Genomic DNA, 57,671 nt, shown 5'->3' on the forward strand with positions numbered 1-57,671 from the left:
GTCGTCGGGGCGAGCACCGAGTACCACCGAACCCGTCCGTGGCGTGCCGTCTCGCACGTACTCGATGTCGACGGAATCGCCCGGCGCCCGAGAGCTGACGGCCTCACGGACTGCCGACGCAGTGGCGACGGGAGTGCCGGCGACCGAGACGAGCGTGTCCCCGACGTTCAGCACGCCTGCAGCAGGGCCGTCCTCGGCCACGGTTGCCACCGCGAGCGATACCGGCAGATCCAGGTGATGCAGAGCGGCGAGCTCGGCACTGGACTCCGATGCCTCGAAATCCGCCTGATTGCCCTCTTGCACTTCTTCCCTCGTCTTGTCCGGCGGATAGACCTCCTCGCGCGGAACGAGGCCCTGCCGACCGCTGGCCCAGAAGGCGAGCGCCTCGAACAGGTTGAGCTGATCACGCACGGCCACGGTCGTCATATTCAGGTGGCCCGCGGTCGGATCGACCTCGGTTCCGTCGATCTGCACCACGGGTACTCCGTCGACGTCACCGAGAGTGTTGTAGGTCGGCCCGGGGCCGAGGGCGGCGAACGGAACTGCGACGACCGAGCCGGTGACGCCCAGCACCACCACCGGGACGAGCGCAGCGACAAGAGTGGCGATCCTTCGGTTCACTCGGTAGACACTAGATCCGAATCCCGTCGACTGCGCAGACCGCCCCTGTCGAGCGCGTCCGCGCCGGGGTCTCGCGGCCCGCAGTGTTCGCCGTCAGCGTGACGATCCACCACTCTCCGCGTTCATCGGGCTTGTACCGTTGAGGCATGAGCAATTTTGGTTTCGGTGCCTCCGACGACGACCCGGACAAGAAGAAGGATCCGGACGGTTCGGGCAACCCTGCCGGTTTCGGCTTCGGTGCCGAGGGCTTCGACCCCGCGCAGCTGGGCCAGATGCTCACTCAGTTCGGTCAGATGCTCAGCGGCATGGGTGCTTCCGGCGGGACAGGTTCCGGACCGGTGAACTACGACCTGGCCAAGCAGCTGGCTCGTCAGCAGATGGGTGATTTCAGCCCGGTGTCCGCAGGCGAGCGAGAGGCGATCACCGACGCCGCACACCTGGCCGAGCTGTGGTTGGACGGGGCGACGACGCTACCGGCCGGTGCCACGAAGACCGTTGCGTGGACGCCGGTCGATTGGCTCGACAACACGATCGACACCTGGAAGAGACTGTGCGACCCCGTCGCCGAGCAGATTTCGGGCATGTGGACTTCGGGCCTTCCCGCCGAGGCTCAGCAGATGGCCGGTCCGATGATGGGCATGTTGACGCAGATGGGCGGGATGGCCTTCGGTTCTCAGCTCGGCCAAGCGCTCGGTCAGCTCTCCAAGGAGGTGCTCACCTCCACCGACATCGGCCTACCGCTCGGACCGTCGGGCACGGCGGCGTTGCTGCCGTCGGCCATCTCGTCGTTCAGCGAGGGACTCGAGCAGCCCGAGCGCGAGGTTCTGGTGTTTCTCGCAGCGAGGGAGGCCGCGCATCAACGGCTCTACAGCCACATTCCGTGGTTGCGGCAACGGGTTCTTGCCACAGTCGAGGAGTACGCGCGCGGAATCAAGATGGATTTCTCGGCGATCGAGGAGGCAGCGGCAGGCCTCGACCCGTCCGCGCTGACCGATCCGTCGAAGATCGAAGCGATCCTGCAGCAGGGTGCCTTCGAGCCGCAGACGACGCCGGAGCAGAAGCATGCTCTGGAACGGTTGGAGACGCTCCTGGCCCTGGTCGAGGGTTGGGTCGAGACCGTTGTCGCGGCTGCTCTGGGCGATCGCCTGCCCGGTGCTGTCGCACTCGGCGAAACCATTCGCCGACGCCGGGCGTCCGGTGGCCCGGCGGAGCAGACCTTCGCCACGTTGGTCGGCCTCGAACTGCGCCCCCGCAAGGTCCGCGAGGCTGCGGACCTGTGGCGTCAGCTTCTCGCCGCAGCCGACATCGAGGGACGCGACGGAGTGTGGGCCCACCCCGATCTGCTGCCCGACTCGTCGGATCTGGACAACCCCGCGGCGTTCATCGACCGTGTCGTCGGCGGCGGAACGTCGAGCTTCGACGACCCGATCGCCCAGCTCGAAGCCATGGAGGCCAAGGAGCGCGCCGAGGCCGCCGACAAGGCCGCGGGCACCGACGACAAGGGCACCGACGACGGTCCCGAGAAGGGTTCATCCACAGCCTGAACCGGTCGGTCTTGCACCACTTCGATCGAACTCGTCGAACGCCTGCTCGGAGGCCCTTCCACCCTGTGGATAACCTGCCCTGAGCGGGCGTTCTTCGCTGTCGTCGCTGTCAGAGTGTGTCTCATGATCACAACGACCGTTCGACTCGATCCTGCAGTGGCGATTCTGCGGCGTCGAGACGGCACCGTGCAGTTGGGCTGGAATCCCGAGAGCAGCGTCGTCGTCACTCCCCCTCCCGGTGCAGAGCCTGGTTCGATACTCGAAATACTTCGACTGCTGGCCGCAGGCCATTCCAGGCCGCACATCGTCTGCCACGCAATGACATTGGGACTGTCCGCCAATCGAACATCGGCCATGCTCGGCGAACTCGAGGATTCCGGTCTGCTGATGCACGGCACGAGCGAACCGGTGCCACCCGACGCCTCGCGACGGACCTCGCCCACCGGACCGGGGTCGGTGAGAACGATCCACCTCGTGGGGCGGGGTCCGATCTCCGACGCATTGGCGTCGGGTCTGAGTCGTACCAGCGTGGCGGTCAGCCGGACGAGTCTGACGCCGACTCGCTACCCACACTCGGTCGTGAAGGCGTGGAACTACGACGTCGTCGTGCTTGCCGACGATCTGGTCGCAGAGCCCCGACTGGTGACGGATCTGGTGCGGCTGCGTATCCCCCATCTGCAGGTGCGGCTACGAGACGGGAAGGGCATCGTCGGCCCGTTCGTGTTGCCCGGTCGAACGAGTTGCCTACGGTGCGCAGATCTGACGCGGTGCGATCTCGAACCCGAGTGGCCGCATCTGTCCGCGCAGTTGCTCGGTACCGTCGGTCAGGCCAGCAGTGCGACGGTGCTGGCCACGGCGGCGTTCGCATTCGCTCAGCTGGAGAATCTCATCGGCAGTTCCGACCCCGCGCTACCGGAAACCGCCGACTGCACCATGGAACTCGAGTTCGGCGCCGCTGGGACAACCGTCCACAAACGACTGTGGTCCAAGCACCCGCACTGCGATTGCTGGCACTGAACAAGGCACTGGAAGCGAGCTCACCTCGTTCGATGGGGGTCGAGAGGGGACGGTCCGAGCAATTGTCGGCAGGTTCAGCCATGATGGAGCTGTGTCTGACATACCGCGCCGTGGATCGACTCGTACCGCAAAACTGGCCAGCATTCCCCTCGGGATGGCCGGTCGTGCTGCCATGGGGTTCGGCAAGAAGCTCGCCGGCGGCAATCGTGACGAGATCGATGCGGACATGGCCGCAAAGGCAGCCGAACAGCTCTTCTCCGTCCTCGGGGAGCTCAAGGGCGGTGCCATGAAGCTCGGCCAGATGCTCTCGGTGATGGAAGCGGCTGTTCCGGAAGAGTATTCGGAGCCGTACCGCGAGGCACTGACCAAACTGCAGGCGCAGGGCCCGCCCATGCCCGCGAAGACCGTGCATCGGGTGTTGGACCAGCAACTCGGAACGGCGTGGCGGTCACGTTTCCTCGATTTCGACGACACTGCGATCGCGTCGGCCAGCATCGGACAGGTGCACCGCGCAACCTGGGCCGACGGACGCGATGTCGCGGTCAAGATCCAGTACCCCGGTGCAGATGACGCATTGCGCTCCGACCTCAAAACACTCTCGCGGTTCGCGAACCTGTTCAGCACGGTGCTCGCGGGCACGGACGTCAAGCCGGTGCTCGAAGAATTGACCGCTCGTACCGAGGACGAGCTGGACTACCGTATCGAGGCCGCGAATCAACGTGCCTTCAGCAAGGAATTCGGAGGCGATTCACAGTTCGCGATTCCCAAGATCGTCGCCAGTGCTCCCAAAGTCGTTGTCAGCGAATGGATGACGGGTAGGCCGCTGGCCGATGTGATCGCGAACGGGACGGCCGAGGAACGTAACCAGGCGGGCGAACTGCTCGCGTTGTTCGCCTTCGTGTCCCCGGCGCGGGCGAGGTTGCTGCACGCCGACCCTCATCCGGGCAACTTCATGATGCTCGACGACGGTCGGATGGGCGTCATCGACTTCGGGGCCTGCGCTCCGATGCCCGACGGTCTCCCGCCCGTCCTGGGTCGGATGGTCTCGCTCGCACGCGACGAGAAGTACGAGGAACTGGTCGAGTTGTTCACCGAGAGCGGCTTCGTCGTTCCTGGACGCACGGTCACGGAGAAGGAGATCGCAGACTACCTGCGCCCGTTCACCGATCCGATTCACACCGAATCGTTCCACTTCACCCGCGCCTGGCTGCAGAAAGCCGCGGGCACCGCTGCAGATTTCAACAGTGCGCAGTTCCGCACCGTTCGTGCACTGAACATGCCTGCCGAATACGTGATGATCTTTCGCGTGCTGGGCGGATTGGTCGGAATCTGTGCCCAACTCGACGCCTACGCGCCGTACATGGCGATCCTGACCGAGTGGATGCCCGGCTTCACCGACTGATTCGTTCGGCGAAACCGGGCACCGGTCTCGGACGTCATGCTGCGTTCTTGCGCGGCCGTCCACGAGGACGCTTGCGGGCGATGACGACACCCTGCTCGAGGATCTCGCCTCCCCACACGCCCCACGGCTCGGCGCGGTCGAGAGCCGCACTCAGGCAGGTGCGTCGGATGGGGCACTCGGCGCACAGCGCCTTGGCCTGCTCCAGTTCGGCGGGGGTATCGGCGAACCACATGTCGGGGTTCGCCGCTCGGCAGGGCACGGACAGTGCCAGCTCGACCGATTCGGTCGAATACTGTGCAGCGTAGGCACTCTCGGACTCCGGTCGGCATGTCGTCCGGATCGTGGCGGTTGACACGTCGGTCTCCTCTACTTTTCGTGCGGCGTCGTTATCGGTTCGAGGGGTGATGCGAACCTGTCGGCCTCACGCTCGGATAGAGGAACTACCTGAACGAGAAAGGCCACGGTCCGCGAGTGCGGGTCCGTGGCCTGGTGGGGCTTGTCGAAGCGTCTACCGACAGTGAAGTCGGTGTCTGCTGTCGAGCACGGACGCACGTGGTGCGCGGTGACGGCGAGCTGCCTGGGCAACGGCTTTCGCTCCTGGTGCCAGGGCAACCTGGGCGGAATTCGGACCCGAGACCGCGTATGCGGACTCCTGGATGGGGCCGAAAGCGGAGGAACGAATCCACGTCTGCGCAACAGAGCCTGTAGCGGCGGCAGGAGTGCCGAGGGGGGCCACTCCGAAAGGTGCCGTGCCGAGGACAGGGCTGAACGCGACGGTTGCGTGGGCAACGGCGGCGGGCAATGTGTTGATCATTTTCTTCAGCTCCTGTTCTGGTCTCGACGGCGGATTGGACAGTGCGCGGTCTCCCGCGGCACGTGAAACAGACTAAGCCCCCCGCCGAGATCTGCACAAGTTATTTTTGACCTGGGGATTCCCACATTGTGTGAGCCGGCTCGTCACCTGTCCGAGGCCCGCACCACGGTGAGCACTTCGTCGCCGAACCGCTCCAGCTTCTTGGCCCCGATTCCCGGAATCGCTACCAGCCCACGCTCGTCCTGCGGTTGTTGTTCCGCTATGGCGGTCAGCGTGTTGTCGCTGAACACCACGTACGCGGGCACCTTCAGTTCGCGGGACTTGTCCAATCGCCACGACTTCAAAGCATCGAGCAGCGCGATGTCGACGTTCGACGGACAACTGTCGCACCGACCCAGCATGGTTGCGGACGTGCCGATCAGGGGCTTGCCGCACAACCGACACTTGGGACCGGACTTCTTGGCCGCGGGTGCGGCAATACGCGAGGCGGGTGAATCCTCGGGGATCAGACCGTTGAGAAACCTCGACCGGCGCCGCGATTTGCGTCCGCCCTCGTTGCGGGCGAGCGCCCAGGACAGATGCAGGTGGACGCGAGCGCGCGTGACGCCGACGTAGAGCAACCTGCGTTCCTCCTCGACGGCCGCCTCGTTGTTGGCACTGGGATCATTGCCGATCGCGTGCGAGATCGGCAGAGTGCCGTCGGCGAGACCGACGATGAACACCGCGTCCCACTCGAGTCCCTTCGCCGCGTGCAGCGACGCGAGAGTGACGCCTTGAACCGTCGGCGGATGCCGTGCCTCGGCCCGTGCGGCGAGCTCACCCAACAACTTCTCGAGGGTGAGGTCGGCATCGTGCACCAGAAGTTCTTCGGTGAGCTGCACCAGACCGCCGAGCGATGCCCACTTCTCACGGGCCTGTGCGCCGGTCGGCTCGGTTGCCGTCAGTCCGAGCGGGGCCAGGACTGCCCGCACCAGAGCCGGTAATCCCTCGCCGGCCTGCGCGCCGTCGGGTAGATCGTCGCGACCGCCTGCCTGCCGCAACGCGTTGACGCCCTGCCGCACCTCGGGTCTGGTGAAGAAGCCCTCACCCCCGCGCACCTGATACGGGATCTTCATCTCCGTCAACGCCTGCTCGTGCGCCTCGGACTGCGCGTTGATGCGGTACAGAATCGCGATCTCGGCCGGCTCGACGCCCTTCGAGATCAGCCTCTTGATCGCCCGCGCCACACCGTCGGCCTCCGCCGGCTCGTCGTCGTACTCGAAGAACTCGGGCTCGGGTCCAGGCTCGCGCTGGCCGATCAATTGCAGTCGGGTACCGGCAATGCGACCACGAGCGGCTCCGATGACGCGGTTCGCCAGCGACACCACTTCGGGAGTCGACCGGTAGTCGCGTTCGAGCCGAACCACGGTGGCTTCGGGGTACTTTCGGGAGAAGTCGAGCAGATACCGCGGGGACGCGCCGGTGAACGAGTAGATGGTCTGGTTCGCGTCGCCGACCACGGTGAGATCGTCGCGCTCACCCACCCAGGCGTCGAGCACTCGTTGCTGCAGCGGCGTCACGTCCTGGTACTCGTCCACGACGAAGCAGCGATAGCGCTCGCGGAACTCGTCGGCCACCGACGAGTGCTCTTCGAGTGCTGCCGCCGTGTGCAGGAGAAGGTCGTCGAAATCGAGCAACATCCCGTCTCCGCCACGGGACTTGAGCTCCTCGTATCCCGCGTACACGGCGGCGACCTTGGTCGCGTCCATCGGAACGTCGCGGCGGTTGCTCGCCGCAACACGCGGATAGTCCTCGGGGGCGATCAACGATCCCTTGGCCCATTCGATCTCTCCGGCGAGATCTCGGATGGCGTCCGTCGACGTCGACACGCCGGCGCGGTTCGCCGCCTGCGAGACGACGGTGAACTTGCGATCGAGAAGCTGCCATCCCGTGTCACCGACCACCTGCGGCCAGAAGTACTTGAGCTGACGCATTGCCGCGGCGTGGAACGTACGCGCCTGCACCGGAGGTCCGTCTCCCCCGACGCCGAGCTCGCGCAGGCGTCCGCGCATCTCACCGGCCGCGCGCGCCGTGAACGTCACCGCCAGCACCTGCCCCGATGACACGTGACCGGCAGAGACGAGGTGGGCGATGCGGCGGGTGATCGTGCGTGTCTTTCCCGTGCCCGCACCGGCCAGAACGCAGACCGGGCCGCGGGGGGCAAGTACCGCCGCGGATTGCTCCGGATCGAGCCCGGCGGTCATCGCGTCGTCAGCCATGGGGTCCATTGTGTCAGTGCGTACCGACAGTTCCACCCGGGCCCGAACGCATCGGCGAACGACCGATGCCGGTAGCGGCCGGAACAATCGCGTCGGCGCTCCTGTTGACTGTTGTCGTGACCACTTCCGAGAACACCCAGCAGAGTCCAGCCGCGTTGACCGTCTACTCCACCACGTGGTGCGGTTACTGCCGCCGGCTCAAGACCCAGCTCGACCAGGCCGGAATCGAGTACGCCGAGATCGACATCGAGCAGAACCCGGAGTCGGCCGACTTCGTCGGCAGCGTCAACAACGGCAACCATGTGGTGCCGACCGTGCTCTTCGCCGACGGCTCGACTGCGACGAACCCCACTCTGGCCGAAGTCAAGAGCGCGCTGTCGATCTGACCGACCGTCAGGCCGTCGCCGCCCACGCCTCCAGCATGCCGCGTGCGATGGAGATCGAGCCCGGTAGCAGCAACCGAGAGGTCGAATCCGATCCCCAGTCGCCCAGCTCGAGTGCCGCGAGGACCTCTGCTCGATCGAACCAGTGGGCCTCGGCGATCTCGCCGTCCTGAAAGTGCAGCGGTTGCTCCGGGTCGGCGACGGCGGAGAACCCGATCATCACCGATCGTGGAAACGGCCACGGCTGACTGCCCAGATATTCGATACCGGAGACGTCGAGGCCCACTTCTTCTCTGATCTCGCGTGTGACACAGGTTTCCAACGATTCGCCGGCCTCGACGAAGCCCGCCAGCACCGAGAAGCGACGCTCGGGCCACGCGGGTGCTCGGGCCAGCAGTACTCGGTCGCCGCCGTCGTGAACCAGACAGATCACTGCCGGATCGGTACGCGGAAATTCTTCGTGGCCGGTGGACGTGCTGGTCCGCGACCACCCTGCGCTCGACGGAGCGGACGGCGCACCGTCCAGCGAGCTGAACTGCGCGCTCGCATGCCAGTTGAGGATCGCCAGCGCGCCGGTCACCATCGACAACGCGGTGCTGTCGAGGCGATCACCATCGGTACGCAGATCCCCCAGCGTGCCCTGCATCACCTCCACCCGCCTGGCCCACAGGTGTCGGTCTCCGTGTATTCCGAGAAAGACCGCGTCGGGCGTGGGCTCCGCTGCGACGTCCGCGGCAGGGACGAGAACCAGGCCCTTCTCGTCCACCGAGAACCTGCCTCTGCCGTCGACGCTCAGGATGCGAGCAGTCGGCCAACCCGCTGCCAACGCTGCGGTGTCTCGGCGCAGTTCTTCTGCCCTGTTCAGTGGCGATCGGGACAGTCGAGGTGGGTGAGCGAGTTGGAATTTCGGCACGCGTACGACCCTACTTGCCCGCGGTCAGTCACCCACGCGACGGATGTACAGCAGACGGTCGGATGCTTCGACCGCATCGACTTCCGGAGTGCCGACCCGGAACAGTTTTCCGCCTCGCACCACTCCGAGGACGATGTCGGTGAGGTGCCGTGGCGATCCGCCCACCTCGTCGCGCTCGACTTCGCGCTCGGCAATGGCGAAGCCCGCCTCCGGGGTCAACAGATCCTCGATCATCTCCACCACGGACGGAGTCGACGTGGCGATCCCGAGCAGACGTCCCGCGGTCTCGGAGGAGACGACGACCGAATCGGCACCGGACTGACGCAGCAGGTGCGTGTTCTCCGCTTCCCTGATGGCCGCGACGATCTTCGCTTTCGGAGCGATCTCACGGGCGGTCAAGGTCACCAGCACGGCGGTGTCGTCTCGGTTGGTCGCCACGATGATGGCCGACGCGTGCTGAGCACCGGTGAGTCTGAGCACGTCCGACTTGGTCGCCGAACCGTGGACGGTGACCAGGCCCATGGCGGAGGCAGTATCGAGCACCATCTGGTCGGTGTCGACCACCACGATGTCGGACGCCGACACGCCGTCTCCGAGCATCGCGTCCACTGCGGTACGGCCTTTGGTGCCGAAACCGATGACCACGGTGTGATTGCGCACGCTGCGTCTCCATCGCTGAATTTTGAATGCTTGCCGGGACCGCTCGGTGAGAACCGACAGCGTCGTACCGACCAGCAGGATGAGGAAAAGGACCCGAAGGGGTGTGATGACCAGAATGTTCACCAGTCGCGCCGACGCACTCACCGGTGCGATGTCACCGTATCCTGTCGTCGAGAGCGACACCGTCGCGTAGTAGAACGAGTCGAGGAAGGACAGTTCGCCGTCCTGAGTGTCGCTGTATCCATCGCGATCGATGTACACCACGAATGCCGCGAGCAGCAGGATCCCCAGCGCCATCAGCACCCGCTTGTAGATGGCGCGCCAGGGACTCGATTCCAGTTCCGGTACCCGGAGCACTCCGACGAGAGCGAAGTCGGGCTTGTCGGTCAGCGCGCCACTGTCACCGAGGCTCGCACGCAACCTACCGGCCACGTCGCCCGCCGAGGTACTCACCGATGTCGAGATCATTCACGGCACGCAGCGTAACCCCATGCCAGGCTTCTGTGCCGACGACACAGGGTGTGGCACGGTATGGGCATGACACAGAGATCGAGTCAGGCAGCCGCATTGCGCCTCGCGGGACTGCTCGCCGGAGCCGGAATTCTCCACTTCGTCACTCCGAAGTTCTTCGATGCCCAGGTACCGACGGCGTTGCCAGGCTCGGCGCGGACCTATACGCAGGTTTCGGGTGTCGCCGAACTTGCCGTGGCTGCGACGCTCGCCGCACCGCGGACCCGTCGACTCGGCGGTGCACTCGCGGCCGCCCTGTTCGTGGTGGTGTTCCCCGCCAATATCAACCTGGCGTGGAAGTACGTACAGAGCCCGAAGACCTCACCGGCTCTCAAAGCAGCGATGATCGCCCGTCTACCGCTGCAGATTCCACTGGTCACCGAAGCTCTGAAGGCTCGTCGGAACGCACCGTAGCCCCCGGCTGCTCGGGCCCGGCCGGCCCTTCCAACAGCTGGGCCAATTCTGTTGCGTCCGGCAGGTTCTCGGGCGAAATGGTGTGACCGCTGCGCACGTAGTGGAACGCTGCGCGCACGCGGTCGAGCGGCACCGGTTCCGCGCGCCCGATCGACATCAGCTCGGCCCACGCCAGCCGGTAGGCCGCGAGTTGCATCGCTACCGCCCGCTGTTCCGACGCCGTCGGCTCTGCGCCCGTCTTCCAGTCGACGACGGTCCAGCCGCCGTCCGGGTCCGCGAACACTGCGTCGATGCGTCCTCGCAGTACCGTTCCCGCCACGGAGGTCTCGAACGGCACCTCCACTTCGACGGGGCTGCGGAGCGACCACTCCGAATCGAGAAACGCCTGCTGGAGGGTTTCGAGGTCCACGTCGGCCGAGGCCCCGGTGTCGGCAGAGCCCGGCAGTTCGTCGAGGTCGAGCAGTCGGGTCGCGCCGAACCTGCGTTCGATCCAGACGTGAAACGCGGTTCCTCTGCGTGCCAACGGGTTCGGCGGAAACGGAAGTGGTCTGCGCAGGCGTGAGGCCAATGCATCGGGGTCGGCCGCGAGATCCACCAGCTGCGTCACCGAGAGGTTGCCGGGCAGTGCCACGTCGACTCCTGCGACCGATCTCGCGGCCCGCTCCGCCAGCAGAGTATCGACGTCCGCGGCCCAATTCTCGGGGTCCTCCAGCGTCTGATCCTCAACGGTGACAACGCCTTCGGTCGGTGCGTGAGTGATCTCGGCCAGCGCGCGCAGCACCTCCTGTGCCCCGCCCTCGATCGCCCCCCGCCGTTGGCCGAGCGGATCGCGTGGCCAGGACGCCGTGTGCGGCACGGCCCCCAGTGGGTTCGACGCCCCGTCCTCCGGGGCAGGTGCCCACTGTTCGATTGCCGCGACGTCGGCGAATTCCAGTACGTGCCGGTGCAATTCGTCGAGAAAATCCGAGGGCCCGCGCGGCTTCGTTGCGGTCTCGTCCCAGTGGTGCGCGGAGACCAGCAGTACCCGTTCGGTTCGGGTGAGCGCTACGTAGAACAGTCGGCGATCCTCGGCGAGTCGACGCCTCGCCAACGCATCCTTGTGACTCTTGACGGCGTCTTCCAGATCCTTGCGGTTGTGGAGTTGTTCCAGTTCGAGAACCGGAACCCCCTCCGAGCCTTCGCCGTCGAGCGCACGGTCACCGCGCAACGACGGCGGTAGCTCGGCCATCGCCCCGAGCCAGGTGGAGGACGCGTTCGAGGACGGGAACACGCCCTTCGCCACGTGCGGCACTGCCACCACCTCCCATTCGAGGCCTTTTGCGGAATGGACGGTGAGCACCTGCACACGATGGGGCGCGACGTCGACCTCACCGGGAGCGAGGCCGTCCTCGACCGTCTCGGCCGCTGCGAGAAACGACAGGAATCCGGTGACCGTGGCGGTCGGGTTGTCTGCGTAATCGGCCACCACGTGGGCGAACTCGTCGAGATGTTCCCGACCGACCGCGCCGTGGGTGCTGATCGGTGTGCGTGCCTGAGCTTCGACGCCGATGCCCATGAGCCGTTCGATGTCGCCGACCAATTCCGTGAGCGGTTGACCGATTCGGTCGCGCAGCAGGTGCAGTTCGCCGGCCAGGGCGACGATTCGTCGATGACCGACCTCCGAGTATCGCTCGGCCGGACCGGGATCGGCTATCGCGTCGGCCAGACCGGCTTGCTCCGACTGTTCGCCGGGTAGCGCACTGCCGAGCGCGGCATCGAGTGCCTCCGGGTCGTCGACGCGACCCGCGGTGCCGTACCCGCCGCGGATCTCGAGTTCTCGGGCGCGCTGGGAGAGCGCCCGCAGATCCGTCGGGCCGATCTGCCACCGAGAGCCGGTGAGGATACGCATCGCCGAGCTACCGGCAGTGGGGTCCGCTACCAGCCGTAGCATCGCGATGATGTCGGCCACCTCGGGAACATGCAGCAACCCACCGAGCCCGACGACCTCCACCGGCAGCCCGCGGCTGCGCAACACCTCGGCGATCGGCTCGGCGTCCGCATTGCGGCGCACCAGAACCGCGGCGGTGGGCGGGGTGCGATCCTGCTCGAGGGCTGTGCGGTACTCCCCCGCGATTCGGTCGGCGATCCACTCTCGTTCGCCCACAACGGTGTCGGTGACGGCCAGTCGAACATCGCCGGGGACCGCACCCGGACGGGCCCGCAGAGTCGGCACCGGCACACCGACGCGGCGCAGTGGGTCGGTGATCAGGTTGGCCAGGGTCAATGCCTCGGGCGGATTCCGCCAGCTGGTGAGCAGCTCGAGCCGAGGTGCGGGGCTACCGTCGGCCTGCGGAAAGTCGGTGGCGAACCGAGGCAGATTTGCTGCCGATGCGCCGCGCCACCCGTAGATGGACTGCATCGGATCGCCGACAGCGGTCAACGCCAACTGTGGATCGCTCCCGGAGCCGAATAGAGACGACAGCAGGACGCGCTGTGCATGGCCGGTGTCCTGGTACTCGTCGAGCAACACGAGCCGGAAGCGTTGCCGTTCGGCGATTCCCACCTCGGCGTGCTCGGCAGCGACCCGAGCCGCCATCGACATCTGCGAACCGAAATCCAGCGCACCCTCGCGTCGCAGAGTCTGCGCCAGCTGTTCCACCAACGGCAGCAATCCGATTCGTTGATGCTGCGCGCTCAGGATGTTCAACAGCTCTTTGGTGGGTCCGCCGCGCTGCCGGGGCCCCGGCCCGAGCGTGTACACCAGCTTCTCCAGCTCCACGTGCGCGTGGCGCAGGTCCTCGGGATCGACCAGATGCTCGGCCAACTGGCCGGAGAGTGCGAGCACCGCCTCGGTCACCGACGTGGGGTTGCGATCGGTCTCCAGGTCGCCGTCCCAGGTACTGACGACACGGTGCGCGAGCTGCCACAGTTCGGTTTCCGAGAGCAGTGTCGCGGACGGTTCGATGGGCAACAGCAAGCCGTGCTCGGTGAGCAATCGACCCGCGTAGGAGTGATAGGTGCTCACTTCCGGCTCGGCACCGAGGATCCGCTCGCGCAGTGCCAGACTGGGATCGAGAGCCCGCACCAGATCGGATCCAGCCAGCCGAGCCAGCCGCGCTCTGATCCGAGAGGTCAACTGCTGTGCGGCTTTTCGAGTGAACGTCAGACCCAGCACCTGGTCCGGATCGACGAAGCCATTGGCCACCATCCACACCACGCGGGCAGCCATGGTTTCGGTCTTGCCTGCACCTGCCCCCGCCACGACGAGCGTCGGGCCGGGCGGCGCTGCGATCACTGCGGCTTGTTCGTCGGTCGGTGGATGCTTCTGCCCGAGCGCCCGGGCGAGTTCGACCGGCGACACCCGCACCGTACCGGTCCGAATCTTCGTCGATGCCGTCACTGCTCGGTCACCTGCCTACCCGTCTCGTGTGCCGGACAACTGGACTTGACCGGGCAGTGCCTGCAGCCGTCGTTGATCCGCGCCTCGAATGTAGGCCCCTGCGTTGCCGATGCGGCCTGGTGGACGGTGTCTCGCCACTCCTCGAGTTTCTCCGGAGTCGGCACTTGTTGGACGCGCTGTGTCGCCCCGTCCTTGTTGTGGGGCTTGGCGACGAACACCAAGCGCGCACCGCCGGGCTCGCCTGCAGGCTCACCCTCTATGGCACCGGCTGCCGCAGCGACCTGATAGGTGGCCAGCTGATGATGGCCCTGGGCATCCTCCTTGGACATGACGGTCTTGGCCGTCTTGACGTCGATGATCACCGGCCGTCCGTCCGGATCGTGTTCGAGTCGGTCGATGCGGCCACGCAACGCCACCGCAGGCTCGTCCGCGGACCGAGCGTCGAGTATGCCGTCGACGCGCACTTCGACTCCGACCTCGGTGAGCTCGCCGCGACTGCCCTGCAGCCAGCTCTCGAAGGTCTCGAGCATCCCTCCGGTTCGGTCGAGCTCGTGCCGTGAGTACCATTGCGATCCGAGATCGACTGCATCCCAGGCTGTTTCCAGGGCCCGGCGAAGTCGATCCGGTGGTATCCGACCGGCCACGGCCTGAACGAGAGTGTGCACGAGCGTGCCGGTGACCGCATGGGTGTTGGTGCCGTCGTTACCGCCGTGACGTTCGAGCATCCACCGCAGCGGGCAGGTGGTGAGTTGTTCCACCGTGGACGGCGAGAGCGGAACCGGACCGTCACCGAGTTGCCACAGCGGCGCGTCGGTGCTGGGCCCTGCCACCCCGAACCACTCGTCGGGATGCGCGCCGCGCACGCCGGCATCGGCGAGCGTGGCCAGATGCCGGGCCGCACGGGCACGCTTGTCCGGATCCTGCTCGGCGACAACCGGATCGCACACCACACTCCGGAGTTCGGCCACCAGCATGGGCAGCGCCAACACTCGGTGTGCGGTCTCCGGCCCGGGGAGCTCGGGTGCGAGCTCCGGCTCTCCTCCGTCGTCGAGGCCACGTAGTTCGTCCACGAATCGCGATCGGACGAGATCGGCATCTCCGGTGCTCGAATCGACGGCGGTGACGAGCAAGGTCGACCGAGCGCGACTGCACGCCACCAGAAACAGCGTCCGCTCCTCGGCCAGCAACGGTGCCGACTTCGACAGTCGCCCGTCGAGCGCCGCAGCTGCATCGACCTTGCCGGACGCAAGGTCGATCAAGGTGTCGGTACCCAGAAGGCTGCCGCGTGACCGCAGACCCGGCCACAGCCCTTCCTGCACCCCGGCAACCGCGACGAGCTCCCATTCCCGACCCGCGGCCGAATGCGCGCTGAGTAGCGTCACCGCGTCGGCCCGAACCGTGGGGCGCTGTGAGTTCAGAGTGGGAATCTCCTGCTGCGCAATGTAATCGAGGAATCCGCCGATCTGAGCCCGGGGCAACCTGTCGACGTATGCTGCCGCCGCGTCGAACAGTGCCACCACCGCATCCAGGTCGCGGTCGGCCTGGGCACCCGCCGAGCCACCCCAGGCGGACGCGGCGGACCAACGCCGCTCGAGTCCCGACGCCTGCCACGCCGCCCACAACACGTCCTCGACACCGCGGCCCGTGCGGGCGAGGGCCCGCGCCTTCCGGATGACACCCAGGGCTCTGCGCAACGGGGCGGACTCCACGTCCGAGAGTCCGTTAGTCCACCCGGCACTCCCCCGGGCGTCGTCGGTGAGTACGACTCTGAGCAACTCGGCCGAGTCGCGCTCACCGCCCGATGCGAGCTCGAGCCTGCGCACGCCCCGGCGCAGTCGCCGCAGACCCACCGGGTCGGCTCCACCGATCGGCCCGGAGAGCAACGCGAGTGCGTCTTCACCGTCGAAGCTCGGGTCGGAGATAGCCCGCAGTACCAGCAGAAGCCCGACGGCCCCGTGCTGGCGGTGCAGCGGCAGCTCCGAGGTCGGGGTGATCATCGGAACCCCTGCGCCGTGCAGAGCCCGGCGCAAGGGTGCGAGGGTGCGCGGCACGGACCGCACCACGATCGCCATCTCGGACCACGGCATGCCGTCGATCAGGTGGGCCCGACGCATGGCGTCGGCGATGATGGCCGCCTCCTTCGCGGGCGAGGACACCACGTGCACTCGCGCAGCCGGTGCACCGAATCGGGCGATGCCCACCGGTTGGGGACAGCGGTGCCGACCGAGCCCGGGCAGTCTTCTCGCCACGATGTCGGTCAGCTCGGCGACCTCGGGCACGGACCGATAGTTGCGTGTGAGCACCACCCGGCGCGGCGAGTCCACCTCGACCACGTCGGCCACGAACGTGGGGTCGGCACCGCGGAAGGTGAACACGGATTGATCGGGATCCCCGGCGACGACGGTCGATTCGGTATCGGTGCCGATCAATCGAACCAGCTGCGCTGCTTGCGGATCGAGGTGCTGCGCATCGTCGACGACGAGGTGACGAATGCGCGCGCGTTCGCTGCGCAGCAGTTCGGGATCGGTGGCGAACGCCAGGAGCGCGGCACCGATCAGCTCGGCGGCGTCCAGACCCGGTGCCGTGGCTCCAGCTGCCTCCACTCCGACGGCACCGCGCAGCAACATGGCCTGCTCGTATCCGGCCGCGAATTTTCCGACGGCGACCCACTCGGGCTTGCCGTGCTTGCGGCCGAGTTTGATCAGGTCTTCCGGACCGATTCCCCGTTCGGCGGCCCTGAGCATCATGTCTCGCACCGCAGTGACGAATCCCGCGGTGCCCAGTGCCGGACGCAGCCGCGCCGGCCAGTCACCTGCCCCGTCCTCCAGATCGCCGCGCAGCATCTCGCGCACCACCGCGTCCTGCTCGGCTCCGGTCAGCAATCGTGGTGGTGGATTGCCGTACAGCGAGGCCTGTAGCCGCAGCACCGCGAAGGCGTAGGAGTGGACCGTGCGCACCAACGGTTCACGAGTCGCCCGCAGTGCGTGATCGCCGCTGAAGAGGCCGGCGGTGATGACCTCACGCACCGCGGTTGCCGCCCGTTTGGACTGCGTGAGCACCAGAACCGACTCCGGATCACCGGTGACGATGCGCGAGACCGCGTAATCGGCGACGAGCGAGGACTTGCCCGTGCCGGGACCACCGAGTATCTGCCACGGATTCCATCGTGGAGCGCCCTTCGCAGCCTCGGCTGCCGAGTCGGGTGTCGCCGACAACAGCCGAGCTGCCGGGCCGGTCCACTCACGTGCCGGGCGGACCACCTTGGGTGCACGGACGAGAGTGACCGTCGCGCCGTGTCTGCCGTCCGAGCTCATGACACAGATGCAATCACGAGCCACCGACACATCGGCCGCCGCCCGGACGGAACCCTGGACGAGATCAGTCGAGCAACCCGTCCCGCAATGCACGCAGAACGGCGCTGGTTCGGTCGTTGGCACCGAGTTTGAGAATGGCCGACGACACGTGGTTCTTGACGGTTCCTTCGGCCAGGTGCAGTGCGTCGGCTATCGATCTGTTGGTGTATCCGCTTGCGACGAGCCGTAGGACGTCGAGCTCACGTGCAGTGAGTGTCTCGGCGACTCCGACGTCGGTCGGGCCGTGCTTCCCGGTCCGAAAAGCGTCCAGCAGTCTCTCGGTGATGGCAGGTTGCGCCACGGTGCGCCCGGCTGCGAGTTCACGTACAGCACCGCCGAGCCGCTCGAAGGTCACGTCCTTGAGCAGGTAGCCCCTCGCGCCCGCATGCAGCGCCCCGAGCACCAACTCGTCGTCGTCGAACGTCGTCAGAACCAGGACCGGTACCCGAATTCCTTTGTCCTGCAATGCTCGGAGCGTCCACAGGCCGTCGAATCGCGGCATCCGCAGATCCAGCAACACCACGTCGGGTGGATCGAGTTCGATGGACGCGACCGCGGCGGCACCGTCGTCGGCCTCACCCGTCACCTCGATGTCGGGATCCAACTCGAGCAGGCTGCGGATGCCCTGCCGAACCAGAGTGTGGTCGTCGACGATCAATACCGTGATCACGGTGCGGGCACCGTCGCATGGACCGCGAACCCGCGATCGACCGAGAACGTCACCGTGCCGCCCAGTCCTTCGATGCGCTCTCGGATCCCTTGCAGCCCGTGCCCCGGCTCGAAGTCGGCCGACGCCCGGCCGTCGTCGCGCACCGAGACCGACAGCGCACCGGTCGAATCCGTACGTACCTCGATCCACATCTCATCGGCATTCGCATGGCGAATGGTGTTGGTGATCATCTCCTGCACACAGCGGACCACCGCCACCGCGCGAGCTTCGTCGACCCTGATCTCGGGATCGACCGTCAGATGCACGACCGGTTCGGGCAACTGCGCAACCAGACGATCGAGCGACTCCCCCAGCACCGGAGTCCTGCTGCGCACCTCGCCGACGGTCGACCGGACGTCGCCGAGCAGGTCACGCGCGATGGATCGGGCCCGAACGACATGCTCGCGCGCAGGCTCGGAGACCTGATGGGACGCCACCTCGAGCTCGAGGCTCAGTGCGGTGAGCTGGTGACCGAGCACGTCGTGCAACTCTCGCGCGATGCGCAATCGCTCGTCGGCACGGGACGAATCGTCCAACAACGCACTGGCGGTGCGAAGTTCGGCGTGAGCGACCGCAAGTTCCCGACGCAACCGAGCCTGTCGCAGCTGCGCGGTCACCGACAACGCGCTGGCCACCTGCAGCGCTGCATAGATCGACATGATCAGCGCGATCTCCGAGATCCGTCCACCCCGAATCGCGACCGACACCCCCACGCAGCAGGTGTAGACCGCAACGATGACCGCCACCGACGACCCGGTCACTCGATACACGGCGAACGTGGAGGTGAAGACCAGCAGAATGGGCAGCCAACCCGCCGTCGGGGCGGTCAGCACCAGAACCGGTGCCAGCACCACCTGCGCGGCGAAGCACGCGCGCACGAGACGATCCGGCAGCCGATCGTCCCACCACATGCCCGCGGTCTGCGCCGGCAGAAAGGCCGCGAACAGCGCAGCCCAGATCCACAGCGGAACCTCGAGCTCGTCGGCGATCGACCGATCGAAGACGACGAGAGCGCCCATGACGACCGCGAGCGCGGACACGAACGCACCGGCCAGAACGTCGGGTCCGAGGCGTCTCATTCTGTCGACCCTATCGCCCGTTTCGTCCGCACACCCCTGCCGAAAGTCACGATCACGATCGGTGACGATCGGCACCTGTGCGCAGGCCACGGCGGATCTAGCGTCGAGATCGACACGATCGAGAAGGGAACATCGGATGGCAGCGATCGACGTTCGAGACATCACGCAGCGGTATCGGGGGCGCACCGCTGTGGCGGGAGTCAGCCTCACGGTCGCCGAAGGCGAGACGCACGGCCTGCTCGGGCGCAACGGTGCCGGTAAGACGACCCTGGTCGAAACCGTTGCGGGCCTTCGTAGACCGAGCTCGGGTGCCGTGCGAATTCTGGGACTCGATCCCGTCACCGACCGCGAACGAGTGCGCGCCGTTCTGGGAGTACAGCTGCAGTCCAACGACCTTCACACCGCACTCACCGTTGCCGAACTGGTCGATCTGTACGCGTCCTTCTACCCCCGACCTGCCGATCGAGACGCTCTCGTCCGTGCGGTGGGCCTGCACGAGCACCGCCGGGTGCGCTACGAGCGGCTGTCCGGAGGCCAGCAACAACGGTTGTCGGTGGTCCTCGCCCTGATCGGTTCCCCTCGGGTCGTCATGCTCGACGAGCTCACCACCGGACTCGACCCGGATGCACGACGAACCGTGTGGCGACTGATCGAGGACCTTCGCGCAGACGGTGTCACCATCCTGCTGGTCAGCCACCACATGGACGAAGTGCATCGCCTGTGCGATCGCATCACCGTTCTCGATCGTGGGTCCGTCGTGGCCACCGGCACACCGGATTCTCTGATCGCCGACGCCGGCCTCGGAGGCGACCACCGCGCCACCCTCGAAGACGCATTCCTGACGCTGACCGAACGGAGTTCGACATGACCGCACACGACATCCACGCCGCACCTCGTCCTGGCCTGCGTGCCACGCGAGCACTCGTCGGGGCCGAGATGCGCATGGTCACCCGGGACACGGCCGGCCTGATCGTCCCCATCGCCCTCCCGGTCCTCGTACTGGTGATGAACGGCTCGGGTACTTCGGCGGAGATCGTCGGTCCGGGTGCGATGACCGCGTTCGATCGGTTCGTGCTGCCGCTTGCCCTGACCATGATCATCGCCGTCATCGGCATCGTGAACATGCCGAGCTTTCTTGCGCTCTATCGCAAGTCCGGCGTGCTGAAGCGACTGTCGACGACACCGATCGGGCCGACGCAGGTGCTGGCTGCGCAGGTGATCACCAGCGCCGTCCAAGCGACACTCGGAATCGGTATCGCTCTGTCCGCGGCCGCCCTGCTGTTCGGAATCACACCCCCGCACAACCCGATCCTCGTCGCGGCAATTCTGGTGCTGGGTGCCGCCGCAATGTATTCGCTGGGGATCGTGGTGGCTGCCGTCGCACCCACCGCGAACTCGGCCGTCGCGATCGGCCTGACCCTGTTCCTGCTTCTCGGTGCGACCGGCGGGCTGTTCGGACCGGTCACAGATCTGCCGGACCCGGTGATGGCCATCGGCGAAGCACTACCCTTCGGTGCCACCGTGTCTGCGCTGGGAGCTGCCTGGTCCGGAACTCCGGTCGACGTCGCCGGACCGATCGGGCTCGTCGCCACCGTGTTCCTCGGAATCGCGTGCGCAGTCGGGTTGTTTCGCTGGTCCTGAGCAGATGCGGCATAGTGGTCGACGTGCCCGAGTTGAACCTGCATACGTTCGGACCCGCAGACGGTCCACAAATCCTCGCCGTCCACGGTGTCACCGGACACGGTGCCCGGTGGTGGGATCTCGCCGAGAACCATCTACCCGAGGCCAGGATCCTGGCACCCGACCTCATCGGTCACGGGCATTCCCCGGCCACGCCGCCCTGGGACATCGACGCGCAGGTCACTGCCCTGAAGGCCGTGCTCGACGCCCATGCGCGTGGACCGGTCGTGGTCCTCGGTCATTCGTACGGCGGCGCGCTGGCCGTGCACCTGGCGCAGAGATTCCCGGATGCGGTGCGAGCGCTGGTGCTGCTCGATCCCGCGATCGCTCTGCCGCCGGAGGAGCTGCTCGAGGTGGCCGAGGCCACCGCGAAGTCCCCCGATTACACCGACGCCGACGAGGCGCGGTCGGAGAAGATCCACGGGGCGTGGGCGGATGTGCCCACCGAACTGCTCGACCGAGAGGTCGCCGATCACCTGGTCCCCGCAGACGGTGGAAAGGCCGCGTGGCGAATGTCGATTCCCGCCATCGTGGCGACGTGGGGCGAGCTGGCCCGACCGATCGTGGTTCCCGCCGTGAGTATCCCGACCATCGTGGTGCGGGCCATGCGCGTCGAACCTCCTTATGTCACAGAAGAATTCCTCGCTGCTCTACACGACACGCTCGGTGAGAATCTACGCACCGTCGAACTCGACTGCGATCACATGGTCGGCCAGGCCAAGCCGGTCGAGGTGGCCGAGCTGGTGCGATCCGTGCTGTAGATGGCCCCGATCACCGAAGCCCAGGTCGAGAGAGTTCGTGCGTTGGTCGCGTCGATTCCCCCGGGGTTCGTCGCCACTTACGGAGACATCGCGGCTGCAGCCGACCTGTCGAGCCCTCGCATCGTCGGATGGATCATGCGCACCGATTCTGCCGACCTCCCCTGGCATCGTGTGCTCGGAGCCAGTGGTAGACCCGCTCCGCACCTGGCCACCCGGCAGCTGGAGAACCTGCGCAGCGAAGGCGTGCCGGTGCACGACGGGCGTGTGTCTCTGAGATCGATTCGATTCGACTTCGGGGCGCTCCCACCGCCACCTGCGTCGACCACTAATCTCGGGGAATGAACATCAGAGACGGGCTCGGGCAGTTCGATCCACGCCCGACGGCGAAATACGCGCTGTCGAAGGCGAGCGGCTTCGTCGCATCCGCCGGTCTCGTCGTCGACGAGGTTTCGGGTACGAGGGTGGCGGGGCACATCGATTTGACCGACGAGCACTTCACTCCGTGGGGTGTCGTCCACGGCGGCGTCTACACCACCGCCGTCGAGAGCGCCGCCAGTATCGGTGCCAGCGAGGCGGTCAAGGATCGCGGTGAGTTCGCGGTCGGCGTTCACAACGGCACCGACTTTCTCCGCGCCAGCAAGGGCGGCCGCGTCGATGTTGTCGCAGAACCGTTGCAGCAGGGCCGCGTTCAGCAACTGTGGCTGGTCACGATCACCGCCACCGACAGCGGCAAGACCATAGCGCGTGGGCAGGTTCGCCTGCAGAACGTGCCGCTGCCGACATGACAGTGGCCCCCTCGTGAAGCACTCGATCTGCGATGCGATCGTCCTCGCCGGCGGTCGAGGGTCGAGGATGGCAGATCCCGAGCACCCCGCTGCGCCGCAGAAGGTCGACAAGCCTGCCATGACCGTCGGTGGCCGTCGCATGGTCGACATCGCCGTGGACGCGGTGTCGAGTTGCCGCACAACGGTTCTGGTGGGTCCGACCCGGAACGGGATATCCGAGCACGTGGTGCAGACCCGCGAATCCCCCGCAGGCGGTGGACCCGTCGCCGCCCTCGCTGCAGGACTGCAATCACTCGACGGCAGGGCACATTCGGAGAGCACAGCAGATCTGGTGGTCGTCGTTGCGTCGGACATTCCGGCTCTCGACGCCGCGGCGGTCCGGTCGCTGATCGATTCCATGGTGCACGCGCAGACCGATGCCGTCTTCGCCCGCGACGAGGCAGGCCGCACGCAGTTCCTGCTCGGCGTCTGGAAGCTGTCTGCGCTGCGATCCGCTGTCGCACAGCTGGATTCGGTGGACGGCGCACCGATGCGCGCAATCGTTCCGGTCGATCACCTGGTGATTCCGGTGTCCGGGATCGAGGACTGCGATACTCGCGCCGATCTTCTCGCTGCCCGCCGCGCGGCGCAGCCGACGGAAGCGCTCGAGATCGCCGATGCACTCGCCCGCATTCGGAGTCGGATCGCGCCCCTACCCGTCCATCGAGTTGCGTTGCGGGACAGCGCCGGGACAGTTCTTGCAGAGTCCGTTCTGGCCGGCACGGCGTTACCTGCCGTCGATATCTCCGCGATGGACGGGTACGCCGTCTGCGGCACCGAACCGTGGGCTCTCCGGTCCGATGTCGCGTATGCCGGAAGCTCCGACATCACCGGACTCACCGAGGGGACGGCTGTGCGCATCGCGACCGGCGCTGCGCTCCCGCCCGGCGCAACATCGGTGGTGCGCGACGAACACGTGACTCGCGAAGCGGACGGTTCGGTGCGTCGGATCCCGACGGTGCCGCAATCCGACGACACGCGCCGACGCGGCGAGGACTGGCTGCCCGGTACCGAACTCGTCGCCGCCGGCACCCCGGTCGATGCCGCAGTACGGTCGCTCGCCGCCAGTGCAGAGACCTTCGAAGTCTCGGTACGTGGTCCGGTACGCGGGCGAGTAATCATCAGCGGCAACGAGATTCGATCCACCGGACCACTCGCTCCCGGCGAGACCAGGGACGTTCTCGGTTCGGTGCTGCCCGAGTACCTGGCGCACTGCGGGATCACCGTCGTCGATGTGATGCTGCTCGACGACTCATCGGCCGGATTCCGAGACGTATTGACCCGAACCGATGAGGTGGACGTCGTCATCGTCGTCGGGGCGACCGGAGGCGGTGCCGCAGATCAGCTCCGCTCCACCCTCGCCGGCGTCGATGCCGACACCGTCGTCGGACGAGTACGCGTGCGCCCCGGCGGCTCTCAGATCACCGCAGTACTGCCCGACGGCACGGTGGTACTCGGCCTTCCCGGCAACCCACTGGCCGCCGTCGGTACCGCGATGCTCACCGCGCCTGCCATCGTCGATGCCTTGACCGGAAGAACAGTGCGTGCCCTACGGCTGGGTCTGCTGTCCAATTCCACCGAGGTTCGATCCGCGGTCCCTCGCGTCGTCCCGGTCACCGCGGACGGCACGCGGTGGCGGGCAGATACCCGGGTCCGCACGGCGCACCTGGCTCACCTCGTCGGACGCGACGCCCTGGCAGTGATTCCGGCCGAGGTCACCGCCTACGAGCCGGTGACCATTCTTCCGTTGCCACACCACTAGATTCACCGAGAGATCGGACACCCTCGCGGTAGCGCGCGACCACGAGATCGACTATCGCGGGATGGACTCCGAGCGGGTCGCCGACGCCGTCGGCGCCGGCGTCGGCCAGGCGGGTGTGAAAAAGCCCGCGCGCCAACAGATACGACGCCACAAACACACGCGGGTGCCCGGCATCTCGCAGAGCCGACACCGCGTCGGACACGGTGGGGGTGCTGGTGGCGACGTAACCGATGCGGACCGGAACCCGAGCGACATCGGCCAGCATCGCCGCTGCGCGCCGGTGTTCTTCCAACGCGCGAGCGTCGGAGGATCCTGCGGCAGCGAGCACGATGCAGTCACCCGCCTGCCATCCTGCATCGCGCAATCGGTCGACCATGACCTCGGCCAGCACGGGGTCCGGTCCGAGAGCGCGGGTGACCGCGACCGACGGGTGCGCACTCTCGGCGATCTCTCGCGGCACATCGGTGTGCACGTGGTAACCCGATGCAAGGAAGGCGGGAACAACGACCGCCGACTCGGCGGTGTCGCGTAGTACCTCGGCCGGGGACGGCCCGAGCACGTCGACGAATGCCACGCGCGTGGTGCCGATCTGCGTCGACACGGAATCGGCGAGTGCGGCGATCATCTCGACACCACGGGGGTTTCGGGTGCCATGTGCAACCAACACCAGAGTCGGTGTCATCAGTACTTTCCCCCTTCTACGACGGCCGCACGCGCGTGCACGGCGGGCTCGTCGGAGTCGCAGTCCGATTCGGTCTCGATGTGATCGAGTGCGATGCGATAGCCACGCTTGACCACGGTCTGAATTGCTTTCGGCGCGCCCAGCGAGGACCTGAGTCTCGTCATCGCGGTTTCCACTGCGTGGGTATCGCCGCCGCCGCCGGGCAGCGACGCCAACAGGTCCTCACGAGAGACGACGCGTCCGGGAGTGCGGGCCAATGTCTTCATCAGCGCCATGCCTGCCGGGGACACCGGTCGAACTTCACCGTCGACCACCACGCACTTACCGCGGACACTGACCACGTGTCCGCCTGCATGCAGCCGGCCGGTTCGCCTCGGCAGTTCCTCGGCTATGTGCCGGGCCAGTGCGCCCAAACGCGCCCGTGCGGGCTGCGTGGTGGCCACGTTCAGTTGTTCGAGGGGCGCAGCGGTAACCGGCCCGACGCACACCGGCAGCACCCTCGATCGCATCGAGTGCAGCAGCGGTTCGAGCACGCCGTTCTCGTCGGCGCGCATCAGCATCGACGCCACCGCCGGTGCCGAGGTGAAGCTGAGGGCGTCGAGATCGCCGACGATGACGGCCTCGATCATGCGGTCCATCGGGCCCTGGTCGTCGGGCGCGGTCCAGCGGTACACCGGAACCGGCACCACTTCTGCTCCGGCACAGCGCAACACCTCGCAGAAGTCCGGTACCGGTTCCCACTCGGTGGTTGCGCCGTGCAACTGCACGGCGATGCGCTTGTCTTCGACGCCTTCGGCCAGCAGGTGTTCGAGCACTTCTGCCGAGGACTCCGAGGCGGGCGACCATTCCTCATGCAGATCGGCTGCTCGGATGGCGCCCTTGGCCTTGGGACCACGGGCCAGCAGCCGCGATGAGCCGAGAGCGCGGCCGAGTTCCTCTGCCTGTCCCCATCCGTCCGCTGCCTCGATCCAGCCACGAAAGCCGATTCCTGTGGTGGCCACGGTTATCTCGGGCGGATCAGCGATGACAGCGGCGGTGACGCGTTCGAGTTCGGCGTCGTCGGCCAGTGGAATGATGCGAATTGCGGGGGCGTGCATCACGGTGGCCCCGCGCCGCTCGAGCAGAGTCGCGAACTCCTCGGCGCGACGCGATGCGGTGATCCCGACAGCGAACCCGGCCAGAGGCGTTGTCGCCCCGGCGATTTCGCTCACGTAGATCCGCCGCGGACGAGCACGACGCCCTCTACGCAGGAGACCTCGAAAGATCCGAGGGTGACCTGCGGATCGTCGAGGCAGCGCCCGTCGGCCAAGGAGAAGACCTGCTTGAGCAGCGGCGATGCGACGGTGGGTTCACCCCCTCGGTCTCCCACCAGTCCGCGTGACATCACTGCTGCACGCCCGTACGGATCTATGTTGCCCACCGCGAACAGTCGTCCGTCGTCGAGCAGAAACAACGCCGCCTGGGTGCCGCCGCGCAGGAGCACCGCCACTCCTCGTCCCGGAATCAGCGTGTCGAGTGTGCAGGCCGGGGTCCAATCACGAGCGGTGTCGTTCGGTACCGCTGTTGGTGACTTCACTGTTGATGAATCGATGACAGTCATGGCGTACCTCCTGGTCAGCTATTCCACGTTGTCAGTGTTTCTGGCCCGTTAAGTCGCGATTACTCACCTGTGCACATGCACTCAGTTTCGTGACCCGCCGGTTGTCAGGTCCCGCGTTCGCCCTATGCGCCGACGCGAGGCATCCCCATCAGCACCGGGACCTTGCGAGCCCCGGACTCGTCGAACGAGATGGTGGGGTCGGCCTCACTCGGGGCGTTGACGAACGAGACGAATCGACCGAGCTTCTCGTCGTCTTCGAGCACACCGGCCCATTCGTCCTGGTATCCGGCGACGTGACGTGACATGTCTGCTTCGAGCTCTGCGCCGATCCCGAGGCTGTCCTCGCACACGACGGCCCTGAGGTGGTCCAGGCCCCCGTCGAGCGATTCGAGCCACGGTGCCGTGCGCTGCAAACGGTCGGCGGTACGCACGTAGAACATGAGGTAGCGGTCGATGTAGCTGACGAGGGTGGCGTCGTCGAGGTTGGAGGCCAGCAACTGAGCGTGCTTCGGTGACTGACCACCGTTCCCGCCCACGTAGAGGTTCCAGCCACCCTCCGTCGCGATGATTCCGACGTCCTTGCCACGGGCCTCGGCGCATTCTCGCGCGCAACCCGAGACGCCGAACTTGATCTTGTGCGGCGACCGTAGGCCGCGGTAACGGTTCTCCAGGTCCACTGCCATACCCACCGAGTCCTGGACGCCGTATCGGCACCACGTGGATCCCACGCAGCTCTTGACCGTGCGCAGCGACTTCCCGTACGCCTGACCAGATTCCATCCCGGCGTCGACGAGGCGCTTCCAGATCGCCGGCAACTGCTCGACGCGGGCACCGAACATGTCGATGCGCTGGCCTCCGGTCACCTTGGTGTACAGCCCGAAATCGCGAGCGACCTCGCCGATGACGATGAGCTGCTCGGGCGTGCACTCGCCGCCTGGCATCCGGGGCACCACCGAATACGTGCCGTTCTTCTGGATGTTGGCCAGGAAATGATCGTTGGTGTCCTGCAGCGACGCCTGCTCGCCGTCGAGAATGTGATCGGAGGACGTCGATGCGAGGATCGACGCCACGACGGGCTTGCAGATGTCGCAGCCGGTTCCCGCACCGTACTTGGCGATCAGCGAGGAGAACGTACGGGTGTCGGTGGCCCGAACGATCTCGAACAGCTCGGCCCTGGACTGAGAGAAGTGCTCGCACAACGACTTCGAGAGCACCACCCCGGACGCCGCCAGCAACGACTTGATGGACGGCAGGCATCCGCCGCAGGTGGTCCCCGCGGTGGTGCAGCTCTTCACGGCGGGCAGATCGCAGGCTCCGTCGGCGATAGCCGAGCAGATGGCACCCTTGCTCACGCCGTTGCAGGAACAGATCTCGGCGTCGTCCGGCAGCGCACCGATACCGACCTGTTCGGCTGCGGGTGAGATCAGGGCACCCGGGTCACCGGGCAACTCACGTCCGACGAGCGGACGCAAAAGCGAGTACGCGGAGGCGTCGCCGACGAGGATGCCGCCGAGGAGGGTCTTCGCGTCGTCGGTCACGACGAGCTTGGCGTACGTGCCCTTGGGTGCGTCGCTGAACACCACCTCCAGAGCCCCCGGAGTGGCCGCCATCGCGTCGCCGAAGCTCGCGACATCGACTCCCATGAGCTTGAGTTTGGTGGACATGTCGGCACCAGGGAATTGCGCTGCGCCGCCGAGCAATCGGTCCGCCACGACCTCCGCCGTCGAATATCCGGGTGCGACCAGGCCGTAGCACCGACCTTCGACCGCCGCGCATTCGCCGATGGCGTAGACGGCGGGATCGGAGGTACTGCAACCGATGTCGACCATGATGCCGCCGCGTTCGCCGACCTCGAGGCCGCTCTCGCGGGCCAGCCGATCCTGGGGCCGTACACCGGCGGAGAACACCAGCAGAGCGGCGTCTATCGTGCTGCCGTCACTCAATTCGACCGTCAGGCCTGCGCGGTCGTTCTCGGCGATCGACGACGTGCCCACTCCCACATGGACGTTCAACCCCAGTTCGGTGACGAGACGGGCCAACAGCGCGCCGCCGCCCTCGTCCACCTGCAGCGGCATCAATCGTGGAGCGAACTCGATGACGTGCGGGGTCATGCCCATCTTCTTCAGCGCGTTGGCCGCTTCGAGACCGAGGAGGCCACCGCCGACCACGACACCGACGGCTCCCGGTCCAGCGGCGTCGGCGCGTGCACGGATCTTGTCCAGATCGTCGAGGGTGCGGTAGACGAAGCACGCGGGCAGGTCGTGTCCGGTGATCGGCGGGACGAACGGGTAGGAACCGGTGGCGAGGACGAGTGCGTCGTACTCGACCGTGTCGCCCGTCGAGGTCACGACGGTGCGGTGGTCACGGTCGATGCGATCGGCACGGACTCCGGTGCGCATCTCGACGAGTGTGTCACCGGGATAGTCGTTGCCCGCCAATGCGAGTTCCTTGTGGTCCCAGGCACCGACGTAGGAGGACAGTCCCACCCTGTCGTAGGCCGCCAGTGCTTCCTCACACAGGACCGTGACCTTCCACTCGGCCGCCTCGTCGCGCGCACGCAACGCTTCGACGAATCGGTGTCCGACCATTCCATGACCTACCACTACCGCGTTCTTCACAACGGGTCCTTCCGATTCTGCGTTGCCGTGCACTGCGTCTCGTCCCTGCCGGTGATGAATCCTCAGACCGCGACCGGTGCGTCGGCATCCGCGGAGTTCGTCCTACGGAGGTAGATCGCCCAGGTGACGGCGGCGCACACGACGTAGAACACAAGGAACACCCAGAATGCCGTGGTGGCCGACTTCGCTTCACCCGAGTACGACGCGCGGAGCACCAGGTTGATGCCCACACCACCGAGAGCGCCGATCGCGCCGGCGATGCCGATGAGTGCGCCGGACATCTTGCGCGACCAGTGCTGCTGCTCGTCGACGGTCATACCCTGCAGCGCAGTGGATTTCGCGGCGAAGATGGCAGGGATCATCTTGTAGACCGATCCGTTTCCGATTCCGGAGAGCAGGAAGAGGGCGATGAATCCGACGACGAAGAGCACCATGACGGTGCCGCTGGCCGCCCCGGGAGTCGAATCGTCCCAGGTACTGGCCGCGACCAGAATTCCGGTGGAGAAGGTCATCGCCACGAACGTGTACAGGGTGATCTTGCCGCCACCGATCTTGTCGGCGAGCTTGCCGCCGAACGGACGAGACAGCGAGCCGAGCAACGGCCCGATGAAGGCGATCTGGGCGGCCTGCAGCGACGCCTGCGCCTGCAGCGACGGAGTTGCAGGCGCTCCGTCGGTGAGGCCGGCGAGGAAATTGATCTGGAGAACCTGTCCGAACGCGAAGCTGAATCCGATGAACGATCCGAACGTACCGATGTAGAGGAACGCGATCCACCACGAGTCCGAGAACTTGAGTACGTCGATCATGGACCGGCCGTTGGTCTTCTGGTTGTCGAGATTGTCCATGTACAGCGCGGCACCGACGGCGGCCAGCGCGATGAACACGAGGTAGACGGCGCAGACGATCTCGGGTGCGGTGTTTCCGACGGTGGCGATGACCAACAGGCCGATGAGCTGGATGACGGGCACGCCGATGTTGCCGCCGCCTGCGTTGAGCCCGAGCGCCCATCCCTTTTCGCGTTGAGGATAGAACGCATTGATGTTGGTCATCGAGGATGCGAAGTTGCCACCACCGAGTCCGGCGAACGCGGCCACGATGATGTACGTGGTGTACGACGCCGGGTTGAGCATGAAGTACATCGTCAGCACGGTGGGGATCAGCAACACCAGCGCACTGAAGATGGTCCAGTTACGTCCACCGAACTTGGCCGTGGCGAAGGTGTAGGGAATCCTCAGGATCGCCCCGACGAGTGTGGGTACGGCCACGAGAAAGAATTTGCCCGCAGCGTCGATTCCGTAGACCGACAACGGCATGAACAGCACCATCACCGACCAGATCGACCAGATCGAGAATCCGACGTGCTCGGCGATGACCGACCAGATCAGATTGCGCTTGGCGATCTGCTTGCCGCCGGCCTCCCAGGCCTCGACGTCCTCGGAATTCCAGTGCGCGATGTGATGGTCGACGGAGACGGGAACTGTTCCGGGCGGAACGGCCGCCGTGGTGGCGGAGTCGGCATCTGCCGAAGCGCTGCGAGAAAGGCTGGTCACGTGTGGCCTCCTGATCGGTGTGTGGACCGAACATAGGAAAGCCATGTTGCAGCGGCGCTGCGTGCGGTGACTCGCTGATTAACTTGGTCTCACGCGCCCTCGAGCACCGACGTGAGATGAAGTGTCACCGAGCGTTCTGCATCACCAGGTGTCCTCCAGCATCCGCGGTCGGCAGCAGAGGAACCCACCGACCAGCAGAACCGCCACGCAGCCGGTCAGCAGAACCAGCGGCAGTCCCCATCCCCCGGACTCGGTGTGCAACAGCCCGAACAGGATCGGGCCCGTCGAGGACACCACGTAACCCAGCCCCTGGGTGAATCCCGAGAGCGAGGACGATCCCACCGCCGTGCGCGTCCTGAGGTTGATCAGCGTCAGCGACATCGGGAAGGTCATCGTGCCGAGCCCGATCAGGCACACCCAGACCACCGTTCCGGTGCCGGGCGACCAGTGCAGGCCCGCGAAGCCGCCGAGGTAGCACACCGCGGCAAGCATGACGAGGCCGAACGGATTGCCCAGTTTCGCGCAGAGAGTCGGCGCAGCCAACGAGGTGATCAACCCCATCGCGCCGAAGGCGGCAACCGAGGCACCGGCCAACCCTTCGCCGATACCCGAGTCGATCAACAGCGTCGGCAGCCAGGTGAGCATGGAGTACGTGATCAGCGACGTCATCGCGAACATCATCACCATTCCCCACGCGAGCGAGGAGTGATGGATCCGGCCACCGGACCGGGTGTGGACGGCCGCCGAACCGGCCTCGGCCGAGACGTCCTTCTCGTCGCGGCCGCGTCGGGAGATCACGACGCCGAGCCACGGCAGTGCTGCGGCAACGCCGACGATCGCCCAGACTCCGATCGAGAGCCGCCACCCGTGGGCATCCGCGACGGGGACCGCGAGCAGGGGCGGAATCATGGTGCTGATCTGCATGGCGCAGATGTAGATGGTGCTCACCACTGCGAGGCGATCGGAGAAATACCGTTTGACCAACGGCGGAATGACGACGTTGCCGATACCCATGCCTGCGAGAGCGATCGCGGACAGTGCCAGCAACGACGCGGTGTTCGGCGCGAACGCGCGGGTGGCCATGCCGACGGTGGTCAGAGCCATGGCCAGCAGTGCGGCTCGCTCGAGTCCGGTGCGCTTGGCCAGAAGCGGCGTGGCCAGCCCGAACACGGCGAACATCGCGGGCGGCAACATTCCGACGATGCCGATCACCGTGTCCCCGAACTGCAGGTCGGTGCCGATCCTGCCGAACAGTGGACTGATGGACGTCACCGCGGCGCGCAGAGTCAGTGCGGAGAGAACGATGGCCGCGAACACCAGGAGGCGGCCGCGGACGAGCGACGTACCGGTCGGGGTGGTCTCGGAAACGGTAGGGGCACTCACCGCGTAATCATAGGATGACCGGATCATCGGGTGCAAAGCACTAGTATCGACGGCGCAACGTCCCCAGCCCGAGGAGTCCACGTGCGGCAGGTCCAGCGATCGAGCCTGATTTCCCAGGTCACCGCTCAGCTGCGCGACGAGATCACGTCGCAGCGATGGCCGGTGGGCACACGGATCCCCACCGAGCCCGAACTGTGTGAGATGACCGGCACCGGACGCAACACCGTGCGCGAAGCGGTGCAGGCACTCGTTCACGCCGGCATGGTCGAGCGCAGGCAGGGATCGGGCACGTTCGTCATGACGTGCTCGGATCTGGGCGGCACGCTCGGCAAGTACTTCTCGGACGCCCGACACCGCGACGTCACCGAGCTACGCGAAACCCTGGAAGTCACAGCGGCCGCACTCGCAGCCGACCGTCGCAACGACGACGACATCCGTGTGATGCTCGGCGCGCTGGAGGACCGCAACGTGGCCTGGTCGAACCCGACGCCACTGGCCGATGCCGTTCGGATCGACGCCCACCTGCACCGCGCCATCGTCGCGGCCAGTCACAACGCGATCTACCTGGAGTTCTACGATTCGCTGCTACCGGTGATCCACGACGCCATGCGCCACCACGCCATCGAGCACGACAACGATTACGTCGACGAACACACCGCGCTCGTACAGGCGGTCATCGACGGTGACGCCGCCCGCGCGATGCTCGCCGCTCGATCGCTGTTCCACGAGCTGGCCGAACCGCTCGCCCGCGTAGCGAAACTCACAGAATGAGGCGCACCAAGTCCGCTGTTCGCGCGAGACCGGGGAAGGCCTCGGACGTCGATCGCGGATGAAGCGCATGCACTGCGAGACGAAACATCAACGCGCGCAGCAACATCTGCGGCCATTCCGGTAGATCGTCCCAGCGGCCGACCAGACCGTCGTCGGCATCCCCCCAGGACAGTGCGTCGACCACGGCCACCCCGGCAGCCCAGGGTGCAGGACGCCAATACGGGGTGATGTCGCTGATGCCGGGCGCATCGCTGCCCGAGAACAGCACCGTTCCGAACAGATCGCCGTGCACCAATTGGTCCGGTGACTCCACGGGCTTACGCAGCGTCGCAAGCTGTTTGACCAGTTCGAGACTGCTCTTGCCGTCAGTGGACGACGGCTCGGGTGCGCCCGCGCCGCGAGCCGAGCGCAGTGGAACGGCCTCCCAGGCCGCTCTGTCCGCTGCGACGAACACATCCACGTCCGCCCACGGGGCCACCGGGGGTTGAACCAGAAATCGGGGGCGCTCGAGTTGTGCCGTCGCCGCGTGCAAGCGCATCGACAACGAGACGACCTCGTCGTGGCGGGGTTCGGGCTCACCGGCCACGAACGTGTCTGCGCGCCAGCCCGATACGACGTACCGACCGTCGGTGGAGCGCACAGGGCGAGCGAGCCGAACCCCGTCCACCGTCAACGTCTCGCGCACCTTTGCCGACCACGCGGCGCGCGCATGGTCTGCCACCGGCGACAGAACCACGTCACCCAGACGCCATCCGCCGTCCCAGTCCGCACCGAGAGGTGCCGGCTCGACATCGCGCAGCCCGAACGTAGAGATCACGTGCTGAGGTGGTTCGACAGAGCTCACGAACTTCACGGTACCGCCGATCGTGGTGCCGCTGCGGACGACGCGCACACGCACCACATCAGTAGATGGGCAGACCGGGTTCGATTTGTTTGGCCCACTCCACTATTCCGCCGTGCAGGTGGGTGGCGTCGGAGAAACCGGCACCGACGAGGGCGGCGAGCACTTCAGCGGACCTGATGCCGGTTTTGCAGTAGAGCACGATAGGGACGTGTTGCGGCAGATCGGCCATCGCCGCCCCGGAGAGGATTCGGTCCTTGGGAATCAGTCGAGCACCGTCGATGTGGACGATGTCCCACTCCACCGGCTCACGTACGTCGATGAGGGCAACCTCGTTCCCGGACTGCATCATCGCGCGCAGCTCCCCCGGAGTGATCGATTCGCCAGTGGATTCGGCGGCCGGGACCACTCCGCAGAATTCCTCGTAGTCGATCAGCTCGGTGATCGGCGTTCGATGCGGATCACGGGTCAGTCCGACGGTCCGATAGCTCATTGCCAACGCGTCGTAGATCATCAGTCGGCCCAGCAGCGTCTCGCCGATTCCGGTGATCAGCTTGATGGCCTCGGTCACCATGATCGACCCGATCGACGCACACAGCACCCCCAGCACCCCACCCTCGGCGCACGACGGCACCATGCCCGGCGGCGGAGCCTCGGGATACAGATCGCGATAGTTGATGCCGACGCCACCCGGCGCTGCGTCCCAGAACACCGATACCTGACCCTCGAATCGATAGATCGAGCCCCACACGTACGGGATACCGACCAGAGCGGCCGCATCGTTGACGAGGTATCGGGTGGCGAAATTGTCCGTTCCGTCCAGTACCAGGTCGTACTGCCGAAAGAGCTCGAGGGCATTGGACGAGTCGAGTCGAACGCGATGCAGCGTCACCTCGACGCCGTCGTTGAGTTCGAGAATCGAGTCCCTGGCGCTGTCTGCCTTCGAGCGACCCACATCCGACCGGCCGTGGATGATCTGACGCTGCAGATTGGAGAGCTCGACGTCGTCGAATTCCACGATGCCCAGCGTCCCCACGCCCGCGGCCGCGAGATAGAGCAATGCAGGTGACCCCAGCCCCCCGGCACCGACGACGAGCACGCGAGCATTGCGCAGCCGCTTCTGCCCCTCGGTTCCCACGCTGGGGATGATCAGGTGCCGGCTGTACCGCGCGACGTCCTCGGGTGTCAGTTCACCGGCGGGTTCGACCAGCGGGGGTAGATGGACCACGACGCAGCGACGCTCCTCGACTCGACACGGCACCCGATGACCCGGCGCGCCGCGTTCGAATCTAACCCCCGGTCCGTCCCGACTCTCGGCCGATCACCCTCGCGGGTAAGGCCACGGATTGAATCTGCACGTCTTTCCGTCCATCGGCACGACCCCCTCCGGGTCCAAACGCGCGATGTCGTCGTTGGACGTTCCGAAGGTCTGCTGCATCATCACCGGGGCCAAGCCACCGTCGGTCTCGCACGGCTGATGCTGCTGATAGCCGATGGCGTGGCCCACCTCGTGGTTGATCTGGTACTGACGGTACGAGCCGATGTCGCCCTGAAAAGAGATTGCGCCGCGCACCCATCTCGGCTCGTTCAACACCACTCGTTCGATGCCCGGGTTGTAACAGGACACCTCGAGCTGGATGTCGTAACCACAGGCCTGCCGGATCGACAGCTGCGACGTCAGCGAGATCCTGAAGTCGGGATCGCCCTGATCGATTCGCCGGAATCCGAACCGTGGATCGTTGGTCCAACTCTTCGGGTTGGCGAGCGTCTGATCCACCAGGCGGGCGAACGACTCGTCGCCGCCGAATCCGACGGTGTCGACACCATCCTCGACCTCGACCGTGTAGGTGAACACCCGCTCGGTCCCCTGACCCACCTGCTCGGTGGTGCCCAGCACCGTGCGCCAAGTTCCGGCACCTTCCACAGCGAACGGACCACCGTCGGGTAGTTCCCCCGAGGAGATCGACGCGGCGAAGTTGCCGTCGGCCTGCGGTGGCACGCCGATGATTCCGGTTCCTGCCGTCGTATCCGAACTCAGGGTGCCGAAGCCCGGATCGGCGTTGGTCGATTGGGCTGCGGTACCGGTGACGGGGTCGCCGGTACGCACGGCATCGAATACGACGAGCGCGGTCACCACGATGAGAATCGGTACCGCGTACGCACGCCAGCCGTAGGTGGACGCGAACTTGCCGAGCTGGCTCTGCTTCCGTACATCGCGTTCCGGTCGACGACTGCGCTGTTTGACTTCGCGCTGCGTCGGATCCCACTGCGCACGAAGAGGCTGATGGGACCCTCGACTTCCCACCGTGCGCGGGAAGTCGTCCGACCGATCGTCGTACTCGTCGTCGACGCCGCCGGACTGCACACCACCGCGGATCCGCGGCCCGCCTCGGTCAGTCACTCGAACACGATCTCACAATCCTCACCGCCCGCCGCTCGGCACGCCGATGCCGGGGCTGGAACTATCGGGCTTTCGGTACGAAAAACATCCTACGAACAAACCGTTCGATCCGATTCGGCTTTGCTACTTTTCGGAACGATCCCCCAGGATTCCAATGGTGCCGACGGCCACGAGTATCGTTGCCCGTGATCTGCGCTACGAGCGGTCCGAACCGACGGCCACCCGCCGGGAGTTCATGCCGGATCGCTCGTTGTCGAACCAAGACGAGCGCAGTAGTCGACGCGATGGGAACAGAATCAGATGACAGATCTCGACGACCGACGGTCCTCGGACCGGCCGGCGACCACCGGCAATCGGCGCAGCGCACGGCTGCCGCGCGATGCCCGTCGGGCGCAATTGCTCGCCGCTGCGAGCGAAATATTCGTCACCCGCGGGTATCACGCGTCCGGAATGGACGAGATCGCCGAATGCGCGGGCGTGAGCAAACCGGTCCTGTACCAGCACTTCCCCGGAAAACTCGAGCTGTACCTGGCGGTTCTGCAGAGCTACGTCGACACCCTGATCGCGGGCGTCCGTCAGGCCCTGCGCTCGACGACGGACAATCGGCAGCGTGTTCGGGCCGCGGTGCTGGCGTTCTACGACTTCGTCGACACCGACACTCAGGGCTTCCGCCTGGTGTTCGAGTCGGATCTGATGGGTGATCCACAGGTCAACGCGCGAGTCGAGCAGGCAACCGAGGCATGCGTCGACGCCGTCTTCGACCTGGTTGCCCACGATTCGGGACTCGATCCGTATCGGGCCCGCGTGCTGGCCGTCGGCCTGGTCGGCGCCAGCCAGTTCACCGCGCGTTACTGGCTCGAAGCCGACCGCCCGATCTCCAAGGAAGACGCCGTCGACACGACGGTCTCGCTCGCGTGGGGCGGTCTGTCACACGTCCCCCTGCAGTCGCCGTAGCTCGGTCCCACCGACGCAACGCGCCCCTCACCACATGGAGTGAGGGGCGCGTTGCGTTCCGACCGAAATCTCAGGTGGTGGCGAACCCGACCTTTCGTGGATCGGACGGGCCGATCTCCACGTACGACACCTTGGAAGCCTGAACCAAGAACTTGCGTCCCTTTTCGTCCTCCAACGACAGCACTCCGTCCTTGTCGGCGAAGGCGGTCGACACGAGCGCTTCGACCTCGGCTGGGGACTGCGTGCTGTTCACGACGAGCTCACGGGAACTCTCCGAAACACCGATCTTGACCTCCACGGTCAACCTCCGAACTCTCGACAACTCTGCTCACGCCAGGCTAGTGCAGCGGCGTCGACCCAGCCGCCAATCATCGGTGTGCTGTCAGCGAACACCGGGCTCCGGCGGTCAGTCCAGGCCGAGCGAGGACATACGTTCCGAGTGCTGCTCCTGCATTCGATCGAACAGCGCCACGACCCCGTTGAGGTCTCCCGAGGCGGTGATGACCAGGTCGGTCAACGATTCACGGCGGGCGAGCACGAACTGTGCCTGCGTGATGGCCTCCCCGAGCAGACGACGTCCCCACAGCATCAGTCGCGCCTTCTCCTGGGAGCTGGCCCGCACACGGTCGGACACCTCGTGCACGACGAACTCGGAGTGTCCGGTCTCGGCGAGCACCTCGCGGACGATCTCGGCCACGTCCGGGTCGAGACTGTGCGCGATCTGACGATAGAAGTCGGCCGCGATGCCGTCACCCACGTATGCCTTGACCAACGACTCCAACCACGTCGACGGCGTCGTCGACTCGTGGTACTCGTCCAGTGCCCGAACGAAGGGATCCATCGACGCGTAGACGTCGAGCCCGCGGTCCGACAGAGCGCGCTGCAGCGTCTCGAAGTGGCTCATCTCCGCGGCCGCCATGCTCGCCAGGGCGACGCGACCCTCCATGGACGGTGCCATTCGAGCGTCCTCGGCCAGGCGATAGAACGCAGAGATCTCGCCGTACGCGAGCACCGCGAACAGATCCGGAATACCGGGGTGATCGTGTGCGATCGCCGGCTCGGCTCGGTCCGACTCGGGCGACTCGACGAGCGTGGTGGGTGAAACTGAGGACGACGGCTCCGACGAATGGGCTCCCATGGCTGGCAATCGTAGTCCCGTGCGCGACGCCTCGTCGCGGCACGCGTCGGACCGGCCGTGACCTGCCGACGATGGAGAATTCCGTTCGGCAAGCTACCATGGTGCTCGATCGTCGCTCGCGGGCCGATGGAACGGACCGATGAAGCACGCGACGGTCATCGATAATGTGTGCGCACCTGATCCGGGTCGCCATGACGGCTTCGCCGCAGCGAACATCGACGTTCGCGGCCGCGCTGAGGCCGACGGCGACATCACATCGGATCGAGGGCATCGACTTCGGCCGGCAATAGGCCTGTGCCCTTCCTCGTGCGCACGTTCGACCACGAGGAAGGCCAGTCCCCTGAGCAAGATAGTCATCGACCAAGAATCCGATACCGGCGACACCACTCTGTCGGCGCAGCTGGACGACACGCATGTGCCGCCCACGTTCGCCGAGCTGAACGTGGACGCCACCATCGTTCGCGCGCTCTCCGAAATGGGCATCGAGCGCACCTTCGCCATCCAGGAGTTGACGCTGCCGCTCGCCATCGCGGGCGACGACCTCATCGGGCAGGCGCGCACCGGAATGGGCAAGACGTTCGGCTTCGGTGTGCCACTGTTGCACCGACTCGCCACGGACAACTCCGGTACCTCCCCGCTCGACGGCACCCCGCGCGCCCTGGTGATCGTGCCGACCCGTGAACTGTGTGTTCAGGTCAGCTCCGACCTCGAGAACGCGTCCAAGTACCTCAGCGGCGCCAACGGCCCCGTCAAGGTGCTCTCCATCTACGGCGGCCGTCCGTACGAGGCGCAGATCAGCGCACTCCAGAGCGGCGTCGACGTCGTCGTCGGTACCCCCGGCCGACTGCTCGACCTCGCCAAGCAGAACCACCTGATACTCGGCAAGGTCGGGGTTCTGGTTCTCGACGAGGCCGACGAGATGCTCGATCTCGGGTTCCTGCCCGACATCGAACGCATTCTCGGCATGGTTCCCGACAAGCGGCAGACGATGCTCTTCTCCGCCACCATGCCGGGACCCATCATCACCCTGGCCCGGACGTTCCTGACGCAGCCGACGCACATCCGCGCCGAGGAAGCGGAATCCTCGGCCGTACACGACCGCACCGCCCAGCACGTCTACCGGGCGCACGCCCTCGACAAGGTCGAGATGGTCGCCAAGGTCCTCAAGGCCGAGGGTCGCGGTGCCACGATGGTCTTCACCCGCACCAAGCGCACCGCTCAGAAGGTCGCCGACGAACTGGCCGAGCGCGGATATTCGGTCGGAGCCGTGCACGGTGACCTCGGCCAGGTACAGCGCGAGAAGGCTCTCAAGTCGTTCCGGACGGGCAAGATCGACGTGCTGGTGGCAACCGACGTCGCAGCACGCGGTATCGACATCGACGACGTCACCCACGTCATCAACTACCAGTGCCCCGAGGACGAGAAGACCTACGTGCACCGCATCGGCCGCACCGGCCGCGCAGGACGCACCGGCATCGCCGTCACCCTGGTCGACTGGGACGACATCCCCCGTTGGCAGCTGATCGACAAGGCGCTCGACCTCGGGATGCCGGATCCGGTCGAGACCTACTCGAGCTCGCCGCACCTGTTCACCGACCTCGGTATCGCCACGGACGCCACCGGCACGGTGCGCAAGGCACCCTCGCGCGCCCCGGAGAAGGCGGACGACGACGGCGAGACGAGCACGGCAGCGCCTGCGGCCGACGCGTCGGCGGCGACCAAGCCGCGCCGCTCGCGCAGTCGCCGTCGTACCCGCGCAGGGCAGGACGGCGACAACGCTGCCGCAACCTCCGCTACACAGGCCGATGCCACACCTGCCTCGAATTCGGTTGCCGGACAGTCGGATACGGCAGACACGGTGTCCGCCGACACGGCCACCAAGACCGCTCCGCGCCGCCGCAGGCGTCGTCGCTCCAGCGGATCGTCCGCCGAGGCCGGACCGTCGACTGCGAGCGCATCGGAATAACATTCCGCCGTGCTGGCTCCAGAACGTCGGACGAGAACCGACCTCACCGTTGCCGCCGTCATCGCAGTGGTCGTAGTGGTTGCCGCGAGCATCGCCTGGTTCACCGGCGACGCTCGCGGTACCACGTCGATACCGGCCGAGGAGCCATTGCCCCAGGCCGAACCAGCGACCTCGGTGCCTACTGCCCTGACCGAACTGTGGCGCGCGCCCAGCGCGGCGACGGAATCGGCGCGAACCCCGTTTCCTGTCGTCACCGGCTCCACGGTGGTCACTGCCGACGGCGGTTCCGTCCTCGGCCGCGATCCACGGTCGGGTGAGCAATCCTGGTCGTACACACGCGATCTCCCACTGTGCTCGGTGGTCTCGTCGTGGAATACGGCGGTCGCGGTCTACCGTGACGACCGCGGCTGCTCGCAGGTGACCGAACTCGACGGGCCAACGGGAGAACGCACGGCTCAACGCACGTCCGACGCCGACGATGCGGTGCGCCTGTCGTCCGACGGCACCTACGTGACGTCGAGAGGCGACACCCGCATGGAGCTGTGGCGATCGGACATGGTGCGCACACTCGAATACGGGCGCGTGGATGCTCCGGTCAATCCGGGGAGCCAGCCGAGAAACGGGTGCACGCTGCTGTCCTCGGCCTCGACGAACTCACGAACAGCGGTGCTCGAACAGTGCCCGGGAGAAGCTGCTGCTCGGTTGTCGTTGCTCGACCCGGCACCCGAGGATGCGAGTGAACCCGAGGAATACGGGTCGACGGTGGTGCCCGAGCTCGTTCCCGAAGCGGAGGGACCGACTGCCGGACGCATCATCGCGATCACCGGAAGCCTTGTCGCGCTCTACATTCCAGCGGCGAACGGCACTCCGGACCGAGTGGGCCTGTACGACGGTACGGCCGCGAGAACATCCGAATTCATTCTCCCGGAAGACCTCTCCCCTATCCGGGACTCCCCGAATTTCCCTGCGACAACAGCAGGCTCGGTGTTCAGCTGGTTCACCGGCACCGGAGTCCAGGCGTTCGATTCCACCGGCCTGAGTCCGCTCTGGACCGTCCCTGGAGCCCTCGGAGGTGGAGCGGTCATGGCCGGCCGACTTCTCGTACCCGTGCCCGACGCCATCTCGGTGGTCGATATCGCCACCGGTGTCTCGTTGGCCGACATTCCGGTCGACCGAGGGGGCTACGACGGCCCGATACAGACGTCGGTGATCGGCGATGTGGTCGTCGAACAGCGCGGTGCCGACGTGGTCGCTCTCGGCTGACTCGTTCGCGTCGGCGTGGTTCTACTGTGCCGGGTCGTAGGTCTTCAGATCGGCTGTGCCGTCCCAGTACGCCAGCAGATTCTCGGCGAGTTCTCGATAGGCCTGCGCGCCCTTGTTCTTTCGTCCTGAGAGCACGGTTGCGCCCGATGCACTGGCCTCGGCGAAGCGTACGGTCCGCGGAATCGGCGGCGCGAGAACCGGCATCGAATAGCGGTCCGAGACATCGCCGAGCACATCTCTGCTGTGCGTGGTGCGGGCGTCGAACAGTGTGGGAAGGGCACCGAGCAATGCCAGGTCGGGGTTGGTGATCTGTTGCACCTCGGACACCGTCCGCAACAACTGACCGACCCCGCGATGAGCGAGAGTCTCGCACTGCAGGGGCACGAGCACCGACTGCGCGGCGGTGAGCCCGTTGAGGGTCAGCACTCCCAGTGAAGGCGGGCAATCGATGACGACGACGTCGAAGTCCTCGAGGATCGGCGCGAGAGCTCGTTTGAGTGCGAATTCTCGACCCGCACGCATCAGCAACAGAGCTTCTGCGCCGGCGAGATCGATCGTCGCCGGCAACAGCACGATTCCTTCCGCAGTCTCGATCAGCACGTCCTCGACCTTCGCATCCCCGGTCAGCACCTCGTGCACCGAGGAATCGAGCTTGTCCGGGTTGTGTCCGAGCGAGAACGTCAGGCAACCCTGCGGGTCGAGGTCGACCACCAGGACTCGCCGATCGAGAGCATGCAGCGCTGCCGCGAGGGAAGCCACCGTGGTGGTCTTGGCGACGCCGCCCTTCTGATTCGCTACCGCGAGAATTGTCGTCACGGCCCTGATCCTTGCCTACATCGAGCCGATGAGCGAGGGTTCGGCATCTCTCGGGCGCGTCAGTGCAGCGTGATCGGAGCTGAAGACCGCTCGCTCACGTGCTTCGTCCTGGGCAGGAAGAAGGCGGGAACGAACGTGGCGACGATCAGAACCAACGCAACCATGAAGGTGGTGCCGAAGGCCCTGGCCGAGATGTCGAAGGCCTCGAACTGACTGGTCGCGGTCAGCGCGGGCTTCTGCTGAGCGGTCAACACCACCGACATCAGCGCGGTGCCTATCGACCCCGCTGCTTGCTGAACGATGTTCATCAACGTCGAACCGCGTGCGACCGTGTCGTCGGTCAGCGTCTGTAGCGCGGCCGTCATGATCGGCATCATGGTCGACCCGAGGCCGAGTCCCATGACGAAGAGCGCACCGATGAGCAATGTGTAGGACGTGCTGGTGCCGACCTGTGTGAACACGGCCATGCCTGCCGTGATGAGCACCATGCCCACCAGCACGATCCTGCCGGGACCGAACTTGTCGGCAATCACCCCGGCGATCGGCATCGCGATCATCGCGCCGATGCCCTGCGGTGCGAGCAGGAGTCCGGCCGTCAGTGTCGTTTCGCCTCGAAGCAGGAAGTAGCTGGGGAACAGCAGGCCCGCGCCCATGAAGGCCACCATGAAGAGCGTCGTGGTGATCACGGCCACTGTCAGCGATCTGTTCTCGAACAGTCGTAGATCGATCAGGGGATGCTGCACGCGCAGTGCATGGAAGACGAAGAGCACGATCAACACGAGCCCGACGATGACCGGGACCAGCACCTGCACTGCAAGAACGGTCTCGGTTTCGACGACCGACGACGCGCCGTAGAGGAACAGAGCGAGTCCGGGCGAGAGCATGAGCATTCCCCGGAAGTCGAAGGACTCGGACGGAGTCGGATTGTCCTTGGGGAAGATCGCCACGGCTGCGATCAGCGCGAGGATGCCGATCGGCAGGTTGATGAGAAAGATCCAGTGCCAGCTCGCCGCCTCGATCAGCCAGCCGCCGAGGATCGGTCCCGCGATGGGCCCGATGAGCATCGGGACACCCAGGACGGCCATCACGCGCCCGATTCGCTCGGGGCCGGCAGCGCGCGTCATGATCGTCATGCCCAGGGGCATCAACATGCCGCCGCCGAGGCCCTGCAGCACTCGGAACACGATGAGAGACGTGATGTCCCAGGCGAAGCTGCACAGCACCGAACCGAGGACGAACAGCACCAGCGCGGTGATGTAGAGCCGCTTGGTTCCGAACCGATCGGCAGCCCACCCGGTCAGGGGGATGACGGTGGCAAGGGCGAGCGTGTAGCCCGTCATCGTCCATGCGGCGTTGGCGTAGGTCGTATCGAAGACGTCGGTGAAGGTCCGGAGCGCGACGCTGACGACGGTGACGTCGAGAATGGACATGATGGCCCCGAGTACGACGACCCCGGCGATCTTCAACAACGCACCGTCGAGCTTCTCCGGCGCATCGGACGACGCGGGTTTCTGCAGGTCGGTCATGATTCTCCTGGTCGATGAGAAGGCGCTACGAGGCAGCGGGCCGCACGACGGCAGAGCTGCGTCGCCCGAAGAGCAAAAATGTGAAACGAATGTAACCGGCCGGTAGGTCCGTACTCAATCGGCAAATCGGACACATCTGCAGGCCACCTATGACAAGGGCCACATCCGCGCGGGAGGCATGATCGTTCCATGACCACACACGGCGGCGTCGAGGCAGGCAGAGTCGTTCTACTCCGGCACGGCGAGACCGAATGGGCGCTGGCGGGCAAGCACACCGGCAACACCGACGTCCCTCTCACCAGTACCGGTGAGCAACAGGCCGTCGAGGCCGGATCGCTGCTCGGGCTGCTGAAGCTGCGCGATCCCCTGGTGATCACGAGCCCGCGGGAGCGCGCTCGCAGAACCGCCGAGCTCGCAGGCCTGCAGGTCGATCGAACATGGGATGCGTTGTCCGAGTGGGACTACGGCGACTACGAAGGCATCACGTCGACGCAGATCCACGAGACGGTGCCGCACTGGACCGTATGGACGCATCCGTGTCCGGGTGGTGAATCCATCGGTGACATCGCCGTCCGCGTCGAGTTGGTCCTCTCGGTCGTCCTGCCGTTGTTGAGCGGCCGCGACGTCGTGTTGGTCGGCCACGGCCACTTCTCGCGCGCACTGATCGCCGGCTGGACCGAAGCCCCCGTCACCGAGGGCAAACGCTTCGCCCTCTCGCCAGCCGCGTATTCGTTGCTCGGCTTCGAACACTCGTTTCGCCAGCTCGTCGCGCACAACGTGCACCCTTCGATTCTCACCGCTGCCACGGCACAGAAAGGAAACCGAGGATGATTCGCCGCGCCACCGAGGCCGATGTTCCCGCCATCACCGCACTCGTGCACGAACTGGCCGCGTACGAGAAGTCGTCGTCGCTGTGCACCGTTCGAGACGAGCAGCTTCGTGCCGCTCTGTTCGGCGCTGGGCCGTCGGTGTTCGCGCACGTGGCCGAACACGAGGGGACGGTGGTGGGGTGCGCGCTGTGGTTCTTGAACTTCTCCACGTGGGACGGTGTGAACGGAATCTATCTGGAGGATCTCTACGTGCAGCCCGCCGCGCGCGGAGAAGGCTTCGGAACGGCACTGCTCGCCGCGTTGGCCGCCGAATGCGTCGATCGGCAGTACACGCGGTTGGCCTGGTCGGTTCTGGACTGGAACACCCCGTCGATCGGCTTCTACCGCTCGCTCGGAGCAGAGCCACAGGACGAGTGGACCACGTTCCGGCTGACCGCGGATGCACTGGCCGAGCTGGCCGCACAAGCTCGCTAGCGACTACCTCAACGGAGTTCGTCGTCGACGTCGCTGTACTCGGCGGCCATCCACCGAGAGGACGGCGGGCTGAACAGCAACACCAGCACGCCGAGCACCACGACACCGAGAGCGACGCCGTAGACGGTCTGATGCGATCCGGTCAACAGCGACCACACCACAGGGAGCAACAGCAGCTGCACGACGGTGGCGATGGACCGTCCCCACCGTTTGCCGAGGATCAGGGCGACGCCTGCCGCACCGACTCCGAGGCCCAGCACGCCGAACCACCCCGCGGTGCCGTATCCGTTGGCGACGGCGTTCTCCCCTTCACCGGAGAACGCCCGGGCGAGTAGGACGAACGCGGCCACCAACGAGGCCACGCCCTGCGCTGCGACGAGCGCCCCGGCGGATCGGAACGTGGCCGGCGGGGTGAGGTTCTCGGGAGAGGTGGACACGCGACCAGCCTAGGCAACCGGAGTGGAGCCTGCGGAACGACCCAGGCAACCGGAGCGGAGCCTGCGGAACGACCCAGGCAACCGGAGTGGAGCCTGCGGAACGACCCAGGCAACCGGAGTGGAGCCTGCGGAACGACCCGGTTAGTGTCAGTGCTCGTGCGTGCGCTGCTGATCGTCAATCCCAATGCGACTTCTACGACGGCTGCGGCTCGGGATCTGTTGGCTCATGCATTGTCGAGTCGGGTGCGGGTGACGGTTGCGCAGACGACTCATCGTGATCATGCGTCGGAGCTCGCGCGTGGTGCCCGTGAGGACGGGGTCGGCCTGGTGATCGTTCACGGCGGTGACGGAACGGTCAACGAGGTGATCAACGGTTTGCTGGGAGTGCCGTTGCCGACGTCGATGCAGGCGGTGACGATCGGCGCGATTCCGCCTATTGCTGTCGTTCCAGGCGGCAGTGCGAATGTGTTCGCCCGTTCCCTCGGTATCGAGGCGGATCCGGTGGCGGCGACCAATCAGTTGATCGGCCTGTTGGATGCGCGAGCGCGGCGGACCGTGGGCTTGGGGCATTGCGACAATCGGTGGTTCACGTTCAATGCGGGGATGGGTTTGGACGCGGATGTGTGTCGGGCGATCGATGCGAGCCGCAAGGACGGAACGCCGGTGTCGGCGACGCGTTACCTCCGCTTCTCGGTGCAGGAGTTCTTCAAGCACAAGCGCCGTCCGGCTCGGTTGACGGTGGAGGTTCCCGGGCAGGATCCGTTCGAGGGTGTGCACTATGCGTTCGTGTCGAACTCGAGTCCGTGGACGTATTTGAACGAGAGGCCGGTGCACACCAATCCGGGTACCGATTTCGACTCGGGTCTCGGCGTGTTCGGCATGCGGTCGACTGCTCTGTTCCCCACGTTGCGGGTGTCGCGCCAGTTACTGGCAAAGGGTGCAGAACCCAAGTCTCGCAAGCTGATTCGGATCGACGATGTGCCGAGTGTCCGAATTTCTTCGGCGGAGCCGGTCGGTCTGCAGATGGATGGGGACTACCTGGGCGAACGTACGGAAGCCGAGTTCTTCTCGACTCCCGACGCGCTGGAGGTCGTCGCGCCGACCAGGTGAGAGGGCTCATCCCTGGGTATACGGGGCGGCGTACAGCACAGTTCTCGTGAAATCACGAGCGAAATCTGTTCACTCGGGGTACAAAGGAGCGCAGAAGGCTAAAGCGAGCCTAACAGAGTGAGCTTGACCACGGTCACGCGCGTATCCCTTGACTTCACCTGAGTTCGTGAAAGCATTCACAAGCAACAGTGCGGAAACATTGGTTACCCACTCGTGAACAGAAGAGAAACGAAACGGCGCTTCGGCGCCCGGTAAGGAGCAGAGGATGGACTGGCGCCACAAGGCTATTTGTCGCGATGAAGATCCGGAACTATTTTTCCCGGTGGGAAACAGTGGTCCGGCGCTCGCGCAGATCGCCGATGCCAAAGTCGTCTGTACTCGGTGCCCCGTCACCGCTGAATGCCTGTCCTGGGCACTCGAATCCGGCCAGGACGCAGGAGTATGGGGCGCAATGAGTGAAGACGAGCGCCGTGCACTCAAGCGACGCAACGCACGTACGCGCGCACGCAGCTCCGTCTAGGACGCTTACGCAGCAATCGGTATGGCCCGGTACCCGTCAGGGGTACCGGGCCTTCTGCGTGCCAGGGACCACCGGAGAGCGCGTCACGCACTGTTCACCGAACGTGCATCACGGCCTCGGCACGCGCCGCCCCAGAGGAACCCTCAACATCGCGTCGGTTCCCCCACCCGCCGCCGGGTGCACGCCGAGCGATCCGTTCAACTCCACCGAGACCAGTGTGCGCACGATCTGCAGTCCGAGTCCGTCCGAGCGCTCCAGGGAGAACCCGGTGGGCAACCCACGCCCGTCGTCGTGGATGACCACGTCGAGCCATTTCGCGGAACGGTCGGCGCTGATCCGGACGACACCGGCCGATCCGGCGTCGAACCCGTGCTCCATCGCGTTCTGCACGAGTTCGGTGAGCACCATCACCAACGGCGTCGCGCGTTCGGCCGAAAAGACTCCCAGCTTGCCGTCGCGAGTCACACGCACCCGCGGATTGACCGTCGCCACGTCCAGCATGATCGGCACCAGTCGATCGACTATCTCGTCGAGGTCCACTTCCTCGTCCACCGACATCGACAGCATCTCGTGCACCAGCGCGATGGACGTCACCCGACGGACGGATTCCGACAACGCAGTTCGCGCTTCCTCGTTCTCGAGGCGACGCGACTGTAGGCGTAACAGCGCGGCAACCGTCTGCAGGTTGTTCTTCACCCGATGGTGGATCTCCCGGATGGTCGCGTCCTTGCTGAGCAGAGCGCGGTCCCGACGCTTCACCTCGGTGACATCGCGGATCAACACGGCCGCACCGGTCGACCTGCCCCGGGGCTGCAGGGCCAGAGTGCGCACGAGGACGGTGGCACCGCGGGCGTCGACCTCCATACGATGGCCGACGTTGCCGCTGAGCGACGACCTGATGTGGTCGGCCACCTCCTGTGAGTCGAAGGGGTCGGTGACCAGCGACCGGGTCACCGAGGCCAGATCTCGCCCGGACAGCTCCGTCGTCAACCCCATCCGGTGGTACGCCGAGAGTGCGTTGGGGCTGGCGTAGTCCACCCGTCCCTCGGTGTCGATTCGAATGAAACCGTCGCCTGCCCGCGGGGACGAGTTCACATCGGTGCGCTCTTCCGGGGTGGGAAAGGTCCCTTCACTGATCATCAGACACAGGTCGTCGGCACATTCTCGGTAGGCCACCTCGAGCGCGCTCGGCGGTCGTAGCTGGGCCGGATTGGTGTCACGGGTCAATACCGCGATGACGTGCTCTCCGCACCGCACCGGGATGCTCTCGGTCCGCGTCACGACGCCTCCGCGAACGATCTCGCGCTGCTGCAGTGCCACCATCACGTCCGGGTGCTCCGACTCGGAGATCGTCGTGCCCACGATGTCGTGAGTGAAGACCGTCGGCGCGGTGGTGGGTCGACATTGGGCCACGCACAGCACGTCGGCGGTCCCACTGGACACATCGTCGGTGCCCACCCACAACAGCACGTCGGCGAACGAGAGATCGGCCAGCAGCTGCCACTCACCTACGACGCGTTGCAGATGGTCGACCGCGACGCCGGGAAGGTCGGTGTGTTCGGCCAGCAGGTCACTGAGGGTCGACACGAGATCTCAGGTGGCCCGTGCTCAGGACACGACGGCGATGAGGTCGCCCTGCTGAATGACGTCGCCGACCGCAACGTCCACGGACGTGACCGTGCCTGCCGTCTCGGCCAGCACGGGAATTTCCATCTTCATCGATTCCAGGATCACGAGGGTGTCACCGACCTCGACGGCGTCGCCTCGGGCCACGACCACCTGAAATACCGTGGACACCATCTCCGCGCGAACGTCCTCGGACATCGGCGAACCCCTCTCTCACGTCACCACGAACTGCGCTGGGCACCCATCGGAGACCAGGCCCGTCACAGTAAGCCAATCACACGTGGGAGACTGTAGTGAACAAACGAGAGGAGCCCATCATGGGAAAGCGTGGACGTAAGAAGCGTGCTCGTAAGGGCAACAAGGCCAACCACGGCAAACGTCCGAACAGCTGACGGTTTGCCACAAGCCGCGAGGGGCCGAGAAGCGACTGCTTCTCGGCCCCTCGTCGTTGTACCGCCTGCGACTACTCGGAGTCGGTCTGGCGAATCAACACGGTTCGACGAATCTCGACACTGAGTCGTTCGCGAAGTCCGGCCGGTGCTTGGTCTCCTCCGCACTTGCGTGAGATCAATCGCTTGACCTTCTCTTCGATCCCGTATGCCTCGAAGCACGATCCGCACTCGTCGATGTGCTTCTGCAGACGAGATCGGCTGGCTTCGTCGCACTCGTTGTCGAGCATCACCCACACGTCAGCGATCACTGCGGAACAGTCGAGACGCTCGAACTGTGCGTCACCGTCGTCGGTCTTCTCGGTGCCCGTCACTGGACTACCTCCTGCTCGTGCCGGTCGACCGCGCCGTCCCGGTTGAATCCACGCTCGCGCGCGACGCCTGCCAGCAGTCCCCGCAGTTGCTTGCGTCCGCGGTGCAGACGCGACATCACGGTACCGATGGGAGTACCCATGATCTCGGCGATCTCCTTGTACGGGAATCCCTCGACATCGGCGTAGTACACAGCCATCCGAAACTCTTCGGGGAGCGATTGCAGCGCTGCTTTGATGTCGTCGTCCGGCAGCGCGTCCAGGGCCTCGACCTCGGCCGATCGCAGACCCGTCGACGTATGTTCGGCGGTGGCGGCGAGCTGCCAGTCGCTGATCTCGTCGGTCGGATACTGAGCCGGCTGACGCTGCTTCTTGCGGTAGGAGTTGATGTAGGTGTTGGTCAGGATTCGGTACAGCCACGCCTTGAGGTTCGTCCCTTCTCGGAACGACCGGAAAGCCGAGTACGCCTTCACGAACGTCTCCTGAACCAGGTCCTCGGCGTCGGCCGGGTTACGCGTCATCCGCAGAGCTGCGCCGTAGAGCTGATCGAGCATCGGCAGCGCGTCGCGCTCGAAGCGCTCGGTCAACTGTGCCTCGGTTTCGGCCGCTCTCTGCTCCGCGATCGCCTTCTCGTCGTCCGATGCAGCGACGGGATTGCTGGCTTTTGTCACGCTGATCCCTTCGGTAGCTTCCACCGCCCAGGCTACCGCGCCCGAAGTCGGCTTCTGCGAAGAGATCACCCCCTTCAATGCGAGGGGACGTCCCGCGGTCAGCACTGCCATTCGTCATTCCTTCCGCCTGCATCCGTATCTGTCGTTACACAACACAGCTGCCTGCCGCCATGTTCCCGGGCGGTCACTAGAGTCCCGTTGATGGCTGCGTCCACACCCGCTCTGGCCGTGCTCACCGCGCGAAAGGTGGCGCACACCGTGCATTCGTACGATCACGATGCGCGAAGCCAGTCGTACGGCGAGGAGGCGGCCCAGATACTCGTCGAGCGGCTCGGTGTTCTTCCCGAACAGGTCTTCAAGACGCTCGTCGTGGAACGTGCAGATCGCTCGCTGGCGGTGGCGATGGTCCCGGTGACGGCACTGCTCTCACTCAAGGCCGCGGCAGCCGCTCTGCGCACTAGGAAGCTCACGCTGGCCGACCGGGCTGCCGCCGAGCGCTCCTCCGGGTACGTCTTCGGCGGGATCTCGCCTCTCGGCCAACGCAAATCCCTGCCCACCGTGATCGACGTCTCGGCTCTCGGTTTCGAAACCATTCTGTGCAGTGGAGGTCGCCGCGGACTGGAAATCGAACTCGCACCAGCCGATCTGGTGCGGCTCACGAGTGCCGTATCCGCGCCCATCGCCGCGCGCTGATACCGAATGAGAGAAGATGGACAGGTGAGCAATTGGACAGCACCCGCCGCCGTCGCACCCGTCGACGCGACAGTCACTCTGCCCGGGTCGAAATCGATCACCAATCGCGCTCTGATCATTGCCTCGCTCGCCACCGGATCGTCGACGATCACCGGTGCACTGCGCAGCCGTGACACCGACCTCATGATCGACGCCCTGACGACGCTGGGAATCGAGATCATCGCTGCCGAAGACGACAGGACGACACTGCGGGTGAACCCTGCACCGCTGCACGGCGGCGCTGTGGAGTGCGGGCTGGCGGGCACCGTGATGCGATTCGTACCGCCTCTGGCCGCACTGGCCGACGGCGAGGTGTCGTTCGACGGCGACGAGCAGGCGCGTGTTCGTCCACTCGACACGATCCTCGACGCGCTGCGCGCAATGGGAGCCGATATCGACGGCAGTGCGCTGCCGTTCACGCTGCGGGGCACCGGTTCGCTGCGCGGAGGTTCGGTGGACATCGACGCCTCCGGCTCCTCTCAGTTCGTGTCGGGTCTGATGCTCTCCGCAGCGGCATTCGACGAGGGCATCGAAATCCACCACATCGGCAAGCCCGTCCCGTCGATGCCCCACATCGACATGACGGTCGATATGTTGCGACGGGCGGGCGTCCGAGTCGATACACCCGATACCGGTGGTGACGCGAACACCTGGCGCGTGCACCGAGGACCGGTGACGCCCGTCGAGTGGAACATCGAGCCGGATCTGTCCAACGCCACCCCCTTCCTCGCTGCGGCAGTGGTGACGAAAGGCATCGTGCGCGTACCGAATTGGCCCGAAACGACCACCCAGCCCGGTGACGTCTTCCGGGAGATCCTCACCCGGATGGGCGCGCGCGTCGACCTCACCGCAGGCATCTTGACCGTCGAGGGCCCGGATACGTTGCGCGGCATCGACTTCGATCTTCACGACGTCGGCGAGTTGACCCCGACGGTTGCGGCGCTCGCCACTCTCGCCGAAGGGCCGTCCATCCTGCGCGGCATCGCCCATCTGCGTGGTCACGAGACCGATCGCCTTGCGGCGCTGACCACCGAGATAGTTCGACTGGGTGGGCGCGCGGTCGAAACCGACGACGGCATCAGAATCGATCCGGCACCGCTGCACGGCGGCGTCTGGCACGCCTATGCTGACCACCGCATGGCCACCGCGGGTGCGATCGTCGGACTGCGTGTGCCCGGCGTGGAAGTGGACGACATCGGCACGACGGCCAAGACCCTCCCCGGCTTCGAGACGCTGTGGGACGCAATGCTGTCCGCACCCGCACCGACCGGGGTCGGCTCCTGACCGCGCGCCGGTACGACGAGTCCGACGTCCGCATCCGGCCGGGCAAGAGTTCGCGTCCCCGCACCAAGACTCGACCCGAACACAACGACGCCGAAGCCGGCATGGTGGTGTCCGTCGACCGCGGCCGCTGGGGCTGCGTACTCGACGGTGACCCGTCTCGGCCGGTCGTGACGATGCGGGCCCGCGAACTGGGCCGAACCCCGATCGTGGTGGGCGACGAAGTCGGTATCGTCGGAGATCTGTCGGGCAAGGTCGATACTCTGGCCCGAATCGTGCGCGTGGCCGAACGGCGAACGGTGCTGCGCCGCACCGCGGACGACACCGACCCGTTCGAACGCGTCGTGGTGGCCAATGCCGACCGACTGCTCATCGTCGCCGCGCTCGCAGACCCACCACCGCGCACCGGCTTCGTCGAGCGAGCACTGGTGGCCGCGTACGTCGGCGGGCTCGAACCCGTTCTGTGCCTGACCAAGAGCGATCTTGCCGACCCCGAGGAATTCACCGCTGCGTTCTCCGATCTCGACGTCCCGGTGGTGCTGGCGGGGCAATCGGAGGACCTCACGGAGTTGACGGCCATGCTCACCGACAAGGTGACCGCGCTCATCGGACATTCGGGCGTCGGGAAGTCCACGCTCGTCAACAGATTGGTGCCCGACGCCTACCGCGCCACCGGAGTGGTCTCGGGCGTCGGAAAGGGTCGTCACACCTCGACTCAGTCGGTGGCGCTACCGCTCCCCGACGGCGGCTGGGTGGTCGACACCCCCGGCATCCGGTCGTTCGGATTGGCGCACATCTCCCCCGAGAACGTCGTCGCAGCGTTCTCCGATCTGGCCGACACGATCGAGAACTGCCCCCGAGGATGCACGCACCTCGGCCCACCGGCAGATCCCGAATGCGCCCTCGACGCACTCACCGGAGACGCGGCTCGACGCGTTGCCGCGGTGCGTCTGCTGCTCGAAGCCGTTCGAACGAACGAAGCCTGGTAGCAACCACCCACTCGGGGTCGGTTGCCACCAGGCTCGAATTCGGTGCAGAGCTTACGCGGCCTTTCCGACCAGCCTGCGAATTCCCTTGCGCTTCTTCGTTTCTGCGATTGCGGTGCGCAGACCGCGACGCTTACCGGTCTCGGGATCGACGGTGAACAGGCCTGCCGGCGCGTCGGCCCACTTACGCTCGGACGCGGTCTCGGGTGCGTCGTCGCTGGTGGCCTTGAGGTACTTGTTCGGCAGCGACAGCTTCGCGATGGTTCGCCAGGACAAGAAGTACTGGTGGACGATCGAACCCGTCGTGTACGGCAGGTCGTACTTCTCCGCCAACTCGAGCACTCGAACCTTGATCTCCCGCAGGCGATTGCTGGGGAGGTCCGGGAACAGGTGATGCTCGATCTGGTAGCACAGGTTGCCGCTCATGAACTCCATGACGGGACCGGCATTGAAGTTCGCGCTGCCGAGCATCTGACGCAGGTACCACTGCCCCTGCGTCTCCCCTTCCATGTCGGACTTGGTGAACTTCTCCGCGCCGTCTGGGAAGTGACCACAGAAGATGACGGTATTGGTCCACACGTTGCGCATCATGTTGGCGACGATGTTCGCCGTCAGCGTGCTCTTCCACGCGGGCCCGGTCAGCAGCGGATGGAGGATGTAGTCCTTGCCGATCTGCTTGCCGACCTTCTCGAGCACCTCGCGCCGCTTCTGCTCGAACTCTTCGCGGGGCACTCGACCCTTGGCAACCTTGCCCAGTTCGAGGTGCTGAAGCGCAACTCCGTACTCGAAGAACAACTGCAGCAGCAGGTTGTAGACGGGGTTGCCGATGTTGAATGGCTTCCACCGCTGATCGCGGGTGACGCGGAGCAGGCCGTAGCCGACGTCGTCGTCCATACCGAGCACGTTGGTGTACTTGTGGTGGATGAAGTTGTGCGTCTGCTTCCAGTGAGCCGACGGCCCCGTGTTGTCCCACTCCCACGAGGTGGAGTGGATCTCCGGGTCGTTCATCCAGTCCCACTGGCCGTGCATGACGTTGTGCCCGAGCTCCATGTTCTCGATGATCTTGGCAACCCCGAGCATGGCGGTACCGACCAGCCACGCCGGACGCCGACGACTCGCGAACAGCACGGCTCGGCCACCGATGTCGAGCGAACGCTGGAGTCGGATGGTGTTCTTTACGTACCGGGCATCGCGTTCACCGCGGGACGCCTCGATGTCACGCCGGATGGAGTCGAGCTCGTGGCCCAACGCCTCGATGTCGGCATCGGTCAGATGCGCGTACTCTTTGACGTCCGTAATCGCCATGGGAAACAACCTCCTGGCAGTCGTGAACACACAGCTCGCGTATCAGGCCATGTGCAATTCCGTCACCTACCGTATCGTAACTTACGGTTCCGTAGGTTAGCGGCGGAAATCTGTGTGACGATTCACAACCGAACGCGGTCACCCGAGCGACGCAGAGCCTTGGCTTGACGCTTGGCTTCCTTCTTGGCGTTGCGCAAGCTCACGCGCGCCTCCTGCATTGCCGAACGAAGACCTCGGCGTTGTCCGGTGAGCGGATCGATGCGGAGCGCATGGACTGCGGGCGAATCGCCGACGCGCCATCGCCGTTCGGAGGACGTCTCGGGAGCGTTGTCGGACGTGGCACGCAACCACGAGTCGGGCAGCGACAGCTTGTGAATCGTTCGCAGCGCAAGCAGGTACTGCTTGCCGAGTGACCCTGTGGTGTACGGCAAGTCGTACTTCTCGCACAGCGCGTGCACCTTCTCGGCGATCTCCGAGTACCTGTTGCTCGGCAGATCCGGGAACATGTGGTGCTCGATCTGGTAGCAGAGGTTGCCGCTCATGAACGCCATGACCGGACCGGCTTCGAAGTTCGCACTGCCGAGCATCTGACGCAGGTACCACTCGGGTCGTGTTTCGGTCTCGAACTGCCCGATCGTGAACTTTTCTGCCCCGTCGGGGAAGTGACCGCAGAAGATCACCGCGTACGCCCACAGGTTCCGGACGAGGTTGGCCGTCGCGTTGGCAGTCAACGTGGACTTCCACGACGGGCCGGACAGCGCCGGGAACAAGACGAAATCCTTGCCGACCTGCTTGGCGATCTTGCGCGCGAAGGCGCGGCTCGCCGGAGACTTCAGCAGACCCTTCTCGTCCTCGCTGTCCAACTGCTTCTGCGCGTCGTAGTCGTGCAGCGCGATGCCCCACTCGAAGGTGGTGGCGAGCACGATGTTGGCGAGCGGCTGCACGAGGTTGATCGGCTTCCACGGCTCGTCGCGAGTCATCCGCAGGATGCCGAAGCCGATGTCGTCGTCCATGCCGACGATGTTGGTGTACGTGTGGTGCGAGTAGTTGTGGGCGCGTTTCCACTGCTCGGACGGTCCGGTCTGATCCCACTCCCACGAGGTGGAATGAATCTCCGGATCGTTCATCCAGTCCCACTGCCCGTGCATCACATTGTGGCCCAGTTCCATGTTCTCGATGATCTTGGCGACGCTGAGCATCGCCGTGCCTGCGATCCAGGCCGGCCGATACTTGCTGCCGAGCAGAACCGCGCGGCCACCGAGCTCGAGCAGCCGCTGCAGCCTGATGGTCCGACGGATGTAGGCGGCATCGCGCTCGCCGCGGCTGTCTTCTACGTCTCGACGAATCGCATCCAGTTCACGACCGAACGCTTCCATGTCCGCTTCGCTGAGATGAGCGAACTCTTTGATGTCGGTGATGGCCACCGGGTCCTCCAACAGTTGAGTGCAGTGCCCGAAATATCGGGTATCGACGTGGGCAACCTACGTAAGCGTAACCGAACAGCCTGAGAAGGCAGTGTGCGAAAAACAGACCTACAGTTCCAATGTGCAGTCGCCCGCAGCTGCGGAAATGCACGTCTGGACGCGGTCGCCCTCACTGTGTTCCTTGCCGGAACGCAGGTCGATCACGTGCCCTGCCGTCAACGGCACCACACACGTCTGGCAGATACCCATCCGGCAGCCGAACGGCATCTGAACGCCGACGTTCTCGCCGGCTTCGAGCAGACTGGTCGCGCCGTCGACGGTGGTCTTCTTGTCCGACTTGGAGAACGTGACGGTGCCGCCTGCACCGGAGGTGTCGGCGCGCGAGATCTCGAACCGCTCCAGGTGAAGCCGGTCCTCGATTCCCTCGCGCTTCCAGGTCTTCTCGATTTCTTCGAGCAGAGCAGCGGGCCCGCACGCCCAGGTGTCGCGCGTGCGCCAGTCGGGATACAGCTCGTCGAGAGAGGCCAGTGCGAACTTGCCGTCCGATCGCGTGAGCTGCACATGCGAGGTGAAGTTGGGGTGAGATTTCTCCAGCGCGGCGATCTCGGCGGCGAACATGACCTCGTCCTCGGTGGGCGCCGAGTGGATGTGCACCGTGTCGGGCATGTCACCGTGCCGATCCAACGCGCGCAGCATCGAGATGATCGGGGTGATGCCGCTGCCTGCCGTGACGAACAAGATCTTGTTCGGCGGCGGTACGGGCAGCGCGAAATTGCCCTTGGGCGCGGCGAGTCGAACGATGGTTCCCTGCGGTACGCCGCCGACGAGGTGCGAGGACAGGAAGCCCTCGGGCATCGCCTTCACCGTGATGGAGATCAGCTTGTCTTCCCAGTTCGGTGGCGAGGTCAACGAGTACGACCGCCAATGCCACCGTCCGCCGAGATGCAAGCCGATCCCGATGTACTGACCGGGTTGGTAGTCGAAATTGAAGCCCCACCCGGGCTGGATCACCAACGTCACCGCCGTTGCGGTTTCCTTCTCCACTCGCACGATGCGGCCGCGGAGTTCGCGAGCGGACCACAGTGGGTTCGCAAGATGCAGATAGTCGTCGGGCAACAAGGGAGTGGTGATGCGAGTGAAAGCACCACGCACCATGTTCAGCCTCGGACGCTTGGGTGCCGATACACCGGCAGCCGGAGCCTCCAGCCACTTCTTCAGATCCATCGGGTGTTCCATCCCCTCGATCGAGAAACCGATCCGCTTGTGGTCATCGAGGTTACGCTACCGTAGGTTCGGGGCAGGGTCACCTCCGCCGGGTGGCGAATCAGAGCAATTCGAGCAGAAAAGAAAGCTCCTGCGGGGCGTACCACGCCAGCGTGTGGTCCTCTGCGTCCCCGAGGACGAACTCGGCATCCGCATCACCCATGTCTGCGGCGTCGACGGCCGCAACGGCCTTGGCAACCACCGATTCGGCCCCTTCGAGATCGACGTGAACCGACGCGACCTGATCCATCCGCAACGGTTCCTTCAATCGGACGACGGCGTCGTCGAGGTCGGGTCGCAGGGTCGGGTCGTCGACGTCGGCTGCGATCACGGCCCGCCGGTACACCACGCCCTCGGCAACCGTCCCGGTGTCCGCCTCGTCGTCGACCGCAGCAGCGATCAGTCTCAAGGAGGCGCGCGCTGCCTCCCCCATCGCTACCTCGGCGAGCTCCTCGTCGTCGCCGGAGGAGTACGCCTCACGCAGCGTCGGGGTCACCGCGAAGGCGGTGCGTGAGACCGGGCTGAACTCGCCCTCCGCCGACAACACTTTCAGGAACTCCAACGTCGCCGGAACGTAGACACGCATTGCAGAAGACCTCACACTCTCGATTCGTTACTGGCGTCGACCAACTCTTCCAGCGCCTCGTGCAGCAACGCCGT

55 protein-coding genes (2 of these 55 running past the window's edge) are annotated in these 57,671 nt (G+C 65.7%); 23 read left to right on the forward strand and 32 right to left on the reverse strand.

What is annotated here, in order from left to right; genetic code table 11:
- On the reverse strand, positions 1-621 hold the 5' portion of the coding sequence (locus MTX35_RS02990) for a PDZ domain-containing protein (protein ID WP_243593497.1). The gene continues 405 nt to the left of window position 1, outside the view; 621 of the gene's 1,026 nt are visible here — the first part of the coding sequence; it begins with the start codon at positions 619-621; its stop codon lies off the left edge, out of view.
- Between the two features lie 146 nt (positions 622-767).
- Between MTX35_RS02990 and MTX35_RS02995 the strand changes: the two genes are divergently transcribed.
- The 3 genes from MTX35_RS02995 to MTX35_RS03005 all read left to right on the forward strand — a co-directional run bounded on the left by MTX35_RS02995 (position 768) and on the right by MTX35_RS03005 (position 4,584).
- Positions 768-2,165 (forward strand): zinc-dependent metalloprotease, encoded by a 1,398-nt coding sequence (locus tag MTX35_RS02995; protein ID WP_243593498.1) that lies wholly within the window; start codon positions 768-770, stop codon positions 2,163-2,165.
- Between the two features lie 123 nt (positions 2,166-2,288).
- Positions 2,289-3,182, forward strand: coding sequence for a hypothetical protein (locus MTX35_RS03000; protein ID WP_243593499.1), 894 nt, complete (start codon positions 2,289-2,291; stop codon positions 3,180-3,182).
- A gap of 91 nt (positions 3,183-3,273) precedes the next feature.
- Positions 3,274-4,584 (forward strand): AarF/ABC1/UbiB kinase family protein, encoded by a 1,311-nt coding sequence (locus MTX35_RS03005; RefSeq protein ID WP_243593500.1) that lies wholly within the window; start codon positions 3,274-3,276, stop codon positions 4,582-4,584.
- Positions 4,585-4,618: 34 nt separating this feature from the next.
- On the opposite strand, the gene MTX35_RS03010 is transcribed toward MTX35_RS03005, so the two are convergent.
- Together MTX35_RS03010 and MTX35_RS03015 are read right to left on the reverse strand one after the other, a co-directional pair.
- Positions 4,619-4,939: a WhiB family transcriptional regulator gene (locus tag MTX35_RS03010; protein ID WP_037189857.1), complete on the reverse strand. Its 321-nt coding sequence runs from the start codon at positions 4,937-4,939 to the stop codon at positions 4,619-4,621.
- 602 nt (positions 4,940-5,541) lie between these two features.
- Positions 5,542-7,656, reverse strand: coding sequence for an ATP-dependent DNA helicase UvrD2 (locus MTX35_RS03015; RefSeq protein ID WP_374230221.1), 2,115 nt, complete (start codon positions 7,654-7,656; stop codon positions 5,542-5,544).
- 116 nt (positions 7,657-7,772) lie between these two features.
- Here MTX35_RS03015 and MTX35_RS03020 point away from each other — a divergent pair, with 116 nt between their 5' ends.
- Positions 7,773-8,042: a mycoredoxin gene (locus tag MTX35_RS03020; protein WP_243593502.1), complete on the forward strand. Its 270-nt coding sequence runs from the start codon at positions 7,773-7,775 to the stop codon at positions 8,040-8,042.
- A 7-nt stretch (positions 8,043-8,049) separates the two neighbouring features.
- Here MTX35_RS03020 and nudC read toward each other — a convergent pair whose 3' ends face one another.
- Entirely contained in the window at positions 8,050-8,952 is a 903-nt protein-coding gene (gene nudC / locus MTX35_RS03025) for an NAD(+) diphosphatase (RefSeq protein ID WP_243593503.1), read from the reverse strand.
- Positions 8,953-8,976: 24 nt separating this feature from the next.
- Positions 8,977-10,044: a TrkA family potassium uptake protein gene (locus tag MTX35_RS03030; protein ID WP_243593642.1), complete on the reverse strand. Its 1,068-nt coding sequence runs from the start codon at positions 10,042-10,044 to the stop codon at positions 8,977-8,979.
- Positions 10,045-10,149: 105 nt separating this feature from the next.
- Here MTX35_RS03030 and MTX35_RS03035 point away from each other — a divergent pair, with 105 nt between their 5' ends.
- On the forward strand, positions 10,150-10,536 hold the full coding sequence (locus MTX35_RS03035; RefSeq protein ID WP_243593504.1) for a hypothetical protein: 387 nt from the start codon (positions 10,150-10,152) through the stop codon (positions 10,534-10,536).
- On the opposite strand, the gene MTX35_RS03040 is transcribed toward MTX35_RS03035, so the two are convergent.
- From MTX35_RS03040 to MTX35_RS03055, 4 genes are all read right to left on the reverse strand, one after another.
- Positions 10,499-13,915, reverse strand: coding sequence for an ATP-dependent helicase (locus tag MTX35_RS03040; RefSeq protein ID WP_243593505.1), 3,417 nt, complete (start codon positions 13,913-13,915; stop codon positions 10,499-10,501). The genes MTX35_RS03035 and MTX35_RS03040 overlap by 38 nt on opposite strands.
- On the reverse strand, positions 13,912-17,229 hold the full coding sequence (locus MTX35_RS03045) for an ATP-dependent DNA helicase (protein WP_243593506.1): 3,318 nt from the start codon (positions 17,227-17,229) through the stop codon (positions 13,912-13,914). Before MTX35_RS03045 ends, MTX35_RS03040 begins: the two co-directional genes overlap by 4 nt.
- A gap of 64 nt (positions 17,230-17,293) precedes the next feature.
- Positions 17,294-17,938, reverse strand: a complete 645-nt coding sequence (locus tag MTX35_RS03050; RefSeq protein ID WP_243593507.1) for a response regulator transcription factor — start codon at positions 17,936-17,938, stop codon at positions 17,294-17,296.
- Positions 17,935-19,056 carry a sensor histidine kinase gene (locus MTX35_RS03055; protein ID WP_243593508.1) on the reverse strand — a complete coding sequence of 374 codons (1,122 nt, stop codon included), beginning with the start codon at positions 19,054-19,056 and terminating at the stop codon, positions 17,935-17,937. The genes MTX35_RS03050 and MTX35_RS03055 overlap by 4 nt, the downstream gene beginning before the upstream one ends.
- A gap of 136 nt (positions 19,057-19,192) precedes the next feature.
- Here MTX35_RS03055 and MTX35_RS03060 point away from each other — a divergent pair, with 136 nt between their 5' ends.
- From MTX35_RS03060 to MTX35_RS03085, 6 genes are read left to right on the forward strand one after another with little or no spacing between them, the layout of a single operon-like run.
- Complete coding sequence (locus tag MTX35_RS03060) at positions 19,193-19,924, forward strand: ABC transporter ATP-binding protein (RefSeq protein ID WP_243593509.1); 732 nt, start codon at positions 19,193-19,195, stop codon at positions 19,922-19,924.
- Positions 19,921-20,697, forward strand: coding sequence for an ABC transporter permease (locus MTX35_RS03065; RefSeq protein ID WP_243593510.1), 777 nt, complete (start codon positions 19,921-19,923; stop codon positions 20,695-20,697). Before MTX35_RS03060 ends, MTX35_RS03065 begins: the two co-directional genes overlap by 4 nt.
- A 23-nt stretch (positions 20,698-20,720) precedes the next feature.
- Positions 20,721-21,497 carry an alpha/beta fold hydrolase gene (locus MTX35_RS03070; RefSeq protein WP_308198096.1) on the forward strand — a complete coding sequence of 259 codons (777 nt, stop codon included), beginning with the start codon at positions 20,721-20,723 and terminating at the stop codon, positions 21,495-21,497.
- Positions 21,498-21,839 (forward strand): MGMT family protein, encoded by a 342-nt coding sequence (locus tag MTX35_RS03075; protein WP_243593511.1) that lies wholly within the window; start codon positions 21,498-21,500, stop codon positions 21,837-21,839.
- Positions 21,836-22,282, forward strand: a complete 447-nt coding sequence (locus MTX35_RS03080) for a PaaI family thioesterase (protein ID WP_243593512.1) — start codon at positions 21,836-21,838, stop codon at positions 22,280-22,282. The genes MTX35_RS03075 and MTX35_RS03080 overlap by 4 nt, the downstream gene beginning before the upstream one ends.
- Before the next feature lie 13 nt (positions 22,283-22,295).
- Complete coding sequence (locus MTX35_RS03085) at positions 22,296-24,083, forward strand: NTP transferase domain-containing protein (RefSeq protein ID WP_308198097.1); 1,788 nt, start codon at positions 22,296-22,298, stop codon at positions 24,081-24,083.
- Here the strand turns inward: MTX35_RS03085 and MTX35_RS03090 are convergent.
- From MTX35_RS03090 to MTX35_RS03115, 6 genes are all read right to left on the reverse strand, one after another.
- Complete coding sequence (locus MTX35_RS03090; RefSeq protein WP_243593514.1) at positions 24,037-24,765, reverse strand: sirohydrochlorin chelatase; 729 nt, start codon at positions 24,763-24,765, stop codon at positions 24,037-24,039. The two genes, MTX35_RS03085 and MTX35_RS03090, sit on opposite strands and share 47 nt — an antisense overlap.
- Positions 24,765-25,976 (reverse strand): uroporphyrinogen-III synthase, encoded by a 1,212-nt coding sequence (locus MTX35_RS03095; RefSeq protein WP_243593515.1) that lies wholly within the window; start codon positions 25,974-25,976, stop codon positions 24,765-24,767. Before MTX35_RS03095 ends, MTX35_RS03090 begins: the two co-directional genes overlap by 1 nt.
- Entirely contained in the window at positions 25,973-26,365 is a 393-nt protein-coding gene (gene nirD, locus MTX35_RS03100; RefSeq protein WP_243593516.1) for a nitrite reductase small subunit NirD, read from the reverse strand. The genes MTX35_RS03095 and nirD overlap by 4 nt, the downstream gene beginning before the upstream one ends.
- A 122-nt stretch (positions 26,366-26,487) precedes the next feature.
- Positions 26,488-28,983 (reverse strand): nitrite reductase large subunit NirB, encoded by a 2,496-nt coding sequence (gene nirB / locus MTX35_RS03105; protein ID WP_308198098.1) that lies wholly within the window; start codon positions 28,981-28,983, stop codon positions 26,488-26,490.
- Between the two features lie 62 nt (positions 28,984-29,045).
- Positions 29,046-30,437 carry a NarK/NasA family nitrate transporter gene (locus tag MTX35_RS03110; RefSeq protein ID WP_243593645.1) on the reverse strand — a complete coding sequence of 464 codons (1,392 nt, stop codon included), beginning with the start codon at positions 30,435-30,437 and terminating at the stop codon, positions 29,046-29,048.
- 237 nt (positions 30,438-30,674) lie between these two features.
- On the reverse strand, positions 30,675-31,916 hold the full coding sequence (locus tag MTX35_RS03115; protein ID WP_243593517.1) for a CynX/NimT family MFS transporter: 1,242 nt from the start codon (positions 31,914-31,916) through the stop codon (positions 30,675-30,677).
- A gap of 81 nt (positions 31,917-31,997) precedes the next feature.
- On the opposite strand from MTX35_RS03115, the gene MTX35_RS03120 reads away from it, so the two are divergent.
- Positions 31,998-32,687, forward strand: a complete 690-nt coding sequence (locus MTX35_RS03120; protein WP_243593518.1) for a FadR/GntR family transcriptional regulator — start codon at positions 31,998-32,000, stop codon at positions 32,685-32,687.
- Here the strand turns inward: MTX35_RS03120 and MTX35_RS03125 are convergent.
- The 3 genes from MTX35_RS03125 to MTX35_RS03135 all read right to left on the reverse strand — a co-directional run bounded on the left by MTX35_RS03125 (position 32,677) and on the right by MTX35_RS03135 (position 35,929).
- Positions 32,677-33,531 (reverse strand): TIGR02569 family protein, encoded by an 855-nt coding sequence (locus tag MTX35_RS03125; RefSeq protein WP_243593519.1) that lies wholly within the window; start codon positions 33,529-33,531, stop codon positions 32,677-32,679. The genes MTX35_RS03120 and MTX35_RS03125 overlap by 11 nt on opposite strands.
- Before the next feature lie 58 nt (positions 33,532-33,589).
- A complete protein-coding gene (gene moeZ / locus MTX35_RS03130; RefSeq protein ID WP_243593520.1) occupies positions 33,590-34,756 on the reverse strand; it encodes an adenylyltransferase/sulfurtransferase MoeZ in 1,167 nt (388 codons plus the stop codon).
- Between the two features lie 93 nt (positions 34,757-34,849).
- Entirely contained in the window at positions 34,850-35,929 is a 1,080-nt protein-coding gene (locus MTX35_RS03135; RefSeq protein WP_374230222.1) for a DUF3152 domain-containing protein, read from the reverse strand.
- 300 nt (positions 35,930-36,229) lie between these two features.
- Here MTX35_RS03135 and MTX35_RS03140 point away from each other — a divergent pair, with 300 nt between their 5' ends.
- On the forward strand, positions 36,230-36,883 hold the full coding sequence (locus MTX35_RS03140; protein ID WP_094674752.1) for a TetR/AcrR family transcriptional regulator: 654 nt from the start codon (positions 36,230-36,232) through the stop codon (positions 36,881-36,883).
- 70 nt (positions 36,884-36,953) lie between these two features.
- On the opposite strand, the gene MTX35_RS03145 is transcribed toward MTX35_RS03140, so the two are convergent.
- Both MTX35_RS03145 and MTX35_RS03150 read right to left on the reverse strand, forming a co-directional pair.
- Positions 36,954-37,181 carry a DUF3107 domain-containing protein gene (locus tag MTX35_RS03145; protein WP_243593647.1) on the reverse strand — a complete coding sequence of 76 codons (228 nt, stop codon included), beginning with the start codon at positions 37,179-37,181 and terminating at the stop codon, positions 36,954-36,956.
- A 108-nt stretch (positions 37,182-37,289) separates the two neighbouring features.
- On the reverse strand, positions 37,290-38,021 hold the full coding sequence (locus tag MTX35_RS03150; protein WP_243593521.1) for a ferritin-like fold-containing protein: 732 nt from the start codon (positions 38,019-38,021) through the stop codon (positions 37,290-37,292).
- A gap of 139 nt (positions 38,022-38,160) precedes the next feature.
- On the opposite strand from MTX35_RS03150, the gene MTX35_RS03155 reads away from it, so the two are divergent.
- Positions 38,161-39,987 carry a DEAD/DEAH box helicase gene (locus tag MTX35_RS03155; RefSeq protein ID WP_243593522.1) on the forward strand — a complete coding sequence of 609 codons (1,827 nt, stop codon included), beginning with the start codon at positions 38,161-38,163 and terminating at the stop codon, positions 39,985-39,987.
- Positions 39,988-39,996: 9 nt separating this feature from the next.
- The gene (locus MTX35_RS03160; protein ID WP_243593523.1) at positions 39,997-41,250 is read left to right on the forward strand and encodes a hypothetical protein; all 1,254 of its coding nucleotides are present in this window, start codon (positions 39,997-39,999) and stop codon (positions 41,248-41,250) included.
- Positions 41,251-41,271: 21 nt separating this feature from the next.
- Here the strand turns inward: MTX35_RS03160 and MTX35_RS03165 are convergent, their stop codons facing one another.
- The gene (locus MTX35_RS03165) at positions 41,272-42,066 is read right to left on the reverse strand and encodes a ParA family protein (protein ID WP_243593524.1); all 795 of its coding nucleotides are present in this window, start codon (positions 42,064-42,066) and stop codon (positions 41,272-41,274) included.
- A gap of 59 nt (positions 42,067-42,125) precedes the next feature.
- Positions 42,126-43,592, reverse strand: coding sequence for a DHA2 family efflux MFS transporter permease subunit (locus tag MTX35_RS03170; RefSeq protein WP_243593525.1), 1,467 nt, complete (start codon positions 43,590-43,592; stop codon positions 42,126-42,128).
- Positions 43,593-43,781: 189 nt separating this feature from the next.
- Here MTX35_RS03170 and MTX35_RS03175 point away from each other — a divergent pair, with 189 nt between their 5' ends.
- Together MTX35_RS03175 and MTX35_RS03180 are read left to right on the forward strand one after the other, a co-directional pair.
- The gene (locus MTX35_RS03175; protein ID WP_243593526.1) at positions 43,782-44,423 is read left to right on the forward strand and encodes an acid phosphatase; all 642 of its coding nucleotides are present in this window, start codon (positions 43,782-43,784) and stop codon (positions 44,421-44,423) included.
- A complete protein-coding gene (locus MTX35_RS03180; protein ID WP_243593527.1) occupies positions 44,420-44,896 on the forward strand; it encodes a GNAT family N-acetyltransferase in 477 nt (158 codons plus the stop codon). Before MTX35_RS03175 ends, MTX35_RS03180 begins: the two co-directional genes overlap by 4 nt.
- Before the next feature lie 8 nt (positions 44,897-44,904).
- On the opposite strand, the gene MTX35_RS03185 is transcribed toward MTX35_RS03180, so the two are convergent.
- Positions 44,905-45,333, reverse strand: a complete 429-nt coding sequence (locus MTX35_RS03185; protein WP_243593528.1) for a hypothetical protein — start codon at positions 45,331-45,333, stop codon at positions 44,905-44,907.
- A gap of 156 nt (positions 45,334-45,489) precedes the next feature.
- On the opposite strand from MTX35_RS03185, the gene MTX35_RS03190 reads away from it, so the two are divergent.
- Together MTX35_RS03190 and MTX35_RS03195 are read left to right on the forward strand one after the other, a co-directional pair.
- Positions 45,490-46,443 carry a diacylglycerol kinase family protein gene (locus MTX35_RS03190; RefSeq protein ID WP_243593529.1) on the forward strand — a complete coding sequence of 318 codons (954 nt, stop codon included), beginning with the start codon at positions 45,490-45,492 and terminating at the stop codon, positions 46,441-46,443.
- Positions 46,444-46,708: 265 nt separating this feature from the next.
- Positions 46,709-46,963: a WhiB family transcriptional regulator gene (locus MTX35_RS03195; protein ID WP_032366305.1), complete on the forward strand. Its 255-nt coding sequence runs from the start codon at positions 46,709-46,711 to the stop codon at positions 46,961-46,963.
- 108 nt (positions 46,964-47,071) lie between these two features.
- Here the strand turns inward: MTX35_RS03195 and MTX35_RS03200 are convergent, their stop codons facing one another.
- A complete protein-coding gene (locus tag MTX35_RS03200; RefSeq protein WP_243593530.1) occupies positions 47,072-48,550 on the reverse strand; it encodes a sensor histidine kinase in 1,479 nt (492 codons plus the stop codon).
- A 21-nt stretch (positions 48,551-48,571) separates the two neighbouring features.
- Positions 48,572-48,787, reverse strand: a complete 216-nt coding sequence (locus MTX35_RS03205) for a biotin/lipoyl-binding carrier protein (RefSeq protein WP_008717734.1) — start codon at positions 48,785-48,787, stop codon at positions 48,572-48,574.
- Between the two features lie 119 nt (positions 48,788-48,906).
- Here MTX35_RS03205 and MTX35_RS26240 point away from each other — a divergent pair, with 119 nt between their 5' ends.
- On the forward strand, positions 48,907-48,981 hold the full coding sequence (locus MTX35_RS26240; protein ID WP_370878772.1) for a 50S ribosomal protein bL37: 75 nt from the start codon (positions 48,907-48,909) through the stop codon (positions 48,979-48,981).
- A gap of 71 nt (positions 48,982-49,052) precedes the next feature.
- Here the strand turns inward: MTX35_RS26240 and rsrA are convergent, their stop codons facing one another.
- Together rsrA and MTX35_RS03215 are read right to left on the reverse strand one after the other, a co-directional pair.
- The gene (rsrA, locus tag MTX35_RS03210; protein WP_308198099.1) at positions 49,053-49,352 is read right to left on the reverse strand and encodes a mycothiol system anti-sigma-R factor; all 300 of its coding nucleotides are present in this window, start codon (positions 49,350-49,352) and stop codon (positions 49,053-49,055) included.
- Entirely contained in the window at positions 49,349-50,131 is a 783-nt protein-coding gene (locus MTX35_RS03215; protein ID WP_243593531.1) for a sigma-70 family RNA polymerase sigma factor, read from the reverse strand. Before MTX35_RS03215 ends, rsrA begins: the two co-directional genes overlap by 4 nt.
- Before the next feature lie 87 nt (positions 50,132-50,218).
- Here MTX35_RS03215 and ybaK point away from each other — a divergent pair, with 87 nt between their 5' ends.
- The 3 genes from ybaK to rsgA are packed head-to-tail and all read left to right on the forward strand — an operon-like array spanning position 50,219 to position 53,022.
- Positions 50,219-50,713 (forward strand): Cys-tRNA(Pro) deacylase, encoded by a 495-nt coding sequence (gene ybaK / locus MTX35_RS03220; protein WP_243593532.1) that lies wholly within the window; start codon positions 50,219-50,221, stop codon positions 50,711-50,713.
- Positions 50,714-50,719: 6 nt separating this feature from the next.
- Complete coding sequence (gene aroA / locus MTX35_RS03225) at positions 50,720-52,036, forward strand: 3-phosphoshikimate 1-carboxyvinyltransferase (protein WP_243593533.1); 1,317 nt, start codon at positions 50,720-50,722, stop codon at positions 52,034-52,036.
- Positions 51,988-53,022 carry a ribosome small subunit-dependent GTPase A gene (gene rsgA, locus MTX35_RS03230; RefSeq protein ID WP_243593534.1) on the forward strand — a complete coding sequence of 345 codons (1,035 nt, stop codon included), beginning with the start codon at positions 51,988-51,990 and terminating at the stop codon, positions 53,020-53,022. The genes aroA and rsgA overlap by 49 nt, the downstream gene beginning before the upstream one ends.
- Positions 53,023-53,073: 51 nt before the next feature.
- Here the strand turns inward: rsgA and MTX35_RS03235 are convergent, their stop codons facing one another.
- The 5 genes from MTX35_RS03235 to MTX35_RS03255 all read right to left on the reverse strand — a co-directional run.
- Positions 53,074-54,324 (reverse strand): fatty acid desaturase, encoded by a 1,251-nt coding sequence (locus tag MTX35_RS03235; RefSeq protein ID WP_243593535.1) that lies wholly within the window; start codon positions 54,322-54,324, stop codon positions 53,074-53,076.
- A 122-nt stretch (positions 54,325-54,446) separates the two neighbouring features.
- Entirely contained in the window at positions 54,447-55,748 is a 1,302-nt protein-coding gene (locus MTX35_RS03240; RefSeq protein ID WP_243593536.1) for a fatty acid desaturase, read from the reverse strand.
- 108 nt (positions 55,749-55,856) lie between these two features.
- Positions 55,857-56,972 (reverse strand): ferredoxin reductase, encoded by a 1,116-nt coding sequence (locus MTX35_RS03245; RefSeq protein ID WP_243593537.1) that lies wholly within the window; start codon positions 56,970-56,972, stop codon positions 55,857-55,859.
- 100 nt (positions 56,973-57,072) lie between these two features.
- Complete coding sequence (locus MTX35_RS03250) at positions 57,073-57,597, reverse strand: hypothetical protein (protein WP_243593538.1); 525 nt, start codon at positions 57,595-57,597, stop codon at positions 57,073-57,075.
- 11 nt (positions 57,598-57,608) lie between these two features.
- Positions 57,609-57,671, reverse strand: the 3' end of a protein-coding gene (locus MTX35_RS03255; protein WP_243593539.1) for a wax ester/triacylglycerol synthase family O-acyltransferase. The gene runs 1,383 nt beyond the window's last position; the window shows 63 of its 1,446 coding nt (coding positions 1,384-1,446); the start codon falls outside the window, past its right edge; the stop codon is at positions 57,609-57,611.

The sequence above is a fragment of the Rhodococcus sp. ARC_M12 genome (assembly GCF_022810385.1).
In the GTDB taxonomy this organism is placed as follows: domain Bacteria; phylum Actinomycetota; class Actinomycetes; order Mycobacteriales; family Mycobacteriaceae; genus Rhodococcoides; species Rhodococcoides navarretei.

Coding starts and splice junctions, on each gene's coding strand:
- MTX35_RS03175 (WP_243593526.1), top strand. CDS start 43,782: ATGACCACACACGGCGGCGTCGAGGCAGGCAGAGTCGTTCTACTCCGG.
- MTX35_RS03080 (WP_243593512.1), top strand. CDS start 21,836: ATGAACATCAGAGACGGGCTCGGGCAGTTCGATCCACGCCCGACGGCG.
- MTX35_RS03075 (WP_243593511.1), top strand. CDS start 21,498: ATGGCCCCGATCACCGAAGCCCAGGTCGAGAGAGTTCGTGCGTTGGTC.
- MTX35_RS03195 (WP_032366305.1), top strand. CDS start 46,709: ATGGACTGGCGCCACAAGGCTATTTGTCGCGATGAAGATCCGGAACTA.
- MTX35_RS03250 (WP_243593538.1), bottom strand. CDS start 57,597: ATGCGTGTCTACGTTCCGGCGACGTTGGAGTTCCTGAAAGTGTTGTCG.
- MTX35_RS03155 (WP_243593522.1), top strand. CDS start 38,161: ATGAAGCACGCGACGGTCATCGATAATGTGTGCGCACCTGATCCGGGT.
- MTX35_RS03090 (WP_243593514.1), bottom strand. CDS start 24,765: ATGACACCGACTCTGGTGTTGGTTGCACATGGCACCCGAAACCCCCGT.
- MTX35_RS03015 (WP_374230221.1), bottom strand. CDS start 7,656: ATGGCTGACGACGCGATGACCGCCGGGCTCGATCCGGAGCAATCCGCG.
- MTX35_RS03205 (WP_008717734.1), bottom strand. CDS start 48,787: ATGTCCGAGGACGTTCGCGCGGAGATGGTGTCCACGGTATTTCAGGTG.
- MTX35_RS03235 (WP_243593535.1), bottom strand. CDS start 54,324: ATGGCGATTACGGACGTCAAAGAGTACGCGCATCTGACCGATGCCGAC.
- MTX35_RS03140 (WP_094674752.1), top strand. CDS start 36,230: ATGACAGATCTCGACGACCGACGGTCCTCGGACCGGCCGGCGACCACC.
- MTX35_RS03065 (WP_243593510.1), top strand. CDS start 19,921: ATGACCGCACACGACATCCACGCCGCACCTCGTCCTGGCCTGCGTGCC.
- MTX35_RS03170 (WP_243593525.1), bottom strand. CDS start 43,592: ATGACCGACCTGCAGAAACCCGCGTCGTCCGATGCGCCGGAGAAGCTC.
- MTX35_RS03055 (WP_243593508.1), bottom strand. CDS start 19,056: ATGAGACGCCTCGGACCCGACGTTCTGGCCGGTGCGTTCGTGTCCGCG.
- MTX35_RS03245 (WP_243593537.1), bottom strand. CDS start 56,972: ATGGATCTGAAGAAGTGGCTGGAGGCTCCGGCTGCCGGTGTATCGGCA.
- MTX35_RS03180 (WP_243593527.1), top strand. CDS start 44,420: ATGATTCGCCGCGCCACCGAGGCCGATGTTCCCGCCATCACCGCACTC.
- MTX35_RS03035 (WP_243593504.1), top strand. CDS start 10,150: ATGACACAGAGATCGAGTCAGGCAGCCGCATTGCGCCTCGCGGGACTG.
- MTX35_RS03060 (WP_243593509.1), top strand. CDS start 19,193: ATGGCAGCGATCGACGTTCGAGACATCACGCAGCGGTATCGGGGGCGC.
- aroA (WP_243593533.1), top strand. CDS start 50,720: ATGAGAGAAGATGGACAGGTGAGCAATTGGACAGCACCCGCCGCCGTC.
- MTX35_RS02995 (WP_243593498.1), top strand. CDS start 768: ATGAGCAATTTTGGTTTCGGTGCCTCCGACGACGACCCGGACAAGAAG.
- MTX35_RS03150 (WP_243593521.1), bottom strand. CDS start 38,021: ATGGGAGCCCATTCGTCGGAGCCGTCGTCCTCAGTTTCACCCACCACG.
- MTX35_RS03045 (WP_243593506.1), bottom strand. CDS start 17,229: ATGAGCTCGGACGGCAGACACGGCGCGACGGTCACTCTCGTCCGTGCA.
- nirD (WP_243593516.1), bottom strand. CDS start 26,365: ATGACTGTCATCGATTCATCAACAGTGAAGTCACCAACAGCGGTACCG.
- MTX35_RS03215 (WP_243593531.1), bottom strand. CDS start 50,131: ATGGCAGTGCTGACCGCGGGACGTCCCCTCGCATTGAAGGGGGTGATC.
- MTX35_RS03000 (WP_243593499.1), top strand. CDS start 2,289: ATGATCACAACGACCGTTCGACTCGATCCTGCAGTGGCGATTCTGCGG.